The sequence below is a fragment of the Synechococcus lacustris Maggiore-St4-Slac genome, from assembly GCF_024345595.1.
Taxonomy (GTDB): domain Bacteria; phylum Cyanobacteriota; class Cyanobacteriia; order PCC-6307; family Cyanobiaceae; genus Synechococcus_D; species Synechococcus_D lacustris.
On sequence record NZ_JAGQBK010000005.1, the window covers coordinates 1 to 57671 of the forward strand.

Below are 57671 nucleotides of genomic sequence, written 5' to 3' on the forward strand. Positions count from 1 at the left end.
CAAAACATCTCACCAAACATCTCACATGCGGCTTTTTTATTTTTAAATCGATTGCGCTGCAATGAGACTGGGCGAGAAATTGTTGAGCCTTCCAAGCTGATATTCGAAACAGTAAGAAGCCCATCCCGCAATTACTGATCCATCCCCTTAAATTCCTTCAGCAAAGCCCGATTCAGCTTGTTATTACAGTTAATCAGCAACTGCGGGTAGATACTGCCGTCTTTATAAGGTGCGTAAGCAGCAGCGCAAGCAGCCTTGGCTGCCTCTTGCCATTGCTGATAAATCGCCGGGGGCAGTTTGCTATTTAACTTTTTTGTTGACTGCTCTAATTGCAACCCAGCGCAATAGCGCATCTCCACAGTGGTTTCACCAGAGCAGTTGAGTTTGGTTGGTTGGGCCCTAGCAGCAGTAGATGGCAGCAGCAACAGGCCTAGTAGCAATAGCGTTTTCATAGATCCTTTAGCCCCTTGAGCAGCGTACGGCTAGTTGCTGGTGGGGTAGTAGGAAGGCATAACAAATATTGAATAAAAGCGGCCGATATGGCGTCAATGTGGCCGAGAAGCTCCTGATGCTTACGGATGTTGGAGTTCTAGTTTAAAAGCCCTGGGGACGCTTACGAACGCTAAAAAGTTCCACGTTATCGTTTGTGGTAACAGGATTTACATCTACACGTTTGGGTATAGCCATCACATTAAAGGCTAAAGACCAACGTTCACCATCTCCCCGAAACGGAGCTACTGAATGGGGTTGCCAGGCAGGAAATATGTAGAAATCGCCAGGAACAGGCAACACATATTCAGCCATGCCGGTGCGAAAGCTTTGGATGTGCCATTCCTCAGGGCCATACAAACACAATTGGCCATCAAAACTATTGCTATTGATCTGGGGCGGAACCTGTAAAAAGATCACCCCAGAGAAACTACCGCCGTGGGTGTGGGTTGGGTTGTAATCACCCGAGCGCTGCACATTTAGCCATAAATCAACCATCTGCAATCCATAGCGCCCCTCAGCCCAGGGTCCACGCCCCTGGGGCGGCAAGCGATCGATCACATGGCGAATCCAACGCTCACACCCAGGCAAGATCACCTCGCGGCAGAGCTCCTGCACAGCTGGTTGTTGGGGGCCAAGTTCAAGCTGCAGTGCAAGCTGACCGGCAAGTTTGTGGGAGGCATTAGGGCTGCGCTCAGGCGCCTTCAACACCTCTTTAGCCAAAACCTGCAAAGAAGAGAGCAAAGTTTGGGCCAGGTTGCCTTTGAGCACATAGCGAGGAAAAAGCTCCAACACCTCCATGGTGATGTCCAAAAGTTCAGGCTGAGGCTAGGTGCTAACTCAACTCATCAAGTAAGCGCTCAACACTGTTCACCTTATCTTCAAGGCTTTGCTGGCGATCAACTCTGGTATTTAGATGGATAGTGCTGAATAAACGGGGGCAACCCATGGCATGGAGTTGCTCATGGCAACTACGCACCGCAGCAAACACCTCATCCCATTCGCCTTCGATAGCAGTGCCATTCGGATGGAGTTGAATTTTTAAACCAGCTGCTGTTAGCAGCCGCTCACAGGTGGCGATATAAGGGGAAAGGTTTACGCCCACACCCACTGGTACCACACACAAATCAACAATTACCTTCATGGCAAAACGCCGTAACTACACCATCATCGCCCCGCACCATGACAGGCTCAAGGCAGTAGCAGCAAAACCCTGATCAGCCTCCAGGATGTAACAAAAGACTTTGGGGTAAAAACCTTGCTCCACAAGGTGAATCTCGAAGTTGGCCCACGGGAACGGATGGGCCTAATCGGCACTAATGGTTCCGGAAAATCCACCCTGTTGAGATTGATGGCAGGCCTAGAACCGCCGGGTGGCGGCAGCGTGCAAATAAACACTCGCAGCAAAGTGATCTATGTGGATCAAAACCCAACCCTTGATCCAAATCGCACGGTGCTTGAGCAGGTATTTGCCGATAGCGGTGAAAAGATGCAAGTGGTAAAAAGCTATGAAAACATCACTCTTCAATTACAAGAAAATCCAACAAGTAGCAATTTATTAGCAGAACTTGGCAGCCTTAGCGGCCGCATGGATCAACTAAATGCCTGGGAATTAGAACGCCAATGCCATGAAGTGCTGAGCCGGCTTGGCATAAATGATCCAAACCGTAAGGTGGGTGAACTTTCAGGTGGATATCGCAAACGCTTAGCTTTAGCCGCAGCATTAGTAGCAGAACCCGATGGCCTATTGCTAGATGAACCAACAAACCATTTAGATGCACTTGCAACAGAATGGCTACAAGAATTCCTTGCCCGATTTCCAGGGGCATTAGTGCTAATCACCCACGACCGGTATTTTCTAGAAAGGGTAACAAACACAATAATAGAATTAGAAGCAGGTAATTTAAAACGTTATCCTGGTAATTATGGTGCTTATCTTGAATTAAAAAACCAAGAAGATATTGCTGATGCAGCCCAGCAACGGGCCTATCGCTCAGTAATGCGCCGCGAAATGGAATGGTTAAAACGCGGCCCTAAGGCTAGAAGCACAAAGCAAAAAGCCCGCATTCAACGAATTGCTGAAATGCGAGAACAAACATTTAAACCAGTAAAAGCAAAAGTTGAAATGGCAAGTGCCGGCAGGCGCCTTGGTAAAACAGTTATTGAGGTTGAAAATCTACACCGCCAGATTGGCGATCGCACATTAATTAAAGATTTTAGCTATAGCTTCTCACCGGAAGATAGAGTGGGATTTATCGGCCCAAATGGTGTGGGTAAATCAACATTACTAGATCTTTTAAATGGGAAACAGGAACCGGATGGGGGCTTAGTTCAGAGGGGTGAAACCGTTGTGATTGGTTGTTTTGATCAACATTCGGAGGAACTATCAAATAATTTAAAAGTAATTGAAGTAATCAAAGAAGTAGCCGAAAGGATTGATCTGGGTCAAGGTGAATTCCTATCAGCTTCACAGCTACTAGAGCGCTTCTTATTTCCACCGGCACAACAATATAGCCCCGTTTCTAAATTATCAGGCGGCGAAAAGCGGAGGCTTCATCTATGCAGATTGCTAATGGCAGCTCCCAATGTTTTACTGCTCGATGAACCCACAAACGACCTTGATATTCATACCCTTGGGGTTTTAGAGGATTACATTGAAGATTTTCGAGGGTGTGTAATCATAGTTTCACACGATCGTTATTTTCTAGATCGCACAATCGATCGCTTATTTTGCTTTCAAGCAAATGGCATATTAGAGCGTTTTGAAGGAAATTACAGTGAATGGCTTGAACACCAACAGCAGCAAACACAAGATCAACAAAAACAACCCGCAAAAACAGTAACCGCCAACAAAAGCCAAACAACGGTTAAACCACCTAAAACAAAATCGCGCAAGCGTAGCTTTAAAGAACAAAGGGAATTGGATCAATTAGACAAAAACCTGCCAATGCTAGAGCTAGAAAAGATGAGCCTTGAGGCAAAACTAATAAATGCAAACTACGAAGAAATTGAAAATATCACCACAAAACTTGCTAGCCTATGTTCACAAATCACAAAGGGTGAAGAGCGCTGGCTTGAAATAAGTGCCCTTGAGGAAAATTGATCGAGTGGGTTAACATAAAAAAAGCAAGCCGATGCGTTCAATGCCGATTAAAAGCTGGAATTATTTTCTGATTTTCAGTGCCTTAGCTGTGGTATTACCAGCGCCAGAAAATATATCAATGCACCTGCCATACTTCCTTCTTTGTGGATTAGGTTTAATACCCTTAGCCCACGAAGCTGCAAAATTAGTAGATGAACTCATCGGCAAAGTTGGAGATAGAATCGGCAGCCTACTAAATATAACTTTAGGCAACATACTGGAATTAATCATTGCCATAACAGCCCTCAATAGCGGCCTGTATAATCTTGTAGTTATTGGAATCGCCGGCTCTGTAATCACCAACACGCTTCTAATATTGGGTATTTCAACAGTAATCGCTGGAAGGAAACAACTTAATATAGAACTTCAGGCCCATAGCAGAGCCCTGAGCACGAATCAACTGCTTATTAGCGTAACACTATTATCGATTCCATCCGTATTTTTTTTGAATGCCCTGCGTCCCCTAAGCGAAGGGAGTGAAAAGATGGATAATTTTTCAATCTATTCAATTATTGTAGCTGTTCTAATTCTTGGCTCATATTTAATGAGTTATGTTCTACAACTAGGCACCCATAGATCATTTTTTATTAAGCCAAAACAAAAAGAATCAGATCATACATTAGGCAATTCAACTAGTTTTGCCAAAATAATTTTAATGCTTGTTGTTATAACAATTGCCATGGCCTTGGTATCAAATCATTTAGTTGATGCCCTAGAATATCTAGTAAAAGGTTCCCACCTAACGCCACTGCTTGTGGGGATGTTTATCCTGCCACTATTCTCAGCCATACCAGAAGCAATAGTTAGCATTAGAGCTGCCACTAACGGGCGCATGGACATAGCAATGACCAGCACAGTTGAATCAAGTGTTCAATTGCTCCAATTTGTATTACCTTGTTTAGTGTTAATTGGAATCCCCTTACAAAATTATTTGCATCTCACCTTCCCTCCGGAGGCCCTAGCCTCACTTTTTGGAGCGGCCCTTGTGGTGCAATGGCTTACGGAAGCCAACTCATTGAATTGGTATAAAGGTATATTATTGCTAATCACCTACAGCACATTAATTACAGGCGCTGTGTTGTTAAAATAAAAGCTTCCAACTTGATAATTAGTAAGATCACATTAGTAAGATCACAAAAGAGCAATGCAATCAATTTCAACCCTAGCTCCTTTAGGCAAAGCTGCCACTTGAACGCAAGCCCTAGCTGGGGACACACCAGTGGAAAACATTTCAGCATAAATACTATTTACATCACTAAAATCGGCAAGATCAACAAGAAATACAGTAGTGCGCACCACCCGCTCTGCGCTGCAGTGGGCAGCCTCTAAAACAGCTTTCAGGTTTGATAACACCTGCCTGGTTTCAAGCCGCACATCACCTGCACCCACCATTTCAGCAGTGACTGGGTGCAGGGCTATTTGACCTGAACAAAAAAGCATTCCACCTGCTTTTACCGCTTGGTTGTAGGGCCCCACCGGCGACGGTGCCTGATTGGTTTGCACCGCCTCAATTTGATCCAATTCCATGGCTGCTTAAACAGAACACAATTATTCTTGCAGTTCAGATTTCAGAAATTATCCTTACGTGTGCGAATTTCAGCTAGCACTTCAACGGGATCAATAAAACCCGTGGCCGCCTGCAGCCTGGCATCCTTGCAACGCATAAATGGATTGGTTGCCAATTCCAAATCAATCCGTGATGGCACGGTTGCCATATTCCTAGCCCGCAGCTCCTGCACCTGTTGCCAACGTTCTTGAAGTGCTTGATTCGTTGGGTCTTGGCTTAGGGCAAATCGCAGATTTGCTTGCGTGTATTCATGGGCACACCACACTTGGGTATCAGGATCTAGGGCAGCAAATTGCTGCAGAGATGCCCACATCTGGGCGGCTGTTCCTTCAAATAAACGTCCGCAGCCACCGGCAAATAAGGTGTCGCCGCAAAATAATTCAGGCCCAGCTTCTCCCACCCTTGGCAAGTAGTAAGCGATATGAGCTCTGGTGTGACCAGGCACAGAAAGCACATGCAATGGCCTACCAAATAAATCCAATTGCTCACCAGCCCCTAGGCCACGGGTTTGAAAAGGAATCCGCTCTCGATCAGCAGCAGCAGCCCACACCTGGGCCTTAGGCCAGTGCTGCAGCAGCTCAGGGGTGCCGCCGATATGGTCGCTGTGGTGGTGGGTGTGCAGCACCAACTCCAGGCTTAATTTGCGCTTCTCCAGTAGTTCGAGCACTGGTGAGGCAATGGCTGGATCAACCACCGCTGCCCGCCCGGCAGAACCAATCAACACAAAAATGTAGTTGTCGCGCAACACAGCTAGGCGCTGGATTTCAAGCATTACAACCACATGTCTTGCAGCAGTTTGGCGCCATGGGCCGGTGCCGGTGATTACAGTTTGATTTGGTGAACACAAGGCATGATCACGGTTGCCCTTCCCAAGGGGGCGCTACTCAAGGATTCGGTAACCCGTTTTGCTGCGGCAGGCCTTGATTTCAGCGCTATCACCAATCCAAATAACCGCCAATTGATGCTGCCTAGCGCCTGCGGCAAAGCAAGGGCCCTACTGGTGCGCAATGGTGATGTGCCCGTTTACGTGGCCTACGGCCAAGCCCAACTGGGGGTGGTTGGTTACGACGTTTTGCAAGAACAACAAAGAAGCGTTGCCCAACTGCTCGACCTCGGTTTTGGCGGCTGCCGCATGGCCGTAGCAGTAAAGGAAAATAGCCCCTATCGCCGCGCTGCTGATCTGCCAGCCCATTGCCGGGTGGCAAGTAAATTCACCCGCTGCGCATCGGAATATTTTCAAAAATTAGATCTACCGATCGACCTTATCCATCTCACCGGATCTGTGGAATTAGGACCACTCACTGGCATATCAGAAGCGATCGTAGACCTTGTGGCCACTGGCCGCACCCTTAAAGACAATGGCTTAATAGCCATCGAAGATCTCTTTTTTAGTACGGCCCGATTAGTGGCTCACCCGCTTTCAATGCGTCTAGATAATGGTCAACTGCAGGATTTAGTAGATGCCATTGCTACAAAAAATCCTGATAATCAATGAAGGATTTGCGTAGGCTGCAACGCCTGTTGCCATACCTGGCCCGGGATCGACGCAGGTTATTTCTTGCCATAAGCCTCCTTTTACCAGTGGCCGCCGCCAGTGCGGTGCAACCACTATTGGTGGGCCAAGCAATTTCCGTGTTGCGGGGTGAACAGGCCTGGTGGTGGCTGCAGGCAATGCCAATGGCCTCAGCCCTGCGCTGGTTGATCGGCCTATTGCTAATAGCAGTGTTGGTGCGCCTTGCCCTGCAAGGCAGTCAAAGTTTGTTAGTGCAAACCATTGGCCAACGGCTTACCTCACAATTGAGGGTTGATTTATTTAGCCACACCCTCAATTTATCGCTGCGCTTTCACGACCGCACCCCCGTTGGTAAATTGATAACCCGATTAACAAATGATGTAGATGCCCTGGCGGAGGTATTTGGTTCAGGCGCAATCGGAGTAATTGCTGATGTGGTTACTTTTGTAGTAATCGCATCATTAATGCTATCAATCAATCGGCCGCTGGGTTTGATGTTGCTGTTTCTGCAAATCCCCATAACCTGGCTTGTGATAAGCCTTCAACAGCGTTATCGAAAAGCTAATTACAGAGTTAGAGAAGAATTGGGCCAGCTCAATTCAGATCTTCAAGAAAATCTTCAAGGCCTTGAAGTTGTTCAAATGTTTAGGCGGGAAACACTTAATAGTGAACGCTTTGCAATAACAAATGCAAAATATCGCAAGGCAGTTGATGGAACGATCTTTTATGACAGTGCTATCTCAGCTTTACTTGAATGGATCTCATTAGCAGCAGTAGCGCTTGTGCTAGCCGTTGGCGGACATCTGGTTACATCGGGAAGCGTTGGCTTAGGTGTGTTAACAACCTTTATCTTATTCTCGCAACGCTTATTTGATCCCCTTAGGCAACTGGCGGAACGCTTCACCCAGATTCAAGCTGGCCTAACAGCAATTGAGCGGATTGGTGAATTACTAGATACACCTTTAGAAATAAAAGAAGCAAAAAGATTCATATCATCAGATCAACCAAAATCAGGTGAGGTTATATTTGAAGATGTTTGTTTTGCCTACAGGGATGATGAACCGATTCTAGAGAACATAAACATACATATAAAGCCCGGTGAGCACATTGCACTTGTGGGGCCCACCGGATCTGGTAAAACCACCGTAATTCGTTTACTGTGCAGATTATATGAACAACAGCAGGGTCGCATATTATTAGACGGGGTTGACATCAGAGAATTACCGATACCAGATCTGAGGCAAAGGCTGGGCGTTGTGCTTCAAGATACTTTTCTATTTAGTGGCAGTGTTGCCAATAATCTAACCTTAAATTCTGAATGCAGTCGCCATGAATTAGAGCAGCTCTGTAAAGACCTTGGCCTGGCGCCAATGCTGGAAAAACTACCTAATGGTTTAGATACATCACTAAGGGAACGGGGTGGCAATTTAAGTTCAGGTGAACGACAACTACTCGCAATCGCAAGGGTTGCCCTACGCAATCCTTCAGTGTTGGTTATGGATGAGGCAACAGCCTTCCTCGATCCCAGCACCGAGGCAACCTTACAAAATGATCTAAGTAGATTATTAACAAATCGCACCGCTATTGTAATCGCCCATCGCCTAGCAACGGTGGAGGCGAGCGATCGGATCTTGGTTCTAAAACGGGGGCGCGTAGTTGAAGAAGGCAGTCATATTGATCTGCGCGCCCAAGGTGGCCTCTATGCCCAACTGGCCGACCTGCAGGAACGGGGCCTGGCAACCCTCTAAATGAAAGCAAAATGAACAGCAGTAATACACAACAATCAACACTCAGCGAACCATTACTGGATAAGCTCTATGGTGAGCAATGGCGTGAGCTAAAAACTAACAATGAAAAATTAAGGCTTGTAACTAGCTTTGATCGTGAAATTGATTTAATTGAATTAGAGCAACTTTGTGATGCGGTGGGTTGGTGCAGAAGACCGCAAAGAAGGGTTCGTAAAGCCCTGGATAATTCCCTATTGGTTATTGGTTTATGGCGCCATGACCCGCGCCTACCTCGATTGATTGGTTTTGCCCGTTGCACTGGCGATGGCGTGCTTGATGCAACCATCTGGGATTTAGCAATTCACCCTCTATATCAACGCAATGGCCTTGGCAAGGGAATGATGGTTGTATTACTTGAACGCTTACAAATGATGGAAGTTGAAAAGGTAACCCTATTTGCCGACGCTCAAGCGGTGCGTTTTTACTCAAGCCAAGGCTGGAATCTCGAACCCCGAGGCGAACGTTGCGTTTTTTGGTATGCTAGGTAAAATAGAATAGGTAGCGGAAACAACTCATGACTTCCGAAATTCTTTTCTTCTTAGTTCAGGCTGGTTTTTTTAAGAACAACATATCTTTACTTTTTCAATTCATTATTCAACTTGCTGAATCAAGCAAAGGATCCACTCCTTCAAATGAAGTACCAGTTACAAAACCCACAACTGATTTTAACTACATAATCGGTGGACTGTTCCCTACGCTCCCCAACGGTAATCCAAATGTAATTTTAGCCGAAGGACTAGCCTATGAAGCTGGATCTAGAAAAATAATATCAACAACCAACGATCCATCAAAACTGAGCATGAATGCAAAGTTAAATATCAGTACAGATTCAATTACTATTCCTGGAGCAGATCAATATCTAAATAACTTCTATTTGCCTCAACTTTTAGCAACAACTCAAACGAACTCAACATTCAACCAATTAAAAAATGCCTATATAAATAGTTGGACATCTCAACCTCGCAACCGTACGATGGAGGGGCTCAGTTTCATTGGCTATACGGGGCCTGGAAAGGAATTTGCTAACAGTAGCGATAGCTACTGGAGTAGCAATGGTACAACCTCAGATTCCTTTTATACAGACATTAAGAATATAGCGAATTACAATCCAGCGGGCTTATGGAAAAACTGGAAAGGCAACATAGAAATCAATTCAACCTATGATTTAAATTCCCTAAAAAAGAACTTAGATGCTTTAAATGATCCAAATAGCAATAACAGTCCTCCATTATGGTATCCCACATTTCTATACACATATAGCGAATTAGATGCTTTAGGTAATAGCTTAGGAACAAGCTATCCAGGTCCAACTCTTTTTGCCCAGCCTGGCAACAAGCTCAATCTAAATTTTAAGAACCAAATTAGCGTGCCAGGTTTAACTACTGAAGAACTTCAAAAAGCAACTTTAATCAAAAATAGCAGCTATGGAAATAGCAGTAGCGATGGGCTTGGCGGAAGTACGTCAGTTAATTATCACCTCCATGGATCTCATACAACGCCAAATGGATATGGCGACAATGTTGTTAGTAGATACACCACAGGGCAAGAATGGACAACAAAAATAGATTTACCTTCAGATCACGGAATTGGTTCCTATTGGTATCATCCACATTATCATCCCTCCGTAAATCAGCAGGTTTATGGCGGTCTATCTGGCTTTCTGCAGCTTGGAGATCCCCTGAGCAAAGTTCCAAATTTCAAAAATATTCCGCGAAATTTAGCGATTCTTAAAAATATTGATCTCACAATTGATCAAGAGTCTGGAAAAGTAGTAATCACATCACTAGATGGTGTTGGTGCAGGTAAATCCTCCAATCAAATGACGATGGTTACAGTAAACGGGCAATTCCAGCCCACTGTTAATGGAGGGGAAGGCGGTTGGCAAGCCATAACACTTAGCAATCAAACAAACCAAGCTTTCTATAATATTTCCTTTGTAAATACTAGTAATACTGGAAAAATATCTAATCTACCTATTTATATCTTTGGGGAAGATGGACATCAGTATCCCCAAATACTTGCTGCCCTTGGTACGCTTGGAACCAGTGGCAAAAACCAATCTACCAGCTACGCCCAGCAGCCTAATCTTCTTTCATTACCCCCAGGCAAACGGCTTGACGCCTTGGTTTATCTTCCACAGGGAACAACACAAATTGCCTCAACATATTCATTCACACAAACAACAGATAGCGGATTAACAAAAACATATAATAACTCAAACATGGGTGGCTATCCAGATCTAATCAGCTCGAATACGCCAACAGTTAAAGGAATTAACACCTCCGGTACAGGTGCCGGTCCGTTGGCGATATTCCAAGTAAATGCGCCTGTAATACCCTTGAGTGCGGCACAACAAAATGATGCTATTGCCAGCGCCAATGCAGGCATATCAGTACAAAAAATCACTCCCGAAACACGTCCGGAAGAATACAATTCAAATAGCGTTCCAAGTATAAATCTGTTTGAACAAGATTTAAAAGGCAAGCCCCTGTGGGAACCAATACGCAACCGACAATTCAACTGGGCTAAAGGCACACTTGTGGGCCCCTCCGATGATTGGGATCCAGCTACTCAAGAACTGCTTGCGCAGTACACGGCAGCTAACCAGCAAACCTATCAACGCTACACAGCACTTCCAGTTGGCGACCCTGGAGTTGAAAATTGGCTAGGTTATAACAACCCATTCCTAATAAATGATCATGTTTTCCCTAATGGCAACCTAACAATTGCACAATTAGGAACCATAGAAGAATGGACATTAAGAAACTGGAGTGTTAATAATGCAGAAAAATATATCGGCCATCCTTTTCACATTCACATCAACGACTATCAAACACTAAATAGTGACACAGAATTAACCAATAAAAACGTCCTGGAAGACGTAACAATGCTTAATTCGTCTGGTTTTAAATATTACAATACATCCAAAAATGCTGCTGGCAATGAAATCGGTCTCATTAGTGCAAAACCGCTGCGGGGATCGTTCCATGAGATAGCCGAAGCGCAAGATCCCAACAAAGTTGGTAACCTTGCAACATTTGGGGCAAATGATCAAACTATTAGGATGCTATTCCAGGATTACTTAGGAACCTACGTTTTTCACTGCCATATTCTCCCCCATGAAGATGCAGGCATGATGCAGGCAATAATGGTGATTGAAAATACTGATTCCAGCTGGTTACTGCCAGCAGATAATCTAGATGCAAAAGGTACTACAGGCACAAATGGAAGTTTTAATTGGAGCACTGATGTTTTGTTGGCAGAGAACTTCTCGTCTAAAAAACTGAGATGGGAAGCATCACAAGTTGCGCAACCAGAGCGCACAACAGTTGGTGATCTAACCGGAGATTTTATCCAAGAAATTACGATTGCAAGCAAAGGATCTGGACAAGTAAGAGTAATGGATGGAGCAGCACTTCTTAAGAATGGCAAAAGTGTAACCCTATCAACATTCGATCCCTATCCAATCACAGGATTAGCACCATGGGTATTTGCTGATGATGTAACTGGTGATGATGCTCGAGACCTTATCACTGGTGGTTTTGTAAAGAGTAATGGAGATCTAGTTTCAATTCACAACTTTGAATTAGCAGGGTGGACATCACCTGATGATGCTCTTAACTGGCTGCCCTTATTTCGTTTTAAACCATGGGATAGCTTGCCTCACCACGGCGGATTGCTAGAACCACGTAAAGGGCTAACTGTTAATCAAGTAAGTATGGCAGTTGGAGACTTCAATCTTGATAACTTCAGCGACATCGCCATGGCCTACGCCACTGAAGCAGGAGCAAGAGTTACTCTGCTTGATGGAGCAGCTCTTAGCCTAACACTGCAAACAGGAAGTTTTGAAGGTGGCTATTTTCCCAACCAAGCAATTCTTGCTGATGCACTCATATCCGATCCAACATTGGCACAAGCTGAGGATCTCAGCCTTAGCTCAGGTTTCAACTTATACGGACAAATAGCACTTGAAAATTTTCTACTCACAGCTCAGAAGAAAGGCGGAGATGCAACTACTTATACACTTCAATTAGAAGCAGGCCATTTCATTGCAACTTCAGAACCAATAGAGAATGATCATTCCAATCATGGCAATAGTGGCAGCACAATTCCCAGCGCGGCTCCCCACCACAGTAACAGTGGCGCTAATCGTGCACCAAAAACTGCCGATGATGTAATCACTAATCTGCAACCAGGAAAGCTTCTCCCTGTTCATATTGTAGATATCAACCTCGCTTCCGTTGCCCCCAATGGGCCAGGGGTAAGTATCACACCATTATTTGGTGGGGCCATGGCAAATGGCGGCCTTTTAGTGAGCGGCACTCAGGATGGAAATACTTTCGTATTTGCCCAAGGGAATGGAGTGAATGGAACCAAATCCACATCAGCAATACTTGTAGACAGCGCAGACCAATTAGCGATTGGTGTGGATGGTATTAACCTAGTTAATAGTGAAGATCTTATCGGCCTGAAAAAAATGCAGCCGGAAGGATTAAAGGAGAGATTCAATTTAGTAAACATGGCATACTGGGCCTATTTTGGCGAGAGCCCTGAACCAACTGGTTCAGCATTTTGGGCAAACAAAGCAATTCTTGCTGATAATCAAACGGCCGACGAATTTACTCTAAATTTTATCTCAACCCCCACGGGGAGAACAGAAACACAAATGCATTTTGGTGGCGCACTAAACACAGTTCCGATTGCATCAATTGTAGAAACAACGGCTAAAACCCTATGGGGAAGGAATGCAACTAAAGATGAAATAACCGGTTGGCAAACCGCTGTAAATTCTTCCCTTAATCCATCGCTTATCCCACTAAGAATGCTCCAGAGTAGTAATGGCAATGATTTATTTAGAGTTGCATACCTCTCTGCCGCATCAGAATGGACAAATTCCCAATGGGCTACAAGCGCAAACGTAGTTGGAAACTTTGGTTTAGGATTTGAAGGCGAACAGGATAGGTTTGCCGAAATGAGCAATTCCATAGGATCAGCACCGATACTAAACAATTTTCAAGAAGCCCAAAACCTTTTCAATCGGGTTTCGCTAGAATGGCTACAGCTCATTAGCGGAACGGAGGTTTCCAAAAGTGGCTTCTTCTAACAACACCTCTGAATCGCTAGAAAAAATTCCTCAAATGTGCAGTGGCGTTGGTCTTAATCTTTGCCACGAAAACGCTAATGAACTCTGGGAGCAGCGGCCGCCATTGGATTTCTTGCAGGTACATCCTGAGCATCTAATCCAAGAACCAGGTGGTCCATATCACCAAAAATTAATTGATCTTATTAGCCACTATCAAGTTACATTCCATGGCTTTGGTCTTTCCCTAGGTTCAGTTGCCCCCCTTGATAAATCATATTTAGAACTTGTTAAAGAACTTCTAGCGAATCATCCCAAAGCATTCTTTTCAGATCATCTTTCCTGGAGTTCATTATCGCATCATCATTTTCATGATTTGCTGCCCATTATATTCACAGAAGAGTCGCTGGAATATCTAGTTGAACGTGTATTACTTGTTCAGGAAACGATCGGTGCTCCGCTACATTTAGAAAATATTAGCAATTATATGCGTTTCAAAAATTCCACAATCGATGAGATCAGCTTTCTAAATCAACTCACAGAACGAACCGGTGCTTTTGTTCTCCTTGATATCAACAATCTCTGGGCTAACTCCAAGAACTTTGCCGAGGATCCTGCAGCTTCACTCCTCAGGGTGCGAGCAAATAGCGTTCGCAGCTACCACTTAGCTGGCTGCTCCCGTGAAAAACATAAAGCTGGAGATGTATGGATTGATTATCACGCAGAAGCTGTGCATCCGGAAGTATGGGATTTATACAATCTGGCAGTTCAAACATTTGGACCATGGCCAACCCTATTAGAATGGGAGAATGATGTGCCCCCTCTAAAAATCACCCTAAAAGAAGTTGAAAAAGTTTCATCCAATCTTCAAAAATTTCTAAACTAAACCAATGAAGTCTAAAGAACTGCTTCATCTACAGCAACAATTCCTCAAAGCTTTACACGGTGGTGATAAATCCTGGCTTCTAAATAATATAGTGCCAGCTAACGGCTTTGCCAACTCTGCAGAAGTACTAGATATTTATCTTTCACGGGCCCAATCACGCACTTTAGCTCCTCTGCATAACATCTTTAAAACATTACGTTGGTTGCTTGGTGAAGATACATTTAATCATTTGTTATCACATTTTTACGCAGAATCACCTGGTGAACCACTAGACCCACAAGCCTTAGCCGCTGAGTTTGCGGGGCTTCTTTTCACACTTGAGTTATCAAAAAATAATAATCTAAAAGAAGAGTTATTTAACGCCGTGCTTCAGCCAGCAGAGGCCACTTTTAACCCTCTACATATAATTATTGCTTCCGCACTTCTTGATTGGGAATGTTCAAGGGCACTACTGGCGCCAAGGAGGCGCCTCCTGTGCCAAGAAGAACTACAAAGGCTACTCTTGCATCGCTCACACCTATGGGCTCGCCCACGCTTGGAACGGGGCACAGTAATTTGCAGCTCCCTGATAAATCTAGTAGCCCTAAGAGAAGTAACTAAACAAAAAGCGCCAAGACAAGCAGTAAAAACATTAGACAAGCCGCAAAAATATATTATTTTTGCCAACTCCAGTCAAAATGTATGCGTAGAAAGCATTAGCGATACAACAGCGCAATTGCTGCAAAATTGTGATGGCACACACACTATTGCATCACTTCTACAGGAGGGCTTTACTCACGGCCTCAAACACTCTGAAACAATCTCACTTATCAGCCACTTAGTTAATCAAGATATTATCGTAGACTTTCAAAGCTAAGTATTAAAAACGCCAAACAAAAAATCCATGGAAACAATGCAGAATCATGAAACAACCAATGTTTACTGCATTGGCCACAACCATATTTCTTTAACAGGTTCAATCCAAACCAAAGTTCTGAACGAAGACGAAGATCATCTGCCTCTTTTAGCTAGTAAATCAACAACAGCTTTAACAGGACCGAATTCACCAATAAAAATTAATCAGCAAAATCGCCAAGTAGATTGGGAAGCTGAACTAGTGCTTAAGTTAGGTAAAAGTGCGTTTAACTTAGTTGATACATTAGCAGCTAGGGAAGTAATCCAAAGCTGGGGTGTTGGTAATGACATATCAGATCGATGGTGGCAGGGAAACGGAGGAGGCCAATGGATTAAAGGCAAATCATTCCCAGGCTTTGCTCCGCACAACATAGATTTCAAAAGCCTAAGCCCAGATTTCAACCTAGATCGCCAAATTAAGTGCTGGGTAAATGATGAATTAATGCAAGATAGTTCCTTAAATGAGTACATATTCCCACCAGATTGGCTAGTGTGGCATCTTAGTCAAAGCATGATGCTAAAACCTGGTGATTTAATTTTTTGCGGAACATTCCCCGGCTGTGGATTTCATCAAAAACCTGAAAGATTTCTTAAACCTGGTGATTCACTACGCACCTCAATTGAAGGCCTAGGTGAACTTAATAATCAAATAGTTTGATTAGATCAACAATTAGCAAAGGCTATAGATTGGCCCTGCTGAATAGTATCTCCTTCTTTAACCAGCCAATCAATAGCAGCTCCCTTTTGGAACAACAAAACCACATCAGAGCCACCAAAACTAAAAAATCCCAGTTCACTTCCTTTACTTAAGATAGAATTATTCAATGCAGAAAATGAAACTGATGAAACAATTCCCATGCCAATTGGAATAATTGCCACAAGCCCTATAGCTGATTCAATAACAGCCAAACCGCGCTCTTGCTTAAATTGATAACCAATGGCGCCACGAAGAACACTTAAATTACCTTTGGGATCTAGATGAACATCCATTGTTACTTTACCAGTTATATTGCGAAGTTCAATTAATTTACCTGCAACAGGTGTATGAAAACGATGATAATTGGTAGGAGCTAAGAAACTATGGCAATACCATCCATTTGTGAATTCATTTGCGTGGGGACTATCTTCAAGCAGATCACTGATATACCAATTAAGACCCTTTGCTTTAACACTTGATTCTGGAGAAATTTGATGACAACCACAAAATGAACTATCAGCAGCCGATACAATGATTTTGTTATTACTTGGTTCATCTATAGGCCGCGCACCACTCTTAATCTGTCTTGCAAAAAACTGATTATATGTTTTCCATCCGCCAGGGGGAGCCACATAATCATCAATCTTAAAATATTTATCATCATAAAACATTTGAAGTTGATCAATAGACTCAGGAGAATCCATCCATGAGCCAATACTTTCAACATAATAACGAACCCAATCCATAAAGCCAATATGCTCGCTAAGGTAATTATTATCAGCACAAGCTATCACATAATAAAATTCAAGATTCATAGGCAGCCATGTTTGTGGGTTTGGAATTGTTGTTTGCATTCTATGAATAAGATAACAGTAGCTAACTAAAAGTGGCTCCTCAAAACGACCAGAAAATTTAAGTGCATTTTCTAATCTAGAATTAAGCTCTATATCGTCCTCAAGCAATAGTAACAATCTAGCGACAACGGGATGCCATGGATTTATTTGCTCTGCGGGATTGATTGCCATTGAAATCAGGAGGGAATGTTCTGAAAGAATTCTAACTTCTTCTGAGTGATGGTATTAGATGTTTTCTCCAAAAACCAACAATAAAACTTAAAGCAATGGGCAGGGGAAGCAGCAAGAGCCATAGAGACATATTAAATGGACTGTTGGGCGAAATGATTGGCCATGTATGGCTTAAATATGTAATGAGCTCAAAAATAGCAGGACCAATCGCAAGACAAACTGTCATTAACGCCATAGTAAGAATATTGCCAAACTGACGGCCAGAAGCCGTTTGCCATTGGCTGATTAGTTGGCCAGGAGTGAAAGCCTCAGGGATACTTAATAGGGCAATAAAAACCAAGGCAAATGGAAGCCAGTACAAATCACGAATACCTATAATAAAACCAAGAAGAACAGCTGGAGAAATCACGAAAATCCCAAAAGATATCATTGGCTTTAAGAGCTTTAGCAAAGGGATTGCCAGGAATCCCCAAACTACAAACGGCAGAGTAAAACAAAGGCTTATCATTTGCAAACTTTTAAAATTACTAATAATTGAAGAAAGCCACACCAGTACGAATGCGTAAATAGAACGTGTTAGAATAATAACAGCGGCATCGCCAATAACCATTAAAAAATCTTTTTTGGGTATTAATAAACTTTGCCTACTAGGGGGGCATATACGCTCCCGTGGTGGAATCCACAGTCCTGAAAGTATTGATAAAACCGCGGATAAGACAGCAAGAAATAAGAATAATAATGACGCGTTACCATTCCCAAACCACAGAATTGCAATCCCAATAAATGGAACAACTGCAAGCCCAGCCGCAACTAAATTAAGCATCATCGTAAATTGCTTTACTCTCTCGCTTGGATTTAATTCAGCAACTGCAAGGCTAAATTGGCCAATTGGTATTGTTAAACCAAATGCAACTCCAATCAGGCAGCGAATAAGAAGCGGATGCCATTGGAGATTCGTAAGATAGAGCAACATATTAAGAAATGCCAATACCGCAAATCCAATTTGGCCAATCTGTTGGTTTCTTTTATTGCGTAGCAACAGCAATGAGCCAATCAAAAATGGTAATGATATTAAAGTAACATTATTCAAAAACAATTGATAATTCAACGCTGAATTCATCATCGTTGTCATCTCTTGTTGCGCTACTAAAGGAATTACGGCATTTGCTGAAACACCAGTTGTAATAAGAGCGCCAAGCACAGCAAGCCTAGAAACTCCCATGGCATGCATCTGCTTTAAGGCTGCCATCTTGAAGGAGTGCATTCTTGTTGAATCTTTCTTTAATCACATTATACTACCTATAGAGTTTTTCTTAGCCAATGCATGAAAAGTTGAACACAGATGGAATTGATTTGAGTGGGTTCCTGCATTACATGAAAGAACCGGGCACAGCTTCTGACAATGCATCGATCAGTAAAGTTTTCACGCAACTAGGTGTTAATGACATGATGCTAGAATACGTTATGAACATCATTCCTGTTGCTAACTTTATACGTTCTCGTTATCAAGCAACGCCCATTGATCTTAATACGCTTTTAGCGTTACCCTCAGATAGTTTTGGCCATCAATGGGCAACGTTCATGCAAGCAAATCACTTAAATCCGCATTTCTTTCAAAATTTACAAGAGCATGATGATCGATCATATTTGATAAATCGCCTCCATGATACCCATGATATGTGGCATATAATTCTTGATTTTGACACCAGTGAGGCTGGTGAAGCGGGAATGAATGCATTTACCTATGCTCAATCTGGCTCACCAACAACATGCATGTTGATGGCCGCAAAGTTAGTAAGGGCCATTGGTGGTTCAGATGAAAGCAGATGCCAGATGATGAATAATATTTGCAGGGGTTACCAACTGGGTATGACAGCTCAGCCTTTTCTTGCTATTGCCTGGGAGGAGAATTGGACAACCAAACTAAGTGATCTTCGAGAGTTAGCCGGAATTAAACCTTGATAACATCGATTGCTCTTACCAGATGCTTGCAGAAAACTCCACTCCTGGTGCAAGTATTGGTGACAGATCACCAGTGCCCCCGGGGTTTATTATTAACTGAACAAACGGTTTAATATTAATTTTTGAACTGATCCTAATCCTATGGTTGAACTCAATAACCGATTCTTGAGTTGTGCCTGGTGTAATATTTTGACTAAAACCTGTTGTTACAGCTGCAATTCCCGTAACATCTCCAGGCCGCCCAGGAATCAGCCCCTGCCTAAGTAGGCCAATTCCTGCATATGATGGAGCTGGATTATTTTCGGTATCCAAACCTATTCTTCCAGCCAGCCATATCCTACTGTTTACGCTACTGGGTATTATACTTTCTAAGGGAAGGATGATTGATCCATAAATTGTTCTATTTTCACCTACAGGAACATTAATAGTTTGATAACTACTTCCATTACCATTCGTATAACTTTTGCTCCAATATCCGCCAATCATAATTCCTGGCATTGGCAGGGCTTCTCCATTATCAGATGAATTAATTGAAGTGGATTTTGATAGTATCTTTTTGCTATTAAATTGCTTCTCCCATTGAACAATAGCAAGCCCACCAGATAAATACGGAATAGGATTTTTTGCAGAATATGAAACCCCAAATTGATTAGTTGGCATAATGCCAAAAGCACCTAATTTAAGGGTTCCATACTTTGAGCCCATTGCATTCCCATAACCGAGCATTACCCCAGTAGCTGCCAATGGTGCAATTGGAACCCCCAAAACCTCATCATTAAACGTATCATTAATTGCAGAATGAACGTAGTTATTAAAAATATTGCTATCCATAAATTCTGGATTAAGTGTAAATATGCCTGCCTTAAACAATAGATTTCCCTCACCTGGCTCTCTAGTTATTGTGGCTTCGGTTAGCCACTGACCTGATGATGTCATGGTTTGCAAGGGATAAGCGGCTCCAATTTGTTGGTAATAATTTCCATCACCTCTTACAATTGCTAATCTACTTACTATGCTCCAGTGATCAAGCTCTGTCCATACTGCTTTGTTTTTATTGATTCCTTTGCCAAGCTTGAATTGGAGCCACAACCCTTGCAGTATCGAACCTGAGTTTTCGAATCCTCCCACTGGGTTGAAAATTGGCTGTGATCGATAGTATATATCTGTTGATATATCTATTCGATCTAGGCTTTCTTGTGCAAGTAATTTGCCAGTATTCAAGGTCGCGAAAAACAGTGCGCCAATCGCAACATTACGGAACAATATGACATAAACAGTTTTCAATGAGCTAAGCATGCAGTGAGCTCAAATAAAAAATATATTAGCTGGGAATTTTATTTTATCAAGTGATCAGAGGTAAGGCCAACAAGGCAAATCCCTATTCATCAAAATAATGTTATAATTATTTTTGCTTAAAAAAGTTATGGCGCCATTCCCTACCCAGACCAGGGGTAGTCAAGTTAAAAGATTAATATCTAGCGGAACTTATACGTAAACTGGTGAAATGGGAAAAAATTCTATTATTGCAATTTTTTATGATTAATATTGTTTCTGTAAAATTTCCGCACTCACCCCACGGCGCCAGGCGGCCCGTAATTTTGCATTCCGCCAGCAACTGCGCCACACCCCTAAACGTTGCCAGCGTCTACCACTAACCGTTATCGCTGCTGGTGCTATCACCACAGAGCCAAGTTTTTTTAAGCGTTGCACAAAATCAAGATCTTCCATTAATGGGATCGGTTGAAAACCTCCCACCAACCCATAGGTTTGTTTTGTTATCGCCAAGCCTTGATCGCCATAGGGAAGTTCACGCCAGCTACTGCGCAAATGCACAAAGAATTCAAGTAGGCGCAGGCGCCATCCCGCAGCCTGCACCCTTAAGCGAAAGGCGGCAGCACTAACCCCTGGTTGTTCTAAACAATCAGCCAGCAGGCCACACCACCCCGCAGGTAAACGGGCATCGGCATGAACAAAAAACAAATGGCTGCCCCTTGCCTGCAATGCGCCATGGGCTAATTGGGCTCCGCGATTGGCACAACTAAATCTCAATAACTTGGCACCCATCAACAGGGCTAATTCACAACTGCCATCACTGCTGCCGCCATCAACCACTATCAATTCAGTCACGTCCTGCAACTGAGCCAACAGGCCACCAAGCAACTCCACTTCGTTCAGCACTGGAATCACCACACTCCACTGGCCTGGTTCCCGGAAATTAGCCATCGCCATCTCCCTCGCAATCGCCAAACCATGGGTTGAGGTTTTGCAACTGATCAATATCAGCTCTGCTTTTTAGCAGCCATGGATATAAACCTAAAATTTGCGCCCTATCTGTAGTTGCAGCAAGCACCTGATTGCTACCCCATGGGATTCCGCTAAATAAGGAACCATGCGAGTGGTTTAAACCAATTAACCAATAGCCCCCATCTAGGGCTGGTCCTATCACCAAATCCCGTTGGTTGAGTGCTTCAAATGCATCGTTAATATCCATAGCGCTAAGCAGCGGTAGATCACTACCTATCAACACCACATGCCTAGCGCCGCCCCTGAATGCCTTTGCAAATTGCCGTTGCATTCGCAAGCCAAGGCCACCTACCCCCTGGGCACAACCAATTGCTATAACCACAGCTCCATTTGCGGTAGTTGATCGCCATTGATTAGCTACCGCAAGGGTGTGGGCCAACAGTTGCCTTTGAACCCGAGCGGCAGCCACTGCTCCGATATCTATCGCTAATCTGCGTTTACATCTACCAGGTGCTGGCAAACGGCCCAGCAGCACCAAAACCCTGCTAGCCCTCACCCCTGGCCCCTAGGTAACTCCATCGGCCGCAACTTAAAGGCTTGGGTTTTACCCTGCCGTTCCACTGTGATCATTAATTCACGACCAACCTGGCCGCCTTCCACCGCCACCTGCACATCAGAGGGGCTCTTAACCGGCTGGTTGGCAACTTTCAAGATCAAATCACAACTGCGCAATCCCCCTTGGGCCGCGGGGCTGCCCTGCACCACATCAACTACCACCACAGCATTGCGTTCAGGCAATTTGCAATTGTTACCAGTGGCATTCACCTCCCTAGCCAGCTGTGGAGTAATCGCCTGCAGTTTTACACCTAAATAAGGATGGCTAGCCCTGCCTGCTTCGAGGATTTGTTGAGCAACAACTTTTGCTTTATTGATGGGAATAGCAAAACTCAAACCAGCACCTGGTGCTTGGCGAATCGCTGTATTAATACCGATCACTTGGCCGCGATCATTAATTAATGGTCCACCGCTGTTGCCCGGATTAACTGCCGCATCCGTTTGGATATAAGCAACCCGTTGGCCGCCACCAAGGGCATCGGTGCGGGCAGTAGCACTAACAATTCCAAGCGTTACGGTGTTATCAAGGCCGAGGGGATTACCGATGGCGATGGCCCATTCCCCTGGACGCACATTCGCTGAATTACCAAGCGGTGCCACAGGTAACCCCTGGGCTGCCACCTTTACAACGGCCACATCGGTGAGGGGATCTGCGCCGAGCACTTTGCCAGGAAAACTACGGCCATCGGGCAGGGTGATAGCAACACTGCCCGCCCCCTCGACCACATGGGCATTCGTAAGCAATAAACCATCGGATCGGGTAATAAAACCTGAGCCGAGCCCCTGCTGCTCCTGCAACGGCGGGCCCATGCCAAAAATGCCGCCGATTGGATTAGCAACTTCTTTTTTGATATCGATCCGCACCACAGCAGGCCCCACCTTGGCCACCGCATCGGCCACAAAACTGCTTCCCACAGCGATCGGCGCCTGGGATGGACCATCGCTTAACTGCGGCGCCTTAGGGGGTGCACCAGGGCGCCATAGGGAGCTGCAGCCCCCAAGCAGCAAAAGCACTGGCAGCAGTTGGGGAAAGCGAAATTCAAAATTGCAACGCACAGGACCCATCGGTAACGGCTGATTGCTGGAAGTATCGCGCTAGGCGGTAGAAGCTGCGCAATGCATCTATATTCGGAATTCGGCACAGGTTGGATCGGTTTTCCCCAAGTGACAGCCTCGCCTTTGCCAGAGCCAGATTTATGGGATCAAGTGCAGAAAGAACTGCACAGCAATCTCAGCAAACCAACATTTGAAACATGGATACGGCCGGTGCGTTGCCTTGCAGCCACTGGCGACACCCTGCAATTGGAAGCACCAAATCCATTTGCCTCCGGCTGGTTACAACGCAACTACCTGGGCCTGATCACCGAACTGGCTAGCGCCCACGGCGGTAGAGCCGTGCAGGTGATCATCACAAGCGCAAACGATCCAGGTGGCTCTCCGCCCCTACCCGCCCCCAGCAACTATCAGCCAAGCAACACACAACCTCAAACTCCCACCCCAGCCACGCGGCTAAGGGCAAACCTCAACCCCCGCTACACATTTCAACGCTTTGTGGTGGGCCCCAACAGCCGCATGGCCCATGCCGCGGCCTTAGCCGTGGCCGAATCGCCCGGCAGGGAATTCAACCCCCTTTTCCTGTGTGGTGGTGTGGGCTTAGGTAAAACCCATCTGATGCAAGCCATCGGCCACTACCGGGTGGAGATCGATCCAGAGGCGAGGGTTTTTTATGTTTCAACAGAAACATTCACCAATGATTTAATCCTTGCCATTCGCAAAGATGGAATGCAGGCCTTCCGCGATCGCTATCGCGCCTGTGACCTTATTTTAGTAGATGATATTCAATTCATTGAAGGCAAGGAATACACCCAAGAAGAATTTTTTCACACCTTTAATGCCCTACATGAAGCCGGTCGTCAAATCGTTATCGCCAGCGATCGGCCCCCAAGTCAAATTCAACGCTTGCAGGAACGGCTGATCTCACGTTTTTCCATGGGCTTAATTGCCGATGTTCAAACACCAGATTTGGAAACGCGAATGGCGATTTTGCATAAAAAAGCAGAACAGGAAAAAATGAAATTACCACGTGATTTAATTCAATATCTAGCCGGCCGCTTCACATCAAATATTCGTGAATTAGAGGGTGCCCTCACCCGGGCTGTGGCCTTTGCATCTATTACTGGCCTACCAATGACAGTGGAATCAGTTGCACCTCTACTTGGTTCATCAATGCCGGAAGGAGAGATTAATCCCAAATTATTGCTAGAAAAAATTGCTGAGGTTTTTGGTGTTAGCACGGTTGAGATGTGCAGCAGCAGTCGTAAAAAAGCTGTTAGCCAAGCCCGCCAGGTGGGAATGCATTTAATGCGTCAATGCACAAACCTAAGCCTGCCTAAAATTGGCGAACAATTTGGTGGTAAAGATCACACAACTGTGATGTATGCAGTGCAGCAAATAGAGAAAAAACTGGGCACCGATCCAAATCTTGCCAACCAAGTGCAGCAGGTTAAAGATCTACTGCAAATTGATTCCCGCAGGCGCAATTAATAAATCAACCAATTAATAAACAAACCAATTAAAAAAGCTCATATCAGGCCATCGATGCTGGTTGCAAAAGCGTAATCTTCCTCTGATATTGGAGATCCTTCATTTTCAGACCTAAGGGTAATATTCACATAGGTGCGGCCAAAGCTGATGTCGGGAAAGCGGCCCTGCTGCTCACAAAAATCATTCAAGCGATCTAAAAAATCACGATTGCTGGCGTAGTTGCTGAATTCAAGCCGCCTTTCCAGCCACTCCACACGGTCTGGTTTTGGTCTAGCTGTCCATTGATGATCCATAGCTGAAACTTTAAGCCGCTAGGCAATCGGTGCGCCCTTGGCAAAGACGCTGGGCCCAGGCATTGGCGTAGGCCCCATCAGCGGCAATTTCAGCGGCATCGGCACCGGCCAAACCATGGGGGAAAGTACCAGCGATGGCGGCGTTGGTTACACAAAACATCGCCTTCTGAAAGCTGCTGCAGATCTTCACTCGCACATCACCAGCACCGCGGGTGCGGCCTTCGTAGAGCTGCTCCAAGCGCAAAGGCAGGTGGCGATACATGTCCTGCATCAACAAGCTGGGCGGGATGCCAGCCCCCATGCTGGGCAGGGGGTCTGCGTAGAGGGCCCCATAACAAAACTTGGCCTGATCAGGGGATATTTGTTGCGCCTGGGCATTAAAGGAAACGGTGCCCAAAAATGGCGTACCCCTAAGGAAAACAGCCTCCACATAGGGAACAGCCACATCACCAAGAAAAGTGAGGCCAGCTTCTGGGGGCAAGATCCAATAATGATTGCCATCAATCTGCACCCCATAGCTGATCGGATTAGCAGCAGCTGCCACCAAGCCAAGCTTTATGAAATCAACAAGCTCAGCGATTGAGCTAACCCGGCCATCGGCCTCGGCGCTGGCCAGATCGATGAACAGATCGCTCATCACACGCCAAAATTGCCCCAAGGCATGGGTAGTGGCAGCAGAGCGAATCAACTCAGCTAAAAACTGCGGGAAAACAGGATGCAAAATACCCAACAATGGATCTCGCCGTTTACGGGCAATGATCAAGGCACAATTATTTAAAAATTGATCGCTATCAAGATAGGCGTCCATCCCGCCTGTGCCATGCCAAAGCATGGATTTCATGCAATATTCCGCATATTCAAAATTAATGCGGTCATGGCAAAGATGCCGCCAGATTTTTGCAATTGATTTATCACCATTTAAATACTTAAACAATGGAAAAGGCACGAGGAATTGATCTTCAGCCTGATAAATCAAATTTTTACTATAGGCATCGAGCACTTCACCATAGCTTTTAAGAACATCAACCACCTCAATTAAATGGGTTTTAGTATCGGCTAGTAATGGTTCAGAAGCAAGTAATTTACGTTGCAATTCCAAGGCACTTGGAACTGCCCCAGAGCGCACCAATTCAGAAGGTATAACTGGCATTAGCCCACCCCAGCAAATAATTGGGCCATGGCGCCTGTGGCTGCATTGCTTACACTGCCGAGACCCACTGGCAACAAACCAATTGAAATAACAGCAATGGCTAAGGCAAGGGCTGGGATTGTTTCCCTTAGCGCCACTGGTGCCAATTGCACATCTAAGCGTTTATGCAGTTCTGGATCATCAGCTGGGGTGATAGCTAAACGGCCAAAAAAGGCGCGATTCACAAGCAAGAGAAAGTAAACAGCAGTTAAACCAGATCCAACCATGGAAAGCAAAGTAGCTAATGGATAGGTTTGGATGCTGCCCCTAAATACAAGGAATTCTGAAATAAAACCAGCCGTTCCTGGTAAACCAGCACTTGCCATAACGCCAAGAATCATCAGGGTGCCCGTAAAGGGAAGCCCCCGCTCAGGATTAAGAAGGCCCCTCAACACTTCCAAGTCTCTGGTGCCAGTTTTGCGATAAACAATACCCACAAGTAGAAACAAAAGAGCCGAAATCAAGCCATGGCTAACCATTTGAAAAACAGCGCCCGTTAGGGCAACAGGGGTGGCTGCAGCTGCCGCCAGCAACACATAACCCATGTGGCCCACGGAGCTAAAGGCAACCATGCGCTTCATGTCCCTTTGGGCGATAGCCGCAAATGATCCATAGAGCACTGAAATTGCAGCCCAAATTGCCATGGCGGGAGCAAGCAAAGCCCAAGCATCAGGAAACATCCCTAAGCCAAAACGCAGCAAGCCATAGGTGCCAAGTTTCAACAACACTCCCGCAAGAAGAACTGAAACAGGCGTGGAAGCCTGGGTGTGGGCATCAGGCAACCAACTATGAAATGGCACAAGCGGAATTTTGATGCCAAAACCCACCAATAAACAACCCAGCAACAGGAGTTGACTAGTCATACTAATATTTTCAGTTATTAGCGGGCTCAAACTAAAATCAACACTGCCATTAATTAAGGCTAAGCCAAGGAAAGCAGCAAGGATAAGAACACCTGAAAGGGCAGTGAACAAAAGGAATTTAGTGGCTGCATAAACCCTCTGGGCGCCACCCCAAATCAAAATAAGAAGCCAGAGGGGAATTAATTCCAGCTCGTAGAAAAGCAGAAAAAACAATAAATTATTAGCAACAAATGCGCCATTAACAGCGCAGCTAATTAGCAAAATAAGAGCAAAGTAAAGCCTGGGTCTTTCGGTCAATTCCCTTGTGCATACAGCCGCCACAAGGGTTAGGGCGGCATTTAATAACACCAATGGTAGAGAAAGACCATCTATCCCTAATTCATAACGCAAGCCAAGCTTCTCCACCCAGCTATATGATTCCTGCAATTGCATGCCAGAAATCTCTGGATCAAAGGCAAACAGTAACCTCAAACTCCATATTAATTGAACAACCAACACGGCAATTGCTATGCTACGCATGCGCGTAGGTGCAAGATTGCTTGGCAAAATTAGAAAGAGCAATGCCCCAACCAGGGGAATTAAAAGCAGGATCGAAAGCATCATAATTCGCTCACCCTAAAGACCAAATTAGCGAGCCCAATAGCAGCACAATCGCTAACACTGCTGTGAGCACATAGGTTTGCATTTGGCCACTAACAGCAAGTTTTAAGCCCTGGGCCCCCTGCATTGAAAGCAATCCCAAGCGATTAGCAAGGCCGGTGATAACCTCTTGATCAAATCTATTAGTTAAATCGGCAAAGCCTGCAACCAATCTAACAATCGTAGCTCGGTATAATTTATCTGTATAAAAATCGTATGCAAGTAGATCTTGCAGAGCTCTCAAAGGTTTCAATACGGAGCGCGACCAGAAGCGGTCTAAACGCACCAAGCTGCCAGCCAGCACCCCAAGGGCGCCACTGGCAACAACCAGGCCAATACTTGTTGAATTAACAGCGGATAAACCAGCTACGGGATTTAGGCGCTGAAACATTAATGGTAATAACAAAACTATTACGGTTAAACTAACCATTGGTAAAGCCATCAACCAATTCACCTCAGGGGCCCGGCGCGTTTTGGGATGGGGAGTATCTAGGAAAACCTGCCTATAAACCCTCACCAAATTAAATGCTGTTAAGCCATTTGTTATCAACACAACGGCAGCCAAGAATGGCTGATTTGGCAAGAAGGCTTGCACCAGAAAGCCAAAACACCAAAAACAACCCAAGGGCAATAGGCCGGTTAGGCCAGCCCCAGCCACCAAAAAAGCGCTGGTGGTGGCTGGCATGCGTGATCCCAAGCCGCCTAGTTCCGTGAGGTCTTGGCAATTAGTTGTGGCAATAACACTGCCAACACCCATGAAAATAAGTGCTTTTGCTAGGCCGTGGGCAAACAACAACAGCAGTGCCACCGCCGGTTGTTGTAGGGCAATTGCAATAAAAACGAGTCCGAGGTATGAACTTGTGCCATAGGAAAATGCCCTTTTAAGATCCACTTGGGCAATGGCAACCAGGGCGCCGCCAATGGCACTTATGGTGCCCACAACCAATAAAACATCCACTGCAAGTGGCGAAAATTGCAGCAATGGCATCAACTTAAGTAGCACCAATGCTCCGCAGGTAACTACCGCTGAATTACGCAGAATTGAAGCTGGGTTTGGGCCCTCCATCGCCTCATCCAGCCAGAGATGCATGGGAAACTGGGCGCATTTACCCATGGGTCCTGCAATCAAGCCTAAGCCGATTAAAGTACCTGCCAGGGGGGTTAAGGCGCCAGTGGCGGTGGCTGTGGCACCCCATTCATAAAGATCATTAAATTCTAAGGATCCAGCCCACGCAGATAGGGCAACCATCCCCATTAAAAGCATCACATCACCAACGCGTTTTGTGAGAAACGCATCCCGGGCAGCGGTAACAACCAAGGGTTGGGCATACCAAAAACCCACCAATAAATAGGTAGACAATGTAAGCATTTCCAGCAGGAAATAGCTAACAAATAAATTACTGCTAAGCACCACACCGGCCATAGCCCCCTCAAAGAAACCCAACAGGGCATAGAAACGGGCTAAAGACCATTCCTTATCTAAATAACCAAGGGCGAAAACCTGCCCTAATAAACTCATAACCGTAACAAATTCCAAGGCCGAGAGATTTGTAAGGCTTAGTTCAAAACCGATTTGGAGTTTTAAATCAGCAACAGCAAACCAATCAAACTGCAGGCGTTGGGCACCCAGTTGCAATATTTGGCGCAACACCAAACTGCCATGGATTACACCAAGCAATGTCATTAACAAATTTAAATATGCAGCTGGCCTTGGCCCCTGGCGTTTAAACCAACCGGCCGCCCATGGCAACGAAAGCAGCATGCCACTCAAGCCATATATAGGAATCAGCCACACAAGCTGAATTGAGAGGGGTAAATCGGATTGCATAAATCAGGAATGCTGCAATGCTTGCAACCAAGCAGCTAAATCAACGCTATGTAGTTGTTCTTCCTCAAGTAGTGCTTGAAAAAAATCCCTGTTATCGCGATCATTAATCAATTGGCAAAACCTACTTGCCTCCGTGTAATGAAAAACCAAATCTTCCTCTAATTTGAGATTAGCTAGCAGCAGCCCCTCCAAATTATTTGCACTATCAACAGGCCGCAATTGAGATGCGGCAGGGGCAACGCCAAGGCTGAGCATGCGATTAATGATGCGTTCACTGTGTTGCATCTCCTCAACTGCTTCCTTGCGAAAACGATCAGCAGCTTCCACTAGCTGCCAGTTGTTAACTAAACAAGCATGGGTGATGTATTGCTGCACCGCAGAGAACTCAAGGCTTAAGGCCCTACCTAGGGCCGCAAGCACCCTTGGATGAATTGTTGCCATGGGCCTTAACTCCGTCGGCTGCCGCTAGCGATCAAGGCAGGCTCCACCTCTGCGTGGGGACGGGCGATGATGTGGGCTGCCACTAGTCCATCGCCAACCCTTTCACAGGCATCAGCACCGGCCCTAACGGCTGCATTAACAGCTCCAGTTTCACCGCGCACCATCACGGTTACATAACCGCCGCCCACGAATTCACGGGCGATCAAGGTAACTTCTGCAGCTTTGGTCATGGCATCAGCGGCCTCGATGGCAGGCACCAAGCCACGGGTTTCAATCATGCCTAAAGCGATACCTTGAATTGGATTTGTCATGGCGGTTGCACGGCTACGGGTGGAAGGACTTTTTGGAGCGCTGGTGCTTGCTTTAGCTGGAACAGCTGGGGGTGTTGAAGGGGGAGTTGACGGCGATGTTGACGAGGATGGCACGGATTCAGCGGGCTGACGGGGTGTGGGGGTTGCCATGGCTGGAAGTGTTGTAAATGGTTAGTGAGCGAGGGGATTACTGGGTCAGCCGTCGGGGGCCCAGAAATCAATAATTCCGCCGATGGTGAGATCTGTATATGTATTTGGATCAGGGCAAGCAAAGCGGGCCGCAGAACCACTGGCAGTAAAAACCCAATTGCCTGCTGAAGCACCAACTGGGTCTACGGCAACGCTTAATTTGCCTTTATTGCTGCGCAACACCCTTAGGTGCATATGGCCTAAACCAGCCACCCGATGGGTGCAAACAAGAGAACCGATCACCTGCATGATTTCCATTAGCTGGCCACCGGTGTTGCAGGGGGCTTGGGTGGTTCTGGTTCCCAATGGTCGATGATGCCAACAATTGTTAAATCGCTGGGGTAAGACTTACTTCCAGCCGCCTCCCTAGCGGCAGAACTGCCCACGCAAATTACCCAGTCGCCAGGCACACAACCCACAGCATCTACCGCCACCTTTTGGGTGCTGCCATCAAGCACAACCTGCAGATGTTTATGTTCAAAATCTGGAATGCGATTGGTTGAAACCAACGGCTTCACAACTTTACAAATAAGCATCTCAATGACCTCCAGGGGTGGGAAATGTAATGGTTGATCTAACCGTTTCCGCGGGCACAAAGCGGTCGCGATCCCTCACAGATAACAGCACATGCAGCAGCCCCTGTTGATAAAGATCGGCATAACGTTGCTCCATGGCAGTCATCACCCTTTCCCCATGGGCAATGGCCCTTTCCCTGGCACCTGGCACATTGCCGCGGTAATCAAAACGCACCACAACGGGCACTGGTAAACCGCGGGAAACATTTAAACCACGAAAGATTTTAATGCCCACATCAAGATCTGCTGTGCCTTCTTCAACCGTATCAACGTAGGCAAAGTAAGTGAGGTTGCGCAGATGGATTTCCTTAAAGCCAATGCCAACGCCAATGAATCGTTCGGCATGGCCGGCATCGCCATAGGCACCGCCGTGGTATTCACGAACATAATCAATTTGGGAGATGTTGTTTTCAATCAACTGCGAAATCAAAGTGATCATCCCTGCATCGGGCTCCCCCTCCACGGCCAACTCCACCATTTGGCGAATCTTTTCTCGAGCAGCCTGGGGAGTTAAAGACTTAGTTGCTTCATAAATATTGCTTGCATCAAGCCATTGATCCAAAGCTGCATTGCCCTCGCGATCGGGCACATGCACTCGTATTGCGTCGGTGTCGGTGTCTAGGCCGAGCAGCAATAGGTCTACGGATGCACCACAGCAAAAACTATTTTCAACAGCAACCCGGAAGGCCTGCAGTCTGTCCATGCCAGCGGCTGCCGCAGCTGAATCATTGGAAGCATGGGCGGCGCAGCCTTCATGGCTTGGGTCAATCGAGCTGAAGTGATACACCACCGCTTTCAGGTAACGGGTGGGTTCGTGGGCAGCGTTGGGCTTGGCTTCTCTAAAACGTAAATGTTCAGTTTTTACCCAACGATCAACGGTATTTTCCACATCAAACATGGCCCCAGCATGGGGCCGCCGCCGCACACAACTAAAGGGAATACGTAATCCAAATGCAATCGCATGGGCCAAACGACCATCTGCACATGGGGTGATATCGAGCAGATGAAAGCCACATTCAATTAATAGGCTTTCAAATGAATCGCCGTTGGTGCCATCAAGGGGGTCGGTTTCAAAAAATGCTTGGCTTGTTTGTTCATAGGTTTCAAATACGCACCAAGCGAATAGGCGGCGCATATCCAACTGGGTTACCCAAGCCATCTCAAGGATTGGCAATGGCAATTCATAGCCGAGCTCAGCTTTAGCTAATCGTTGTGCATCGTTAATAAAATTTGGCTCATGCTGCAATGCGGATAGCTGTTGCAGCACCGGAACAATGCGATCAAATGAGCCTTTTACCTGCTGGTCGTAGGCATGCAAACGGCTATTTGCAGCTGAATCACTAAGGCAGTGGCCTGAGCTACTAGCGCGGTTTGGCCACACCACTGGGCGACGCCTGGGAGCGGTGGGCTCAAAGGGCCTAGCGGTGTAGGAAGCACGGCGCTGGATCAACCGCGGGCACCCCCAGACACAGTGATCAACGAACCCTTATCGGTGTTGCCGCTTGAACCAGTAACCCTGCTAACCGGGGCGACAATGTCTTCATTGCGCTTTTGCTGCATAGCAGCCATTGAATTTTGCAAGCCCACCCGGGAGGGATTACGTCTACGGGCGGAGGGTCCCTCGGTGCCAGTTACACGCTTGCCACGGTCCCAGTCGTCGCCGGTGATTTTATGGCCTGAACCCTCACCGGTAACCCGAGAAACAGGTTCCTGGCCTGGCTCTGCTGGAGCGGCTTGCACCACGGCAGCACTGGGGGAGCGATCAAAACGAAACTGTTCTGTGCCGGTTACCTTGCCGCTCGCCATGTCAAAGGGACCTGTGATGCGGCCACCTTGCTCATAGGTGCTTCCGGTTACGGCACCAACTTTTTCCCGTTGCGCTTGGGCTGAACGGGCCGGCGACTGAATACTGAAGCGCTGCCAATTGGTTCCAGCTATGGGCTGGGGGAAATCAGGCTCACTGGCAAAGCTTTTGCCGCAGCTGTTCTGCTGTTGATCAGCCCCCACATAGGGCGTGCCGGTGATGTTTTCGCAAGCACCCCGTTCAGCGCCGGTCATCACACCGCCAATCCCCGGCTGAAGCCCCGTTAATGGGCTGGCCTGGCGCCTGGGGGTTCTGGCTTGGATAGCAGCTGAAGCGGCGGGGGAACAAAAATTTCCAGCCTGCTCCAAACCTATATATGGAGTGCCCGTAACGATCTTGCAGCTGCCTGGTTCATCGCCGGTAACTTTGTCGGAGCGACCGGTGCTGGTGCCACTCACCACCAAGCTGCGGCTGGTGAGGCTAAAACCAACCTTGGCTGCTTCTGGACTGGGGCTGGTGGCGCAAAAGCGCTCATATTGCTGGCTGCCAACGTATTCATCACCGGTTACCAAACGGCAGCTGCCGGGTTCATCGCCGGTAACTTTGTCGTGGCGACCCACATGGGTACCAGTGATACCAGTGCCTTTAATCGTATTTAGGCTGCTCACCTTGGTGGCTGCCCGTCCGCCAACCGGGGGCTCCGAGCCCAGGTATTGATCGCCGGTTAACTGCAAACCGGAGCCGCTTTCATCACCCGTAACCTTTTCGCTCCTGCCCACGATCACACCAGATACGGCCTGGCCTCCGAGGGTGTTACTGCGGCCAACTTTGCGCACACTTGGGCTGAATCCACCGCAATAGGCAGCGGATTGATTGGCGGAAATATATTCAGTGCCCGTGATTGATTTACAGGTGCCTGGCTCATCGCCAGTTACCTTTTCACTGCGACCAACTTCGTTGCCGGTAACGCGATTGCCGTGGCTGGTGGCACTAACGCGCACCTTTGCCGGCTGCTGGGAAGCAGGCTTGGTTTGGCAAAAGGTTTGGAACACCTCAGCGCCTAGATATTCAGTGCCGGTAATAGTTCTGCAGGTGGCAGCTTCGTTGCCGGTGGTTTTAAGGGAGCGATTGGCCTGGGTGCCGGTAACGGTTGAACCTGCAAGGGTTTCACTAACCCCTACCTTCCAGGAGGCATCAGCGGCGGCGGCTTGCTTAGATCCGTGCCTATTGGGGCCGCTGGGGCGACTGGAGCTGCCACTGGTGCGGGCAACAGCAGCTGCACCGGTTTTACTGCGCAGTTCGCGGATTTTTAAGGCGAGCTCACGGCTGCTGATATCTGGGTTTCCCTGGCGCATTACCGCTGCGGTGCCGCTGGCCTGGCTGGTATTGGCGAGCTTTCCCCGTTTCGCTAGGGCTTCCCTACGGGCCAGTACAAGGGCACGGCTTGGGTTGTGCTGGCTCTGGCGACGGGGGGTTTGCTGGTTGTGGGGGCGGGCCGAAGCAGCGCCTGGGCTGAAAATAGTTGTTGGTGCTTGGGTTGGGGTGGCTACGGGAACCACCACAGGTGTTGCTGGGGGAGTTTGTTTTGCCACATCACTGCGGGTGCGGTCTTTACCGGATTCAGCCCGTTTGCCACGGCGGCTTAAGGCCTCGCGCCTGGCAAGGGCAAGATCGCGGCTGGGGTTGGCGATGCGCCCCCTATTCAGGTTGTGGCTTGGGGCCACCAAACTCTGCTGGCGAAACACCGTTGGCTCAACGGTTACAGGTGCAGAAGCAACAACAGCAGTGCGACTGGGGCGAGCCTCAACGGCACTGCGCACCCTTCCGGCACTGGTGGAATAGCGCTTTTCGGCTGTTTTTCCACCATTGGAAAGCGCCATGCGCCTTGCCAATGCCGCCTCGCGACTCGACTGCTGTGCCATATCCGCCCCCTAGATAAAAAAGCTTGTGAAAAGGTCCCCGCCGAAACGGGGACCAAATTGATGCGCTGATCAGCGCGCTTCGAAAACAACGAAGCAAGAACCCTGGCTCTGGGTGTAGGCGTCGTAGCCCACCAGACGCACGTGGTGGTCGGGGTATGCCCGATGGCAACCCTCGAGTTCGCTCACGATCACACTCAGATCCTTTTCACCGAAGAACGGCAACTTCCAATACGACCAATAGATCGACATGGAACGGCTGGGATGAACGTGCTCCACCACAGGGCTCCAGCCCTGGGCAATGATGTAGGCGATCTGGTCGTAGATCTCGTCCTGGGTCATCGGCGGTAGAAAGCCGAATGTCTCCAAGGTGGCGACTGTTTGATAGTCACCCACGGTGCTCTTAAAGGGCATGGGGATCCTTAGTGGTTTGGTTTACAGGAAGTCGCCTTGGATCAGGCGTTCACGTCGAGCTTGTCGACGGTGTCGAACTCGAACTTGATCTCCTTCCAAGTTTCGAGGGCAATGGCCAGCTCGGGGCTGTGCTTCGCGGCTTCCGTGAGGATGTCGCGGCCTTCCTTCTCAATTTCGCGACCGGCGTTGCGTGCCTTAACGCAGGCCTCGAGGGCCACGCGGTTAGCAGCGGCGCCAGCGGCGGAACCCCAGGGGTGACCGTGGGTGCCACCACCGAATTGGAGAACGGAATCGTCGCCGAAGATCGCCACCAGGGCGGGCATGTGCCACACGTGAATACCGCCGGAGGCAACGGCAAACACACCGGGCATTGAACCCCAGTCTTGATCGAAGAAGTTACCGCGGGTGCGGTCTTCGGGCACGAATGATTCGCGCAGTTGGTCGATATAACCGAGGGTTGTTTGACGGTCGCCCTCGAGTTTGCCCACCACCGTGCCGGTGTGGAGCTGGTCACCACCAGACAAACGCAGGCACTTGGCGAGCACGCGGAAGTGAATGCCGTGCTTGGGATGGCGGTCGATCACAGCGTGCATGGCACGGTGGATGTGAAGCAGCATCCCGTTTTTGCGGCACCACCTAGACAAACCGGTGTTGGCGGTAAAGCCACCAGTTATGTAGTCGTGCATGATGATCGGCTGATCGAGTTCCTTAGCGAACTCGGCCCGCTCATACATTTCTTCAGGGGTATTGGCGGTGCAATTGAGGTAGTGACCTTTGCGTTCGCCGGTTTCCTGCTCAGCCAATTTCACAGCTTCAGCAACGAACTCGAAACGGTTCTGCCAACGCTGGAAAGGCTGGGAGTTGATGTTTTCGTCGTCTTTGGTGAAATCAAGGCCACCGCGGAGACATTCATAAACCACCCGGCCGTAGTTTTTACCGCTCAGGCCGAGTTTCGGCTTGATGGTGCAACCAAGCAGGGGACGGCCGTACTTGTTCATACGGTCGCGCTCAACCTGGATCCCGTTGGGGGGACCACCACAGGTTTTGATGAAGGCCAAGGGGAAACGGATGTCCTCTAGGCGCAGGTGACGCAGGGCTTTAAAACCGAACACGTTGCCCACCAAGGAGGTGAGCACGTTGGTGATGGAGCCCTCTTCAAACAGGTCGAGGGGATAGGCGATGAAGGCATAGAAAGCCTCCTTGTCGCCGGGCACCTCTTCGATGCGGTAGCAACGGCCTTTGTAGAAGTCGAGGTCGGTTAGGAGCTCAGACCACACGGTGGACCAGGTGCCAGTAGAGGATTCAGCGGCTACAGCGGCAGCCACTTCTTCCCTGGGAACACCTTCCTGGCCGGTGCACTTGAAACAGGCCAGCAGGTCGGAATCGAGGGGAACGTAGTCAGGAGTCCAGTAGGTGTCCCTGTACTCCTTGACCCCTGCGTCGTACTTCTTGCTCATGGGGAAAACTCAGATGGATTCAGTTGGGGATTGGGGTTCGGTGTCCCGCCGGGGGAGCGCCTAGACCTCAGTCCTTGGAACCCAGGAAGTTGCTGCTGCCACCGAGGGCAGGCTCCACTTCGCGGTGGGGACGGGCGATGATGTGGGCGGCAACAAGGCCGTCACCAACGCGTTCGCAGGCATCGGCGCCTGCGCGCACTGCCGCGTTTACTGCGCCGGTTTCACCGCGCACCAAAACGGTTACGTAGCCGCCGCCGACGAACTCACGACCGATCAGTCGCACTTCTGCGGCTTTGGTCATGGCGTCTGCCGCCTCGATCGCAGGCACGAGGCCGCGGGTTTCAATCATGCCGAGGGCAATGCCCATTGTTTCGCTTGCCATTGCCAACTCCTGAAGGGGGGGCGGAAAGTTCGCCGCTAACACTGCTCCCGCAAAGGCGCATCCGTCAAGACGTTTGAGACCCCTAACCAATCAGCGTCTGAGGGGGCTCATATAAGCAACACTGATCAAAGCAACTTCTATCTTTACAATTGGTTTTCAAAGCGGTTGGGCATCGGCAACGAATGCAACCCCACCGAAATATTCCAAAATTGAATTAACCGCTGGCTTGAGCCGCTCAATCGTGGCTTCGTCGCAAAAAACAATTACGTGGGCATTTGCGCCAAGGCCACTGAACTCCATCGATTCAGACACCACATCGCCACTACGCCCCCTGCCAGTTACGTGGCGCATCACTGAATAGCCAGGCGCCCCTGCAGCTCGAATGGCATGGAGCACTTTGTCGAGCTCGCGCTCGCTCATGATCAAATCAAGGCGTTTCATGGCTCAACCGGCAGGGATAAAGCGCTGAATCAGCGCCATGTATAAGGGGATACCAAATATTATATTGAACGGAAAAGTAATACCCAATGAGCTTGATATATAGAGGCTTGGATTAGCTTCAGGCACCGTCATTCTCATCGCTGCAGGTACGGCGATGTAGGAGGCGCTTGCACACAACACCATGAATAACAATGCGTTGCCCTGACTCAAACCCAAAAACACAGCAATCCCCAAACCAATGCCTGCATTTAAAAGGGGCATCAGCAGGGCAAAACCAGTAAGAAATGCCCCGGCGCGCCTTAGGTCCCCCAGCCTTTGAGCCGCAATAATGCCCATGTCTAACAGGAAAAAACAAAGCACCCCATAGAAAAGCCTGCCGGTGAAAGGCTCCATTTTTTCAACGCCACTGGGGTTGAAAAATGCAACAAGAAAGCCAATTATCAAGCTGCCAATCAACAGATAAACGGAGCTATTTAAAAAGGCTTCATGCAGCAGGGCCCCCCAGCCAGCGTTCACATCACTGCGGCGATCGCGGGCCGCTAATTTAACAAGTAGCAAGCCAACAATTATGGCCGGCGACTCCATCAGAGCCAAGGCCGCAACCATGAAACCATCTGATTGGATGTTCAATACCTTGAGAAAGCTTTCAGCTGTAATAAAAGTAACTGCTGAAATCGAACCGTAGGCAGCTGCAATCGCAGCAGAATTGAACACGTCAAATTTACTGCGCAATAGAAAAAAGCAGTAGATAGGCACCAGCACCGACATCACAACCGCAGCTGAAATTGTTAAAACAACATTTCCACCAAGGCCGCTGTGCTGCAATTCAACACCCCCTTTAAAACCGATAGACAGCAATAAATAAAGGGAAAATAACTTGGGCAGTGGGGCTGGAATCTCTAAATCGGTGCCCAACAGCACCGCAAAAACCCCAAGAAAAAAGAACAAAATTGCTGGTGAGAGCAAATTTTGCAGAACCAGGCTTGTATCCAATGGCCTCCTTTGGGGCGTGTTTGTCTACTGGAATTAAGCAGGGCTGTCAAAGAGCAGAATGGCCCACCTGGTGCAGGGCAAGGGTGGCAAAAAATCCAAAGGTGCTTGTGATCGCTAGCGGTAATCCCGTCAAAGTGGCTGAAATAAAAGCGATCTTGGCTCCCGTTGAGCTGCAGGTGCGCCAACAGCCTGAGGGGTTGGAAATTGCTGAAACCGGTAGCACCTACTTAGAAAATGCCCGTTTAAAGGCCGCTGAGGTGGCTCGCATCTGCGGCCACTGGGCCCTAGCTGATGATTCAGGCCTTGAGGTGGATGCCCTGGGCGGTGCACCAGGTATTTATTCCGCCAGATATGCGGCGAGTGATAAGCAAAGAATTGAGCGGCTTTTAGAAGAACTGAAGGGAAGTATTTACCGAAGCGCCGGTTTTCATAGTGCCGTGGCCTTGGCCGACCCCTTCGGCAACATCCGCCTGGAGGCAGAGGGTATTTGTAGAGGTGAAATTCTCAGCTCACCAAGGGGGGAGGGTTATGGCTACGACCCTGTTTTTTGGCTGCGGGAAGCGGGAAGCACCTACGGCCAAATGCCACCCCATCAAAAAATCAAATTGGGCAGCCGGGGCAAAGCGATCCGGGCCATAGCCGCCCAGATGGCCCACCTATTGGAAATTGAATTAACTAACTAATGGGAAATAACTAACGGGAATTAATGCTTGCCACAGCACGCATGGCAGCGGCGGCAGCCTCCTCCACATCACCTTCTTTCCCCGCCAAGGTGAGGCGGCCAAAGGCACCCACAGCCTTCACATCCACCACGGTGATGTTTGAAGCCTTCTCAGCTTCATTGGCGGCAATCAGCACATAGCCAGCCGGCTCTGTTTCCAAGATGAACATGCTCATGCCCGATTGAATCATCGAACCGCGCCGATTTAGGCGGTTGATCAAAACCGCATGGTCGGGGGTGATGGCACGGATGATCTCCGTCCAGCTAACAGTGCAAGGGCTGCGTCGATCAACGCTGCTGCCGATCGACTCCAGCACCACCTGGCCCGAATGCAACACATTGCTTTGGTCGCGGTGATAAAGGGCCAAGGAGCCAAATGCCCTCTCCACCACCATTTGGCCCAAGCGCACGGTGCTCGCCTTCAGGGCGATATCGGTAACCCGATGAACTGCCATGCCTGGTGAAACCTCAAGCCAGAGGCAGGCATCGCCTGGAATAGGTAAAAAGCCCTGGGAAACAGTGCCCATGTAGGCCGCCAACTGGGGCTGCAGGGAATCAAGAAACACATAGGTGCGCAGCTGGATCGATCCCACCTGCCCCCCCTGCCTTGCCAGCCGTCGCCCCTCGCTATCGGTGGTAACGGTTACGCAACTTGGCCCACTGGCCACATCCACCTGGGTACCTGTAATAGCAACACCTGAGCCGCCATCACGCATACCGGCCCGCCGACGCCGTATGGAGAGATCGTCGGCAGAGGTTGACAGGGGATTTTTGATTAATAGTGGCGCGACTCTACCGGGCTACCCCTTGCGCTCACCTTGGGAGTGGGTACCTTCCGGCCAATACCCCTAGCAATGCTGATGGCAACCACAACCCGTTCCAGCGAAGCTCAACCCATCGCCAACCAAGAACCCCAAGCCAATTTCTCTGAGTTGATTGCCACAGCCATGGATCAAGGGGTGAAGCCTGAACAGGCCCTCGCCTTCATCGGCCTCGGCCTGATGCACAAAATGGGCACCCCAAACCACAGCAACTTCACCACGATTTGGAATGAAAGCCAGGGAGAGGCCGCTGACCTGCACAATTTGCGCCAACGGCTTGAGCTCACCGACCTGGCTGTGCGCACCGGTGCGCCCTTAAGCACCGCTGAAGTTGCAGTGCTGTTGGGTGCCCGTCCAGGTACTCCAGTGGTGGAAAGGGGTGGCCTAGTGGCGCGCCGCATCAGCCGCAATGTGTGGAAATTAAGCCGCTCTGCTGATGGCGCTGAGCGCCAAGCCGGCGGCTATGGAGATGCTTTCCGCCGTCGCCTCTAGAAAATTCAGCTTTTAGAGCAACAAATTTGTTGTTTTTCCCCTAGATCCGGAAGATAAGGAAACGACTGGAGCACTTAATGCACCAGCACGCCTATCAATAGCTGTATCTACTAGTGCTGCTGTTGGAGATTCTCAAGGAAAATGGCCAGAGGGAGGTGTTTTGCGGACTCACCTCCATCGTTTGGCTCCACCGCCGCATGCCAGATGCCTTCTTTTTGGTGGTGGGCTCCCGCACCTGCGCCCATCTGGTTCAAAGCGCCGCAGGCGTGATGATTTTTGCTGAACCCCGTTTTGGCACAGCCATTTTGGGGGAAAGGGACCTGGCCGGTTTAGCCGATGCAAATGAGGAGTTAGATCGGGTTGTTGGCGATCTGCTGGCGCGCCGCCCAGAAATCCGCACCCTCTTTCTGGTGGGTTCCTGCCCCAGTGAGGTGATCAAGCTCGACCTAGCTAAAGCAGCGGAACGGCTCAGCACCCGCCTGCAGGGCTCCGTGCGGGTTGTTAATTACAGCGGCAGTGGCATTGAAACCACCTTCACCCAAGGGGAAGACAATGCCCTCACCGCCCTAGTGCCCTTCCTGCCCCGCAACGATGAAGCACAACTGCTGCTGGTGGGCACCCTTGCCGATGGGGTGGAAGAGCGCTTTTTAACCTTGTTTGAGCGGCTTGGCATCACAAAAGTTGCAAGCTTGCCGCCGCGGCGCTCCACCGATCTACCCAGCCTTGGCAGCGGCACCAAAGTGTTGCTTGCTCAACCCTTCCTAGGGGCTACGGCTAGGGCTCTCCAGGCCCGCGGCGCCCAATTAATCAGCAGCCCCTACCCCCTTGGCGTGGAGGGCAGCAGCCTTTGGTTTGAAGCTGCGGCAACCGCTTTCGGCATCGATCCAGCCCACACCGCATCGGTGCTCAACCCCCTTAAAGAAAGGGGCAGGGCGGCAGTGGCTCCCCATCGCCTTGAACTGGAGGGCAAGCGCCTGTTTCTGCTGCCAGATTCCCAAATGGAGCTTGCCCTTGGCCGTTTCCTGCATCGGGAATGCGGCATGGAGTTGGTGGAGGTGGGCACTCCATACCTGGATCGCGCCCTGCAACAGCCTGAGCTTGATCTCCTGCCAGCAAACCTAAATTTGAGTGAAGGACAACATCTAGAGAAACAACTGGATAGGGTGCGGGCAGCCAAGCCCGATCTTGTGGTGTGTGGCATGGGTTTAGCCAATCCCCTTGAGGCGGAAGGCATTGCCACCAAATGGTCGATCGAATTGGTTTTTAGCCCAATTCACGGCTGCGACCAAGCCGGTGATTTAGCTGAATTATTTGCTCGGCCCCTGCGCCGGCGCGCTGCCCTGGCCTTTAACTGAAATCCCATGGAACTTACCCTCTGGACCTACGAAGGCCCCCCCCACGTGGGGGCTATGCGCATAGCCACTTCAATGGAAGGGCTGCACTACGTGCTCCATGCCCCCCAAGGGGACACCTATGCCGACCTGCTGTTCACGATGATCGAGCGGCAAAACAAGCGGCCGCCAGTTACCTACACCACATTTCAAGCCAGGGACCTGGGGGGCGACACCGCCGATTTAGTAAAGCGTTCAATCAGCGATGCGGTGGAACGCTTTAAGCCGGAGGCTTTGCTCGTGGGTGAAAGCTGCACAGCGGAATTAATCCAGGATCAACCAGGCAGCCTTGCCCAAGGCATGGGTTTCAACCTGCCGATCGTGAATTTGGAATTGCCCGCCTATTCAAAAAAAGAAAATTGGGGTGCTTCCGAAACCTTCTATCAACTACTGCGAACCCTGCTCAAAGATCAAGTATTAGCCCCTGGCGCTGCCAAACCAAGCCCCAGCCGCTGGCGCGCGGAAGGGCGCAAACCGCGGCTTAATTTGCTGGGCCCCAGCTTGCTGGGTTTTCGCTGCCGCGACGACGTTATTGAGGTAACAAAATTATTAGCTGATATGGGCATCGATGTGAATGTGGTGGCACCCCTGGGGGCCAGCCCTTCGGATCTAAAACGGATTCCAGAGGCGGATGCAAACCTCTGCCTCTATCCAGAAATTGTTGAAAGCAGCTGCAGTTGGCTGGAGCGTCAACTGGGCATGGCTGTTGTGCGCACGGTACCCATCGGCATTGGCGCCACCCAGCAGTTTCGAGAGGAGATCGCAACTGTTTTAGGGCTTGATCAATTGCCGCCAGCGCCGGAGCGATCAAGGATGCCTTGGTATTCGCAATCGGTGGATTCCACCTACCTAACGGGCAAGCGGGTATTTATTTTTGCCGATGCCACCCACGCGATTGCAGCAGCGCGTATTGCCAGTAAAGAACTGGGCTTCCAAGTGGTGGGGCTGGGCAGCTACTGCCGCGAGCAAGCAAGGGCTGTGCGGGCTGCCGCCCAGGAGCTAGGCCTTGAAGCATTAATCAGCGACAACTACCTAGAGGTGGAGGCAGCCATGGCAGCGGCTGCCCCCGAATTGGTGCTTGGCACCCAAATGGAGCGCCATAGCGCCAAGCGGCTTGGGATTCCATGCGCTGTAATTTCAGCGCCATTGCATGTGCAAGATGTGCCGGCCCGCTATGCACCGCAGATGGGTTGGGAAGGGGCAAATGTAATTTTCGACAGCTGGGTGCACCCCTTGATGATGGGATTAGAGGAACATCTAATTGGAATGTTCCGCCATGATTTTGAGTTTGTTGAGGGCCACATGAGCCATAAGGGCCAAAAAACAGCAGTGGCCGAAACAGCAGCACCTGAAGTTCAAACGGATGCTGGCTGCACCTGGGCTAATAGCGGAACAGCTGAATTAGGCAGAATTCCCTTTTTTGTGCGCGGCAAAGTGAAACGCAACACCGAAGCCTTTGCCCAGGAGCGAGGCATCAAGGAAATCACCGATGAGGTGCTATATGAAGCTAAGGCCCATTTCACGCGGTAGATCTTCATCCCCTTAGCAAGCAACAGCTGAATTCCTTCCATCCCCACCCCTGAACCGCTGATGACCGCCACGATCACCCCCCCCAGCAGCAGCACCAACAGCCGTGAAGACGGCGAAGGTAGCCTCCAAGTGCATCAAGACGCCTCGATGCAAATCGAGGAAGGCGCCCTAGTTATCGCCGTTTATGGCAAGGGGGGCATTGGTAAATCAACAACCTCTTCCAACCTTTCAGCTGCTTTTTCTAAACTTGGCAAGCGGGTATTGCAGATCGGCTGCGATCCAAAACACGACAGCACCTTTACGCTTACCAAAAAAATGGTGCCAACGGTTATTGATATTTTAGAAACCGTTGATTTTCACACTGAAGAACTACGCCCCGAAGATTTTGTGTTTGAAGGCTACAACGGTGTGATGTGCGTGGAGTCTGGCGGTCCCCCTGCCGGCACTGGCTGCGGCGGTTATGTAACAGGCCAAACCGTAAAATTGTTAAAAGAGCACCATCTTTTAGAAGATACGGATGTTGTTATTTTTGATGTTCTTGGAGATGTGGTGTGTGGCGGTTTCGCTGCGCCGCTCCAGCATGCAAATTATTGCTTAATCGTAACCGCAAATGATTTTGATTCTATTTTTGCAATGAATAGGATCATTGCCGCCATTCAAGCAAAGGCAAAGAACTATAAAGTTCGCCTCGGGGGAGTTGTGGCAAATCGCAGTAAAGACACGGATCAAATTGATAAATTCAATGAGCGTGTAGGCATGCGCACAATGGCCCACTTCCCCGATTTGGATGCCATACGCCGCTCGCGATTAAAGAAGTGCACGATATTTGAAATGGAAGCAACACCTGAGGTGGAAGCCGTGCAAAAAGAATACATAGCCCTTGCCCAACGCATGCTTGATAATGTGGTTCCCCTAGAAGCTGAATCACTTAAAGATCGTGAGATATTCGACCTGCTGGGTTTCGATTAAAACCCGAGAAAGTTTCAAGATATAAATTAAATAAACAGAATCATCAATGATTGTAAGCGCATCCCAACACAGTTTATTTGCATTGGGTCTTACCATATTAGCTGGGTTATCCACTGGAATAGGTAGTTTACTAGGGCTTAGCACCCGCAGATCAAACACAACATTTTTAACACTTTCCCTTGGCTTTTCTGCAGGGGCGATGATATACGTTTCATTGGTGGAAATATTACCTAAAGCGCGCTTGGCTCTACAGCCACTATTAGGAAACAGTTTAGGATATTTAGCAACCGTACTTGCTTTTTTGCTGGCATCGCACTAACGGCCCTAATCGATCAGCTTTTACCATCCCATGATGCAGCAGTGTTATTTAAACTTCAATCTGAAGTTGGCGATAATCAAACGGCCATGGGACGCCGCCGCCTATGGCGAGTTGGTTTATTTTCAGCCCTAGCGATTGCAATCCATAATTTCCCTGAAGGTTTAGCCACATTCCTAGGCGCCTTGAACAATCCAAGGGTTGGCGTGAGCATCGCCGTTGCAATTGGGATACACAATATCCCTGAAGGCTTGGCGGTTTCAGCACCTATCTATTATGCAACTGGCAGTCGCCGTAAAGCTTTTTGGTGGTCTTTTCTATCAGGAGTTGCAGAACCCTTAGGTGGCTTAGTTGGCTATTTCCTGTTCCAATCATTTCCCAATCAATTGGCCTTTGGCTTGGTATTTGCTGGAGTTGCTGGGGTAATGCTCTACATATCATTTGATGAGTTATTACCTGCCGCAAAGGAGTACGGCGAACAGCAACATGCTATTTGGAGCCTAATTGCCGGCATGGCGGTTATGGCAATCAGCCTGGTATTACTTGCTTAAAGCAGCCACAGAAGCAATGGATAAGTATTTCTTTTTGATGGCATAGGATTTTCTGTGGAAATTCTGGTCTACAGATACAAAAGTTGTGTAAGATCTACCGACTGGATTTAGAAATCTGAATCCACACTAGGCCAGGGCAATCAAGCGAACCAAGATTATTAAACATAAAATTCAAAAACAATCATTTTTTTAATCAATGCCTCAATTCTTGTTGCAGTTTGCATGGCTAATTCCTATCTATCCATTGCTGTCTGCTCTGCTTTCTCTATTATGGGCTCCAGGCATCATCAATAAAACTGGTCCTAGGCCAGCAGGTTATATCAATCTAGCCATGGTCACGGTGGCATTTTGCCATGGACTATTAGCTCTAATTGCCCTAAATAGTAATTCAGCCGCTGGGGCCAAAGCTTTATATGCGCCAGCAAGTTTTCACTGGATCTGGCTAAATACAGCCAATCTAAAAATCGGGTTTGATGGATTGGTAACTGAACCTGGCTTAATTGCCATAACTGTGATTACCGGCTTGCATGTTCTTGTTCAGATATATGCTATTGGCTATCTGGAAATGGATTGGGGATGGCCTAGGTTTTTTGGTGCTCTAAGTTTTTTTGAAGCGGGCCTTTGCGCACTGGTTTTAACCGATTCATTATTTTTTAGTTATGTACTATTGGAATTACTAACTCTAGGAACATATTTAATTGTTGGAACTTGGTATAATCAACCCTTAGTGGTAAAAGGAGCTCGCGACGCATTTCTTACAAAACGAATTGGCGATTTAATTTTGCTCGCTGGTGTAATTGCTCTGTTACCAATAACTGGAACATGGAATTTCCACGGCCTTCAGGGATGGGCCGCTCAACAAACCAACAACCAACTTAGCCTTCCCACAGGTTTCGAACTTATCCTAATCGCCTTAATTGCTGGCCCAATTGGCAAATGCGCACAAATACCCCTACATCTCTGGTTAGACGAAGCGATGGAAAGTCCTTTACCATCAACAATCCTGCGAAATTCGGTTGTAGTTATTGGTGGTGCATGGGTTTTATTAAGGCTTGAGCCATTGATTGAATTAAGTCCATTAGTACAAAATATATTAGTTATAGTAGGAGCAACAACATCAGTAGTGGCAGCTTTAATTGCCCTTGCACAAATTGACGTTAAAAGGGCCTTGAGCTTTCTTGTGAGCAGCTGGTTGGGCTTATTATTTATTGCGGTGGGGCTTGGAAATACAAATATTGCAGATCACTTATTGCTTGTATATCCTCTACCAATGGCATTAATATTAATGGCCGTGGGTACAGTTGTTATAAGCAATATAAGTCAAAACCTCACTCAACTCGGCGGGCTATGGAGCAGAAGGCCATTAATGGGAATAGCATATTTGTGTGGCGCCATATCACTTATGGCTATTCCGCCATTTGGAGGTTTTGCCGCCCAGAGAGAATTGTTAGAACTAACTATTAATAGCAACTATCCAATCTTGCTGGCTGGTGTAATTTTATCAACCGTAGCAATTACAAGTGCTGCTTTGATGCGCGTATTTTGCCTAATCTGGGGTGGAGACCCAAAGAGCTTCACGAAACGCTCAGCTGAGGTGCTCTGGCTAATGGTACTTCCCACATTGATTCTAACGGGAATTACATTACACATCCCCCAACTACTTTTAAAGATCGGAGTCTATGGTTTAACTCCAATTCCAGGTTGGGGTGCTTATGGATTCCCCCTATTGCTTGCAAGCCTTAGCGGAGCGATAAGTTCTAGTTTCTTCTATTTAAGACCCCATCCCCTAGCTGAATTGCCATCTGGGTTGGGTGGAATTCAACACTGGCTCTCTGAAGACATGCACACTGAAGCATTTTATCAGCGAACAATTGTAAGTGTTGTTGTTAACCTGGCAAAATTAAGTAGCTGGGCTGATCGCAAACTAGTTGATGGGTTTACTGGCGGCACAGGCGAAACAACACTGAAGCTTGCTCGAAGTCTTAGTTTCACAATCTCAGGAAGAGCTCAAACCTATGCACTTAGCATTGTTATTGGAATCATATTGATGTCTGTTTGGCTGTTAAGGCCCTAAGCGCACAACAAATAATTTTAATTTATTTACACCACATACCTAAAATGAACTCAATGTTAATTGTTCTTTTAATCATCCCTCTTCTGATCGGGCTTCTTCAGCCACTCATAGCAAGTAATAGCAAAAGATTGAGATCTATTGCTGCTGTTGCACCAAGCATTCAGCTATGCCTTGGGATCTGGTTTTTAAAAAATCCTCCCGATTCAATATCAATTGAATGGTTGCCCCAGTTAGGGCTTAAACTAGAACTTGGTTTAGATGGCCTATCGCTACCGCTGGTGATATTAACAGCAATACTTACCTTATTAGCGATATCTGCTAGCCAACTAGAATACGTCCGTCCACGCTTGTATTACCCCCTATTACTTAGCGTCAATCTAGGCCTTATAACTGCATTCCTTGCCCAAAATGCACTACTTTTTGTGCTTGCATATGAATTAATATTAATACCAACAACATTGCTAGTTGCCATTTGGGGTGGCTCCCAAAGAGCTGGGGCTGCGATCAGGTTCCTAATTTACGGAGCCATCTCAGGTGTAATCCTTTTAGGTGTGGTTCTTTGTTTTGGATGGTTAAATCGCTCGGGATTAAACTTTAGCTATAGTTCACTTAGCCAAGCAAGCCTACCTTTTAATCAACAGCGATGGCTTTTGATTGGAGTATTATTTGCCTTCTGCTTAAAACTACCAATAGTGCCATTACATGGGTGGCAGCCTAAAACATATAGCCAAGCACCAACGCCTGTGGTTATGTTAATGAGTGGTGCTGTTTCGAAAATGGGTGCCTATGGTTTACTTCGCTTTGGCTTAGAGTTCCTGCCTGATGGCTGGATGTACTGGTCGCCATTAATAGCAACTTTAGGTGCATTTAGTGCTATTTATGGAGCTTTAAATGCAATAGCACAAAAAGACATAAGATTATTAATAGCTTATAGTTCGATCGGTCATATGGGCATGCTGATGCTGGCCCTTGCAGCGGCCACTACATTAAGTTTACAAGGCGTAATGGCGCAAATGTTAGCCCATGGATTAATTATTGCTCTGTTGTTTAATCTTGTTGGCCTTATAGAATTAAAAACTGGCACCCGTTCAATAGCTGAATTATCTGGCTTAATGAACCCCCAAAGGGGGCTTCCCTTCACATCTAGCTTGCTCTTAATAGGTCTTATGGCAGCAGCTGGTGTTCCTGGCCTTGCTGGTTTTGTTGCTGAGTTATTGATATTTGAAGGTAGTTGGAAAATATTTCCATGGCCCACGCTTGCGTGCTTACTAGCCTCAGGCTTCACTGCTGTATACGCCGTGAGGTTTTTCAATAGGGTTGGATTTGGAAGGCTGGATCCGGCAAGGGCAAACTGGGTTTCCACCACTTGGGGTGAACGGCTACCAGCATTAATACTATCTTTGCTTGTTTTGATCGGAGGTATCTGGCCCAGCAGCCTCACAGGTATTAGCGAAGCAACAACAGCACACATTGCAATTTCGAACACATCAACTAACCAATTGGAGCAACAATCATGATTCCCCCTTCCACTCATAGATATGCAGATGTGATTCATAGGTTAGAAGCAGGTGGCTCCATGCTCCCAGACACTCCAGAAAACCTTGAACAAATCATTGGGATTTATAAAGCATATGCAGTTCCAATGGATTTTTATTGGAGGGATTTACTTTATATTGCAGAGCGCGTTTTCCTAAATCCTTTACCAGCTTTTAAATACTTTATATCTAAACAATACATGGACTTAGCAAATAGCTACTCTGGAGATAATTCAAAATTAAGAATATGGCGGGGCGGAGAGAAAGCGCATCCCGAATTAGTTGCCTTCATGAAGCGAGGAGAAACAATTTCAATGCCAAAAATACTTCATCATCTTTGGCATGATCGCATCAATATGGAATTTGCAGAGGCTTGCATGCAAGCAATGTTCTGGCATCAAGACATGGGTGGGCGATTTAATGATTATTTAGAAAGTAAAACATATTTAGCGAATGCTGATCGAGCGATAAAAGCCTATTTCAAGGGCAATCCATTGATGCTGCTGTTATATAAACTATTTCCAGAGATGTTTACAGAGCAGGTTCGTCAATTGAGTTACTATTCAAATCTTGGACTTTTCTGGGAAGTTATGGCCCCAGTTTTTTTTGAAATGAGCGATCTTTACGACGAAGGTGGTATAAATTCAGTTCCGGAGGCGATGGATTTCTTAGTTAATGGTATTTTTGCCGTAGCAGGTAGACCCATCTACCATCATGTTTATATAGGCGATGAATGCATTGAAATAATACCTAAAAGCGAAGGATTCACATGGCTTTATGAAGCTGCACTTCCCTATGTGGAGGCTGTATTTTATCGTACCTCGCCCTTCAGAGGCACGAAAAGTTATAACGCCCAAGCCAATCAAGTTCCCGCAGACCAAGCTGATTTTCACTATGGAATCCTCTATGCAGATGTTTATCCAGTGGGATCAGCTGGAATCCCTCCCACGCTTCTAATGCAAGATATGCTTCATTTTTTACCTGCGTATCTTGAGGCCACCTATCAAAACCATGGCCGTGGAGATGAGGATAAATTGATTCAACTTGGAATAACTTTTCAGCGTTCTATGTATAATGTAACTTCAGCTGTTATCCAAGCACTGCGCTGTGCATTGCTATACCCATTAACCGATCCAGACCCAGAACATTTGTTAGCCAATAGGCGCTTCTTTGAAGCGCAAATGGACCGTTTTCTGCGCCCAGAAGCGCGGCTTTCTGATATCCAACAACAAAACTATCGCTGATGGCTTCTATCCTCAACACCGCCGCAGAGGCGGGCTGCTTCAAAACTCTTTTAGCCGCTGTTGCTGCGGCAGGTTTAAGCGAAGCCCTCGACGGACCCGGCCCCTTCACGGTGTTCGCGCCGGTGGACGATGCCTTTGCTGCACTGCCTGCGGGCACGGTGCAAACGTTGGTAGACAACCCACCCCAGTTGGCTCGGATCCTCAAGTACCACGTGCTGGCTGGTGCACATCAGCAAGCCCAGCTGGTTAGCCAAAGCGACTGGCCGAGTTTGGAGGGGGCGCCGATCCCAATCCGCCGCAGCGAGCCCTTTGAGGTGAAGAACGCCACGGTGGTCAATGCCGATATCGTTTGCGATAACGGTGTGGTGCATGTGATCGATCGCGTCATCTTGCCGGGCTGATTGGCGCCCTAATCGCGACACTCCCACACCGCACATAAATGGGTTCTTCCCTGCTCAGCACCCTGCTATTGCTCCTGGTGGGGGCGCTGTTGGCCAGGCTCACCGCCACTCGCTTGGCGCGTTGGGCCGTGCCGGCGATCGTGCTGGAGCTGGTGGTGGGTTTCCTGCTGGGCAACAGCGTGCTGCCTTTCAGCAGCATCGCCCCCCTCGCCGGACTCACCGAACTAGGGGTGCTAACTCTCTTTTTCATGGTGGGCCTGGAAGTGCGCGGGGGCTTGCTGGGATCCAGGCCGGCGGCAGTGCTGCGCACCGTGCTGCTCTCTGCACTCACGCCACTGCTGGCCTGGTGGCCGCTGCAGCAGGGCTTTGGTCTTTCCACCGCCTCCACCGTTTTGTGCGTGGCAGTGCTCAGTGCAACCGGCACCGGAGTTACCCTGCGCGCCCTTGGCCAGGCCTCCGCTCTAAATACGCCTTCGGGCCGTCTTTTGGTGGGGGTTTCGGTGCTCGACGACCTGCCGGCCATAGCCCTGCTCACCCTTGCGGTGGCACTGGGGGCGGCGCCTGGAGCCACCAGTCCATACCCAGCCCTGCTGCCGCCGGCGCTGGCATTGGGGCTGGTGCTGTTGAGCCTGCCGGCTAGTAGCTGGTGGTTGCGGCGCTACGGCCCCTGGCGGCCGGGCTTGCTTGGGGTGTTGCTGCTGTTGATCGGCTGCAGCTGGATCGGCGAGATGGGCCGGCTCACGAGCCTGCTTGGGGCCCTATGGGGCGGCGTGCTGCTGAGCCGCCTGGCGCCTATGCCGGATGGCAGCGCCGAGGCTTCAAACCTGCGCAGCAACCTGGCCCTGCTTTCGGAGGTGTTTTTGCCTCTTTATTTCATCAGCGTGGGCATGCGCATCCAGGCCGGCACAATGCTGCAGCCCGCTGCCTGGGCCCTGGCCTTGAACTTGCTGCTGCTGGCGATTAGTTGCAAGTTGATCTGTGCCCTGGGCATCAGCCGCCAGGATCAGGCCGCTGGCATCGATCGCTGGGTGGTGGTGTATGGCTTGATTCCGCGGGGCCTGCCGGGCTTGGTGTTTGCCTCAACGGCCCTTGCCAGTGGCGTGATCACTCCGGCTCAGTTTTCGGCCCTGGTGCTGATGGTGAGCTGCACCACGGTGCTTGGCCTAATGCTGCTGGGCCGCCGTTTGGCTGCCCTGGCGTCGCCTTAACCCAAAGCGCCGATGGCTTGTTGCAGAGCTTCGTAACACTGCAGCAGCTGGGCGTCGCTACTTCCTAGGGGCGGCAGCAGATAAACCACATTACCGAGGGGCCTTATATATACACCCTGTTCCAGGCACTGACGCTGGATTTGTTTACCGATCGGGTTTAGATAGCTGTTTTCGCCAGCGTTGAGCTCGAAGGCGGCCATGGTGCCAAGGCAACGGGGCCGCTTCACCTGGGAAAGCAGGCTCAGCTGCTCCAGCAGGGGGGTGTGCCGTTGCTCAAAGCCCTCAAAGCGCTCTGGGTTTTGCTGCAGTAAATCTAAGCTGGCCAGGGCGGCGGCGCAGCCCAAGGGATTGGCCGTGAAGCTGTGGCCATGGAAAAAGGTATCGCTGGGCTTCTCGCTGATGAAGCCCTGGTAGAGCCTTTCACTTGCCATCGTTGCGCCCATGGGTAGGAAACCACCCGTGAGCCCTTTGGAGAGGGCCATCAGGTCGGGCTGGATACCGGCTTTCTGGCAGGCAAACAGGGCTCCGGTGCGTCCAAAACCGGTGAAAACCTCATCGGCGATCAACAGGGCTCCAGCCGCCTGAACTCTCTCTGCCGCTGCCTGCAGGAACGCTGCACGCACAACGCGCATGCCACTGGCTCCCTGGATCAGGGGTTCGAGAATCACCGCTGCTGTGGGTGTGTCAAGTGCCAGCTCTAATTGCTTAAGGGCCTGCTGTTCCCGCTCTTCAACGCTGTCGTTGTGCCAGTGGCTGTGGGGCCAAGCCACGCGGGCAACATCAAAAAGTAATTTTCCATAGGGCTGGGTAAGTAGGGAGCGATCACCAAGGGCCATGGCACCAAAGGTGTCGCCGTGATAGGCACCCTCAAAGGCGATTAGTTGATGGCGATCACTGCCTTGATTACGCCACCACTGCCAGGCGATCTTGAGGGCCACCTCCACGGCGGTGGAGCCATTATCTGAGAAAAACAGGCGCTGCAGCCCGGTGAGGGCGCTGAGCCGAGTGGCCAGCTGCTCGGCGGGTTCGTGGCTGAAATTGGCGAAGATCACCTGCTCCAACACATGGGCCTGGCGGGCAATTGCTGCGGCAATTGTTGGTTCCCCATGGCCATGAAGTGTTACCCACCAGCTGCTGATGGCGTCGATCAGCCTTCTCCCATCGCTGAGCTCCAGCTCACTGCCGCGTGCCGACTGCACCCTCAGAGGTTCCTGGCTGGTGGCCACCTGGGTGGTGGGGTGCCAGAGATGCGGATGCCATGCCATATGAATCGCCTAATTAACTATGGGCTGCAACTTTTTGGCGCCATTGCTTCCAAATCTTTTCCAGTTCTAAATACAGGAAGAACAGAAAACTAAAGCCCACGCAGATCAGTAGATCATGGCCACTTAGGGCTGTGGTGCCAAAGAAATTCGAAAGCCATGGCACATAAAGCAATAGAAGTTGCAACCCGGATGTAAGCAGCACTGCCCATATCAACCAAGGGTTGGAGAAAGGCGGAACTTGGAAAAGCGGTAGATCACTGCGGGCAGAGAGGGCGTGGCCCATTTGAGCTAGGCAGAGCGTGGTGAAAACCATCGTTTCCCATGGCGCGTCATGGCGAGCCGCATAGAACATCAAAGCGATCACAATCAAGGCAAAAATCACACCAACCCGCAGGATGTAGCGACCGATGCCACGGGCAAAAATCGATTCACCCGGTTCCGCTGGGGCCCTATCCATCAAGCCCTTTTCCCCAGGCTCAAGGGCAAGGGCAAGGGCTGGCACGCCATCGGTAACCAAATTCATCCAAAGGATCTGCAGGGGCGTGAGGGGAACTCCAACCAAACCCAGCAGGGGGGCAGAAGCAATTGTGATCAGCTCCCCCACATTGCTGCCGAGAATGTATTTAACAAACCGGCGGATATTTGCATAAACAAGGCGACCTTCCTCAACAGCGCTAACAATGGTGGCGAAGTTGTCGTCTAGCAGAACCATATCGGCTGCTTCCTTACTAACTTCAGTGCCAGTAATACCCATTGCCACACCGATGTGGGCCTGCTTTAAGGCTGGGGCGTCGTTCACACCATCACCTGTCATCGCCACCACTTGACCATTGGCCTGCAGCGCTTTAACGATGCGCAATTTCTGCTCAGGCGGCACCCGGGCATAAACACTGCATTGCATAACCAATTCACGCAGCTTTTCGTCGCTGGCCGCTTCCAGCTCACGGCCTAAAACCACTTGGCCATCAGGCTCACAAAGGCCAATACCCGAACCAATCGCTTTTGCCGTGAGGGGATGGTCGCCAGTGATCATCACGGGACGGATGCCGGCATGTTTGCAGGTGGCGATCGCCTTAATCACCTCCGGCCGGGCCGGATCCAGCTGGGCCATAAGCCCCAACAAAACCTGTTCATCTAAAGGATGATCAGGGCTTTGATGGTGGGGGGCACAGGCAAAAGCAAGCACCCGCAGGCCCTGGGCCGCTAGGGCGCGAGCCTGCTCAAGCCACCATTGCTGCTGCTCTTGGCTAAGGGGAAGCGCACCAGAACCATCAATCCAACGGCTGCAGTTGGAGATGATCACCTCAGGGGCACCTTTACTAATTAATAGTTGGGTTGAGCCATCAGCGGCAGCACCGAGGGGAGCTTGCAAGTTACCGCTGGGGTCGTTGATCCAAACGGCCATCAACTGCCGTTCAGAACTAAAGGGTATTTCTGCAAATCTATTGAAATGGCTGCGTAAGGCAAAGCCATCAATGCCGTCTTTAGCGGCAACAACAACTAAAGCCCCCTCAGTGGGATCACCAAGGATTTCCCAGTTGCCATCGGAATTCTGTTTCAATTCCGCATCACTGCACAACACACCGGCTTTTAACAGCAATTGGCGTGCACCAACGAAGCTGCCAGGGGTAGCGCCTGGGGGTGGTGCTAGCAGGTGGCTGTTTAATTCACCTTGGGGGGAATAGCCCAGGCCCGCAACAGCGATGCATTCGGTGCCCAAGCGCAATTCCTGCACCACTTGGCGGTTTTGGGTGAGGGTTCCGGTTTTATCGGAACAGATCACAGTTACAGATCCAAGCGCCTCCACTGCTGGCAAACGCCGGATCAAAGCGGCTCGTTTAACCATCCGTTGGGTGCCGATGGCAAGGGTGACCGTGATTACAGCGGGAAGGCCCTCAGGCACGATCGCCACTGCCATCGACAAAGACACCTCAAGCAAATTGAGCAGCGATTGGCCCAACAAAAGGCCAAGCAACATCACCACCGCCACCAATGCCAGGGCGCTGATAACAAGCACTTTTGCCAAACCATCCAATCGTTCCTGCAAGGGAGTGCTCTCTCCACCTGCGGTGTTGATCAGTTCTGCTATTTGGCCCAGTTCAGTGGCCATTGCCGTGGCTGTAACCACCGCAACCCCGCGGCCGCGCACCACTTCGGTGCCCTGAAATAAGCAGTTTTGACGCTCCAGCAAAGGGGTGGATGCATCAAGGATCAGGTTTGCTTGCTTGAAAACCGCCTCCGCCTCACCAGTGAGGGCCGCTTCTCGAACACCAAGCTCCGCCACTTCCACCAGCCGTGCATCTGCAGGCACCCGATCACCTGCTTCAAGGCGAATCAAATCACCCAGCACCAATTCCTCACTGGGCAAACGCTGCCACTCGGCATTGCGGCGCACCTGCACCATGGGTTGGGCCATGTTTCTAAGGGCAAGCAATGCCTGTTGCGCTTTGCTTTCCTGCAAATAACCGAGCAGCCCATTGAGGCCAACTATCACCAAGATCGCAATTGCATCTTTGGGAAAAACGCCCTTGTGCAAAGCCACCGCTGCAGACACCGCAGCCACAGCCAGCAGCATCAAAAGCATCACATTGCTGAACTGATCCCAAAGGATCTGCAAAGTGCTGCGCCCCTTGGCAAGTTCCAAGCGATTGGGCCCAGCATCAGCAAAACGGCGGGCCGCCTCGGCAGTGCTAAGCCCGCTACTGGAGCTACCGAGCTCCTGAAAACACTGTTCAGGGGTGAGACTGTGGCTGCTTAAGCTTTGGGGGCGAGACAAAACAAATTTGCGCTTCTCCTCCACAATAGTGAACGCCAAATTCCTTTCAGTGCTTGCTCACTGGCGCGATCGTTTAACGGTGCCCCAATTCACCGTAATAACGGGCTTAATTGTGATTGTGATTGGAACATTTCTACTGGCATCACCTTGGTGTTCCAGTGATGAAGTGGGCCTATGGCAGGCTTTATTCACTGTAACTTCGGCGATAACAGTTACAGGCTTATCAATAATAGTTGTGGATCGTGATCTCACCTTAATTGGCCAAATTGTATTGGCGGGTTTAATTCTTACTGGCGGCCTAGGTTTAATGGCCATAACAACTTTTTTGCAGGGTTTTGTGCAAGGCCGTTCAGGTCTAAGGCAGCGTTTAGATAAAGGTCGCGCCTTGGATGAATTTGGCGTTGGTGGCATCGGCCCCACCTTTAAGGGAATTTTGATCTGCGCTGCATGGGTGATGGGTTTGGGTGCTGCGGTGCTTTATTTCTTTGGTTTTAATGATATCCAAAATCCAGCCGCCCGCCTATGGGCATCAATATTTCATGTGATTAGCGCCTATAACAATGCAGGCTTTGGCCTATGGGCTAAAAATCTTGAAGCCTACCGAGATAACACTGTAGTGAATATTGTGATCGCTTTGATGATTGTAATCGGAGGTATTGGCTGGTGGGTTAGCAACGACATCTGGGTAAACCGCAAGCGGTTTTCAAGCCATAGGCACTTGAGTTTGCACACCCGTTTAGTGCTGCGCACCACAGTTGCTTTAATAATTTTGGGCTGCTTAGGCTTGATCTTTACCGAACACTTTGGCCTAGAGGCTGGAGCCATTTCAAATTTTTCATTTTTACAAAAGATTCAAATAAGTTTATTTCTATCAATCACCACTCGCACAGCTGGCTTTAACACAATTCCATTATCTGCCGAAACAATCACCGATGCCGGGCTGCTATTAATGATTGTTTTAATGTTTATTGGTGCCAGCCCAGGAGGCACAGGTGGCGGCATTAAAACCACTACTTTTGCCATTTTAATGGCCACTACCCGCTCCACACTTCAAGGTAGAGAAAATGTGTTAATCCATCGCCGCTTGATACCAGATCGCACGGTATTTAGGGCAGTGGGTGCAACAATAGCCTCATTATTATTTGTAGTGATGATGGCATTATTATTGGGTATTGCCCCAACATCTATGGGGCTCCCGGGACACCAGAATTATAGTTTTATCGAAAAGCTTTTTACCTGTGTTTCCGCCTTCGGCACGGTTGGTTTAGATCTTGGTGTAACGGCAAATTTAAGCCGCTGGGGCCAGCTGGTGCTGATGGTTGGCATGTTTGTTGGCAGAATTGGCATTCTGCTTTTGCTAACTGCCATCTACGGCAGCCAAGCTGAAAGCAGGGTGGGTTACCCCAAAGAAGATCTTTATGTGTGAGCTTTTAGAGTAGATATATGAAAGCTCAATCTTCAAAAATGGGTACTTGGTGGCAGTGGAGCGCAAGCGGCGAGCCTGGGGCCTTTGCTGTGGTGGGTGTGGGACGGTTTGGTTCCTCCGTTTGCGCTGAACTGCTGCGCTCAGGTGCAGAGGTTTTAGCCATTGATTCAAGCCAAAAGGCAATCGATGAATTGCGTCAGCTCGATGCCTCGATCGAAAGCCGCGTGGTTGATTGCACCGATGAGGAAGCCATGAGAGCTGCGGGAGTGCTTGAACTAGCAACGGTTGTTGTTGCCATTAGCGAACCAATAGAAGCAAGTATTACTGCCACTTTGATCTGTAAAGACTCCCCTGGCACAAAGGTAAAACAAGTGATCGCCCGCGCCACCAGTGATCTACACCAAAAAATGTTGGAGCGAGTTGGTGCAGATCGTGTTGTTTTTCCATCGAAAATGCAAGGCAGGCGCCTAGGAATGGAACTGGTGAGGCCAAACCTGCTAGAGCAACTCAGGCTCGACGATCGCAACAGCATTGAAGAAATTAAAATTCCAAACGTTTTTGTTGGTAAATCCCTGCGGGAAATAAATATGCGCAAGCATTACAATGTAAACGTGCTGGCTGCAGGGCCCACTGGTAATTTATTAGTTAATCCACCCGCTTCCCACATTTTAGAGGCGAATGAATTGCTTGTGGTGATGGGCTCAAACGAAGCCTTAAGGGCTTTACCAGGCAGTTAGTTAATTAGTTAGTTAGTTATTAATCCAAACC

54 protein-coding genes (1 of these 54 running past the window's edge) are annotated in these 57671 nt (G+C 48.7%); 24 read left to right on the forward strand and 30 right to left on the reverse strand.

The window, feature by feature from the left end; translation table 11 throughout:
* Nucleotides 1-131: 131 nt before the first annotated feature.
* From KBY68_RS05170 to KBY68_RS05180, 3 genes are all read right to left on the reverse strand, one after another.
* Nucleotides 132-452: a lysozyme inhibitor LprI family protein gene (locus tag KBY68_RS05170; protein ID WP_255096170.1), complete on the reverse strand. Its 321-nt coding sequence runs from the start codon at nt 450-452 to the stop codon at nt 132-134.
* 142 nt (nt 453-594) lie between these two features.
* Nucleotides 595-1290 (reverse strand): putative 2OG-Fe(II) oxygenase, encoded by a 696-nt coding sequence (locus KBY68_RS05175; RefSeq protein WP_255096303.1) that lies wholly within the window; start codon nt 1288-1290, stop codon nt 595-597.
* A 34-nt stretch (nt 1291-1324) separates the two neighbouring features.
* Entirely contained in the window at nt 1325-1633 is a 309-nt protein-coding gene (locus tag KBY68_RS05180; protein WP_255096171.1) for an MTH1187 family thiamine-binding protein, read from the reverse strand.
* A gap of 114 nt (nt 1634-1747) precedes the next feature.
* On the opposite strand from KBY68_RS05180, the gene KBY68_RS05185 reads away from it, so the two are divergent.
* Together KBY68_RS05185 and KBY68_RS05190 are read left to right on the forward strand one after the other, a co-directional pair.
* Entirely contained in the window at nt 1748-3592 is a 1845-nt protein-coding gene (locus tag KBY68_RS05185) for an ABC-F family ATP-binding cassette domain-containing protein (protein WP_255096172.1), read from the forward strand.
* A gap of 31 nt (nt 3593-3623) precedes the next feature.
* Nucleotides 3624-4721 (forward strand): calcium:cation antiporter family protein, encoded by a 1098-nt coding sequence (locus KBY68_RS05190; RefSeq protein ID WP_255096173.1) that lies wholly within the window; start codon nt 3624-3626, stop codon nt 4719-4721.
* Between the two features lie 41 nt (nt 4722-4762).
* On the opposite strand, the gene KBY68_RS05195 is transcribed toward KBY68_RS05190, so the two are convergent.
* A complete protein-coding gene (locus KBY68_RS05195; RefSeq protein ID WP_255096174.1) occupies nt 4763-5158 on the reverse strand; it encodes a RidA family protein in 396 nt (131 codons plus the stop codon).
* A 41-nt stretch (nt 5159-5199) separates the two neighbouring features.
* Complete coding sequence (gene gloB, locus KBY68_RS05200; RefSeq protein WP_255096304.1) at nt 5200-5970, reverse strand: hydroxyacylglutathione hydrolase; 771 nt, start codon at nt 5968-5970, stop codon at nt 5200-5202.
* Between the two features lie 78 nt (nt 5971-6048).
* Between gloB and hisG the strand changes: the two genes are divergently transcribed.
* From hisG to KBY68_RS05235, 7 genes are read left to right on the forward strand one after another with little or no spacing between them, the layout of a single operon-like run.
* Nucleotides 6049-6693 (forward strand): ATP phosphoribosyltransferase, encoded by a 645-nt coding sequence (gene hisG / locus KBY68_RS05205; RefSeq protein WP_255096176.1) that lies wholly within the window; start codon nt 6049-6051, stop codon nt 6691-6693.
* Nucleotides 6690-8459: an ABC transporter ATP-binding protein gene (locus KBY68_RS05210; RefSeq protein ID WP_255096177.1), complete on the forward strand. Its 1770-nt coding sequence runs from the start codon at nt 6690-6692 to the stop codon at nt 8457-8459. Before hisG ends, KBY68_RS05210 begins: the two co-directional genes overlap by 4 nt.
* Before the next feature lie 11 nt (nt 8460-8470).
* The gene (locus tag KBY68_RS05215) at nt 8471-8986 is read left to right on the forward strand and encodes a GNAT family N-acetyltransferase (RefSeq protein ID WP_255096178.1); all 516 of its coding nucleotides are present in this window, start codon (nt 8471-8473) and stop codon (nt 8984-8986) included.
* A gap of 26 nt (nt 8987-9012) precedes the next feature.
* Nucleotides 9013-13602 carry a multicopper oxidase family protein gene (locus KBY68_RS05220; RefSeq protein WP_255096179.1) on the forward strand — a complete coding sequence of 1530 codons (4590 nt, stop codon included), beginning with the start codon at nt 9013-9015 and terminating at the stop codon, nt 13600-13602.
* Nucleotides 13589-14464 (forward strand): MbnB/TglH/ChrH family RiPP precursor modification enzyme, encoded by an 876-nt coding sequence (locus KBY68_RS05225; protein ID WP_255096180.1) that lies wholly within the window; start codon nt 13589-13591, stop codon nt 14462-14464. Before KBY68_RS05220 ends, KBY68_RS05225 begins: the two co-directional genes overlap by 14 nt.
* Nucleotides 14465-14468: 4 nt before the next feature.
* Nucleotides 14469-15320 carry an HvfC/BufC N-terminal domain-containing protein gene (locus KBY68_RS05230; protein ID WP_255096181.1) on the forward strand — a complete coding sequence of 284 codons (852 nt, stop codon included), beginning with the start codon at nt 14469-14471 and terminating at the stop codon, nt 15318-15320.
* A gap of 27 nt (nt 15321-15347) precedes the next feature.
* Entirely contained in the window at nt 15348-16016 is a 669-nt protein-coding gene (locus KBY68_RS05235) for a fumarylacetoacetate hydrolase family protein (RefSeq protein ID WP_255096182.1), read from the forward strand.
* 5 nt (nt 16017-16021) lie between these two features.
* Here KBY68_RS05235 and KBY68_RS05240 read toward each other — a convergent pair whose 3' ends face one another.
* Nucleotides 16022-17080, reverse strand: coding sequence for a phosphatidylserine decarboxylase (locus KBY68_RS05240; protein WP_255096183.1), 1059 nt, complete (start codon nt 17078-17080; stop codon nt 16022-16024).
* 31 nt (nt 17081-17111) lie between these two features.
* Nucleotides 17112-18329: an MFS transporter gene (locus tag KBY68_RS05245; RefSeq protein WP_255096185.1), complete on the reverse strand. Its 1218-nt coding sequence runs from the start codon at nt 18327-18329 to the stop codon at nt 17112-17114.
* 71 nt (nt 18330-18400) lie between these two features.
* Here KBY68_RS05245 and KBY68_RS05250 point away from each other — a divergent pair, with 71 nt between their 5' ends.
* Nucleotides 18401-19042, forward strand: coding sequence for a Coq4 family protein (locus KBY68_RS05250; RefSeq protein WP_255096186.1), 642 nt, complete (start codon nt 18401-18403; stop codon nt 19040-19042).
* Between the two features lie 15 nt (nt 19043-19057).
* Here KBY68_RS05250 and KBY68_RS05255 read toward each other — a convergent pair whose 3' ends face one another.
* From KBY68_RS05255 to KBY68_RS05270, 4 genes are all read right to left on the reverse strand, one after another.
* Nucleotides 19058-20338: a carbohydrate porin gene (locus tag KBY68_RS05255; RefSeq protein WP_255096187.1), complete on the reverse strand. Its 1281-nt coding sequence runs from the start codon at nt 20336-20338 to the stop codon at nt 19058-19060.
* A 243-nt stretch (nt 20339-20581) separates the two neighbouring features.
* Nucleotides 20582-21271, reverse strand: coding sequence for a TIGR04283 family arsenosugar biosynthesis glycosyltransferase (locus KBY68_RS05260; protein ID WP_255096189.1), 690 nt, complete (start codon nt 21269-21271; stop codon nt 20582-20584).
* Nucleotides 21258-21842 carry a TIGR04282 family arsenosugar biosynthesis glycosyltransferase gene (locus KBY68_RS05265; RefSeq protein ID WP_255096190.1) on the reverse strand — a complete coding sequence of 195 codons (585 nt, stop codon included), beginning with the start codon at nt 21840-21842 and terminating at the stop codon, nt 21258-21260. Before KBY68_RS05265 ends, KBY68_RS05260 begins: the two co-directional genes overlap by 14 nt.
* A complete protein-coding gene (locus KBY68_RS05270) occupies nt 21839-22966 on the reverse strand; it encodes a trypsin-like peptidase domain-containing protein (protein WP_255096192.1) in 1128 nt (375 codons plus the stop codon). Before KBY68_RS05270 ends, KBY68_RS05265 begins: the two co-directional genes overlap by 4 nt.
* Nucleotides 22967-23065: 99 nt before the next feature.
* On the opposite strand from KBY68_RS05270, the gene dnaA reads away from it, so the two are divergent.
* Complete coding sequence (dnaA, locus tag KBY68_RS05275; protein ID WP_255096193.1) at nt 23066-24445, forward strand: chromosomal replication initiator protein DnaA; 1380 nt, start codon at nt 23066-23068, stop codon at nt 24443-24445.
* Between the two features lie 38 nt (nt 24446-24483).
* On the opposite strand, the gene KBY68_RS05280 is transcribed toward dnaA, so the two are convergent.
* From KBY68_RS05280 to KBY68_RS05355, 15 genes are all read right to left on the reverse strand, one after another.
* Nucleotides 24484-24738, reverse strand: a complete 255-nt coding sequence (locus KBY68_RS05280; protein WP_106499468.1) for a 4a-hydroxytetrahydrobiopterin dehydratase — start codon at nt 24736-24738, stop codon at nt 24484-24486.
* A gap of 10 nt (nt 24739-24748) precedes the next feature.
* Complete coding sequence (locus KBY68_RS05285) at nt 24749-25888, reverse strand: CO2 hydration protein (protein WP_255096194.1); 1140 nt, start codon at nt 25886-25888, stop codon at nt 24749-24751.
* The gene (locus tag KBY68_RS05290) at nt 25888-27393 is read right to left on the reverse strand and encodes an NADH-quinone oxidoreductase subunit M (RefSeq protein ID WP_255096196.1); all 1506 of its coding nucleotides are present in this window, start codon (nt 27391-27393) and stop codon (nt 25888-25890) included. The genes KBY68_RS05285 and KBY68_RS05290 overlap by 1 nt, the downstream gene beginning before the upstream one ends.
* A 7-nt stretch (nt 27394-27400) precedes the next feature.
* Nucleotides 27401-29257, reverse strand: a complete 1857-nt coding sequence (locus tag KBY68_RS05295) for an NAD(P)H-quinone oxidoreductase subunit F (RefSeq protein WP_255096197.1) — start codon at nt 29255-29257, stop codon at nt 27401-27403.
* A gap of 3 nt (nt 29258-29260) precedes the next feature.
* Nucleotides 29261-29698 (reverse strand): ferritin-like domain-containing protein, encoded by a 438-nt coding sequence (locus tag KBY68_RS05300; protein WP_255096199.1) that lies wholly within the window; start codon nt 29696-29698, stop codon nt 29261-29263.
* Nucleotides 29699-29703: 5 nt separating this feature from the next.
* Nucleotides 29704-30159, reverse strand: a complete 456-nt coding sequence (locus KBY68_RS05305) for an alpha-carboxysome major shell protein CsoS1 (RefSeq protein WP_315855648.1) — start codon at nt 30157-30159, stop codon at nt 29704-29706.
* 45 nt (nt 30160-30204) lie between these two features.
* Nucleotides 30205-30456 (reverse strand): carboxysome peptide B, encoded by a 252-nt coding sequence (locus KBY68_RS05315; protein WP_106499473.1) that lies wholly within the window; start codon nt 30454-30456, stop codon nt 30205-30207.
* Entirely contained in the window at nt 30456-30734 is a 279-nt protein-coding gene (locus KBY68_RS05320; RefSeq protein ID WP_106499474.1) for an alpha-carboxysome shell vertex protein CsoS4, read from the reverse strand. The genes KBY68_RS05315 and KBY68_RS05320 overlap by 1 nt, the downstream gene beginning before the upstream one ends.
* 1 nt (nt 30735) lies before the next feature.
* The gene (locus KBY68_RS05325) at nt 30736-32220 is read right to left on the reverse strand and encodes a carboxysome shell carbonic anhydrase (protein WP_255096305.1); all 1485 of its coding nucleotides are present in this window, start codon (nt 32218-32220) and stop codon (nt 30736-30738) included.
* Complete coding sequence (csoS2, locus tag KBY68_RS05330; protein WP_255096201.1) at nt 32220-34499, reverse strand: alpha-carboxysome scaffolding protein CsoS2; 2280 nt, start codon at nt 34497-34499, stop codon at nt 32220-32222. Before csoS2 ends, KBY68_RS05325 begins: the two co-directional genes overlap by 1 nt.
* A gap of 69 nt (nt 34500-34568) precedes the next feature.
* Nucleotides 34569-34910: a ribulose bisphosphate carboxylase small subunit gene (locus tag KBY68_RS05335; protein WP_106499476.1), complete on the reverse strand. Its 342-nt coding sequence runs from the start codon at nt 34908-34910 to the stop codon at nt 34569-34571.
* Nucleotides 34911-34951: 41 nt separating this feature from the next.
* Complete coding sequence (locus tag KBY68_RS05340; RefSeq protein WP_255096202.1) at nt 34952-36367, reverse strand: form I ribulose bisphosphate carboxylase large subunit; 1416 nt, start codon at nt 36365-36367, stop codon at nt 34952-34954.
* A gap of 67 nt (nt 36368-36434) precedes the next feature.
* A complete protein-coding gene (locus KBY68_RS05345; RefSeq protein WP_106499478.1) occupies nt 36435-36749 on the reverse strand; it encodes an alpha-carboxysome major shell protein CsoS1 in 315 nt (104 codons plus the stop codon).
* A gap of 156 nt (nt 36750-36905) precedes the next feature.
* Nucleotides 36906-37190, reverse strand: a complete 285-nt coding sequence (locus KBY68_RS05350) for a P-II family nitrogen regulator (protein WP_106499479.1) — start codon at nt 37188-37190, stop codon at nt 36906-36908.
* A gap of 3 nt (nt 37191-37193) precedes the next feature.
* Nucleotides 37194-38183, reverse strand: coding sequence for a sodium-dependent bicarbonate transport family permease (locus tag KBY68_RS05355; RefSeq protein ID WP_106499480.1), 990 nt, complete (start codon nt 38181-38183; stop codon nt 37194-37196).
* Between the two features lie 101 nt (nt 38184-38284).
* Here KBY68_RS05355 and rdgB point away from each other — a divergent pair, with 101 nt between their 5' ends.
* A complete protein-coding gene (gene rdgB, locus KBY68_RS05360) occupies nt 38285-38866 on the forward strand; it encodes an RdgB/HAM1 family non-canonical purine NTP pyrophosphatase (protein WP_255096306.1) in 582 nt (193 codons plus the stop codon).
* Between the two features lie 10 nt (nt 38867-38876).
* Here the strand turns inward: rdgB and KBY68_RS05365 are convergent, their stop codons facing one another.
* Nucleotides 38877-39620: a BMC domain-containing protein gene (locus tag KBY68_RS05365; RefSeq protein ID WP_106499482.1), complete on the reverse strand. Its 744-nt coding sequence runs from the start codon at nt 39618-39620 to the stop codon at nt 38877-38879.
* A 144-nt stretch (nt 39621-39764) separates the two neighbouring features.
* Between KBY68_RS05365 and KBY68_RS05370 the strand changes: the two genes are divergently transcribed.
* The 10 genes from KBY68_RS05370 (at nt 39765) to KBY68_RS05415 (ending at nt 51436) form a co-directional block, all read left to right on the forward strand.
* Nucleotides 39765-40217, forward strand: a complete 453-nt coding sequence (locus KBY68_RS05370; protein WP_390623282.1) for a DUF8679 domain-containing protein — start codon at nt 39765-39767, stop codon at nt 40215-40217.
* 116 nt (nt 40218-40333) lie between these two features.
* Nucleotides 40334-41572, forward strand: a complete 1239-nt coding sequence (locus KBY68_RS05375) for a ferredoxin:protochlorophyllide reductase (ATP-dependent) subunit N (protein WP_255096308.1) — start codon at nt 40334-40336, stop codon at nt 41570-41572.
* 6 nt (nt 41573-41578) lie between these two features.
* The gene (locus tag KBY68_RS05380) at nt 41579-43138 is read left to right on the forward strand and encodes a ferredoxin:protochlorophyllide reductase (ATP-dependent) subunit B (RefSeq protein WP_255096204.1); all 1560 of its coding nucleotides are present in this window, start codon (nt 41579-41581) and stop codon (nt 43136-43138) included.
* 60 nt (nt 43139-43198) lie between these two features.
* Entirely contained in the window at nt 43199-44107 is a 909-nt protein-coding gene (bchL, locus tag KBY68_RS05385) for a ferredoxin:protochlorophyllide reductase (ATP-dependent) iron-sulfur ATP-binding protein (protein ID WP_106499484.1), read from the forward strand.
* Between the two features lie 309 nt (nt 44108-44416).
* The gene (zupT, locus tag KBY68_RS05390; protein WP_255096310.1) at nt 44417-44974 is read left to right on the forward strand and encodes a zinc transporter ZupT; all 558 of its coding nucleotides are present in this window, start codon (nt 44417-44419) and stop codon (nt 44972-44974) included.
* Between the two features lie 196 nt (nt 44975-45170).
* Complete coding sequence (locus KBY68_RS05395; RefSeq protein ID WP_255096205.1) at nt 45171-47048, forward strand: NAD(P)H-quinone oxidoreductase subunit F; 1878 nt, start codon at nt 45171-45173, stop codon at nt 47046-47048.
* Nucleotides 47049-47101: 53 nt separating this feature from the next.
* Nucleotides 47102-48565, forward strand: a complete 1464-nt coding sequence (locus tag KBY68_RS05400; RefSeq protein WP_255096206.1) for a complex I subunit 4 family protein — start codon at nt 47102-47104, stop codon at nt 48563-48565.
* Complete coding sequence (locus KBY68_RS05405; protein ID WP_255096207.1) at nt 48562-49827, forward strand: CO2 hydration protein CupA; 1266 nt, start codon at nt 48562-48564, stop codon at nt 49825-49827. The genes KBY68_RS05400 and KBY68_RS05405 overlap by 4 nt, the downstream gene beginning before the upstream one ends.
* On the forward strand, nt 49827-50228 hold the full coding sequence (locus KBY68_RS05410) for a CO2 hydration-associated protein CupS (RefSeq protein WP_255096208.1): 402 nt from the start codon (nt 49827-49829) through the stop codon (nt 50226-50228). Before KBY68_RS05405 ends, KBY68_RS05410 begins: the two co-directional genes overlap by 1 nt.
* Before the next feature lie 38 nt (nt 50229-50266).
* Complete coding sequence (locus KBY68_RS05415) at nt 50267-51436, forward strand: cation:proton antiporter (RefSeq protein ID WP_255096209.1); 1170 nt, start codon at nt 50267-50269, stop codon at nt 51434-51436.
* Here the strand turns inward: KBY68_RS05415 and bioA are convergent.
* Together bioA and KBY68_RS05425 are read right to left on the reverse strand one after the other, a co-directional pair.
* Nucleotides 51433-52701: an adenosylmethionine--8-amino-7-oxononanoate transaminase gene (gene bioA, locus KBY68_RS05420; protein WP_255096211.1), complete on the reverse strand. Its 1269-nt coding sequence runs from the start codon at nt 52699-52701 to the stop codon at nt 51433-51435. The two genes, KBY68_RS05415 and bioA, sit on opposite strands and share 4 nt — an antisense overlap.
* A gap of 13 nt (nt 52702-52714) precedes the next feature.
* Entirely contained in the window at nt 52715-55477 is a 2763-nt protein-coding gene (locus KBY68_RS05425) for a cation-translocating P-type ATPase (RefSeq protein ID WP_255096213.1), read from the reverse strand.
* Between the two features lie 28 nt (nt 55478-55505).
* On the opposite strand from KBY68_RS05425, the gene KBY68_RS05430 reads away from it, so the two are divergent.
* Together KBY68_RS05430 and KBY68_RS05435 are read left to right on the forward strand one after the other, a co-directional pair.
* Complete coding sequence (locus KBY68_RS05430; protein ID WP_255096214.1) at nt 55506-56903, forward strand: TrkH family potassium uptake protein; 1398 nt, start codon at nt 55506-55508, stop codon at nt 56901-56903.
* A 38-nt stretch (nt 56904-56941) separates the two neighbouring features.
* Nucleotides 56942-57640 carry a potassium channel family protein gene (locus tag KBY68_RS05435; RefSeq protein ID WP_255096312.1) on the forward strand — a complete coding sequence of 233 codons (699 nt, stop codon included), beginning with the start codon at nt 56942-56944 and terminating at the stop codon, nt 57638-57640.
* 19 nt (nt 57641-57659) lie between these two features.
* Here KBY68_RS05435 and KBY68_RS05440 read toward each other — a convergent pair whose 3' ends face one another.
* Nucleotides 57660-57671, reverse strand: partial view of a protochlorophyllide reductase gene (locus tag KBY68_RS05440; RefSeq protein WP_255096216.1) — the end only. Its footprint extends 972 nt past the window's final position; the window shows 12 of its 984 coding nt (coding positions 973-984); its start codon lies beyond the right edge, outside the window — the gene reads right to left on this strand; it ends in the stop codon at nt 57660-57662.

Bases quoted from the DNA above. Each gene is read 5' to 3' on its own strand.
- gloB (WP_255096304.1), bottom strand. From the start codon at position 5,970: ATGCTTGAAATCCAGCGCCTAGCTGTGTTGCGCGACAACTACATTTTT.
- KBY68_RS05395 (WP_255096205.1), top strand. From the start codon at position 45,171: ATGCCTCAATTCTTGTTGCAGTTTGCATGGCTAATTCCTATCTATCCA.
- KBY68_RS05170 (WP_255096170.1), bottom strand. From the start codon at position 452: ATGAAAACGCTATTGCTACTAGGCCTGTTGCTGCTGCCATCTACTGCT.
- KBY68_RS05350 (WP_106499479.1), bottom strand. From the start codon at position 37,190: ATGAAACGCCTTGATTTGATCATGAGCGAGCGCGAGCTCGACAAAGTG.
- KBY68_RS05285 (WP_255096194.1), bottom strand. From the start codon at position 25,888: ATGCCAGTTATACCTTCTGAATTGGTGCGCTCTGGGGCAGTTCCAAGT.
- KBY68_RS05370 (WP_390623282.1), top strand. From the start codon at position 39,765: ATGGCAACCACAACCCGTTCCAGCGAAGCTCAACCCATCGCCAACCAA.
- KBY68_RS05260 (WP_255096189.1), bottom strand. From the start codon at position 21,271: ATGGCGATGGCTAATTTCCGGGAACCAGGCCAGTGGAGTGTGGTGATT.
- KBY68_RS05235 (WP_255096182.1), top strand. From the start codon at position 15,348: ATGGAAACAATGCAGAATCATGAAACAACCAATGTTTACTGCATTGGC.
- KBY68_RS05345 (WP_106499478.1), bottom strand. From the start codon at position 36,749: ATGGCAAGCGAAACAATGGGCATTGCCCTCGGCATGATTGAAACCCGC.
- bchL (WP_106499484.1), top strand. From the start codon at position 43,199: ATGACCGCCACGATCACCCCCCCCAGCAGCAGCACCAACAGCCGTGAA.
- KBY68_RS05315 (WP_106499473.1), bottom strand. From the start codon at position 30,456: ATGGAAATCATGCAGGTGATCGGTTCTCTTGTTTGCACCCATCGGGTG.
- KBY68_RS05230 (WP_255096181.1), top strand. From the start codon at position 14,469: ATGAAGTCTAAAGAACTGCTTCATCTACAGCAACAATTCCTCAAAGCT.
- KBY68_RS05210 (WP_255096177.1), top strand. From the start codon at position 6,690: ATGAAGGATTTGCGTAGGCTGCAACGCCTGTTGCCATACCTGGCCCGG.
- bioA (WP_255096211.1), bottom strand. From the start codon at position 52,701: ATGGCATGGCATCCGCATCTCTGGCACCCCACCACCCAGGTGGCCACC.
- KBY68_RS05295 (WP_255096197.1), bottom strand. From the start codon at position 29,257: ATGCAATCCGATTTACCCCTCTCAATTCAGCTTGTGTGGCTGATTCCT.
- KBY68_RS05190 (WP_255096173.1), top strand. From the start codon at position 3,624: ATGCGTTCAATGCCGATTAAAAGCTGGAATTATTTTCTGATTTTCAGT.
- KBY68_RS05380 (WP_255096204.1), top strand. From the start codon at position 41,579: ATGGAACTTACCCTCTGGACCTACGAAGGCCCCCCCCACGTGGGGGCT.
- KBY68_RS05410 (WP_255096208.1), top strand. From the start codon at position 49,827: ATGGCTTCTATCCTCAACACCGCCGCAGAGGCGGGCTGCTTCAAAACT.
- KBY68_RS05435 (WP_255096312.1), top strand. From the start codon at position 56,942: ATGGGTACTTGGTGGCAGTGGAGCGCAAGCGGCGAGCCTGGGGCCTTT.
- KBY68_RS05340 (WP_255096202.1), bottom strand. From the start codon at position 36,367: ATGAGCAAGAAGTACGACGCAGGGGTCAAGGAGTACAGGGACACCTAC.
- KBY68_RS05270 (WP_255096192.1), bottom strand. From the start codon at position 22,966: ATGGGTCCTGTGCGTTGCAATTTTGAATTTCGCTTTCCCCAACTGCTG.
- csoS2 (WP_255096201.1), bottom strand. From the start codon at position 34,499: ATGGCACAGCAGTCGAGTCGCGAGGCGGCATTGGCAAGGCGCATGGCG.
- KBY68_RS05195 (WP_255096174.1), bottom strand. From the start codon at position 5,158: ATGGAATTGGATCAAATTGAGGCGGTGCAAACCAATCAGGCACCGTCG.
- KBY68_RS05290 (WP_255096196.1), bottom strand. From the start codon at position 27,393: ATGATGCTTTCGATCCTGCTTTTAATTCCCCTGGTTGGGGCATTGCTC.
- KBY68_RS05215 (WP_255096178.1), top strand. From the start codon at position 8,471: ATGAACAGCAGTAATACACAACAATCAACACTCAGCGAACCATTACTG.
- KBY68_RS05245 (WP_255096185.1), bottom strand. From the start codon at position 18,329: ATGGCAGCCTTAAAGCAGATGCATGCCATGGGAGTTTCTAGGCTTGCT.
- hisG (WP_255096176.1), top strand. From the start codon at position 6,049: ATGATCACGGTTGCCCTTCCCAAGGGGGCGCTACTCAAGGATTCGGTA.
- KBY68_RS05320 (WP_106499474.1), bottom strand. From the start codon at position 30,734: ATGCTTATTTGTAAAGTTGTGAAGCCGTTGGTTTCAACCAATCGCATT.
- KBY68_RS05400 (WP_255096206.1), top strand. From the start codon at position 47,102: ATGTTAATTGTTCTTTTAATCATCCCTCTTCTGATCGGGCTTCTTCAG.
- KBY68_RS05220 (WP_255096179.1), top strand. From the start codon at position 9,013: ATGACTTCCGAAATTCTTTTCTTCTTAGTTCAGGCTGGTTTTTTTAAG.
- KBY68_RS05180 (WP_255096171.1), bottom strand. From the start codon at position 1,633: ATGAAGGTAATTGTTGATTTGTGTGTGGTACCAGTGGGTGTGGGCGTA.
- KBY68_RS05405 (WP_255096207.1), top strand. From the start codon at position 48,562: ATGATTCCCCCTTCCACTCATAGATATGCAGATGTGATTCATAGGTTA.
- KBY68_RS05175 (WP_255096303.1), bottom strand. From the start codon at position 1,290: ATGGAGGTGTTGGAGCTTTTTCCTCGCTATGTGCTCAAAGGCAACCTG.
- KBY68_RS05300 (WP_255096199.1), bottom strand. From the start codon at position 29,698: ATGGCAACAATTCATCCAAGGGTGCTTGCGGCCCTAGGTAGGGCCTTA.
- KBY68_RS05365 (WP_106499482.1), bottom strand. From the start codon at position 39,620: ATGCGTGATGGCGGCTCAGGTGTTGCTATTACAGGTACCCAGGTGGAT.
- KBY68_RS05250 (WP_255096186.1), top strand. From the start codon at position 18,401: ATGCATGAAAAGTTGAACACAGATGGAATTGATTTGAGTGGGTTCCTG.
- KBY68_RS05415 (WP_255096209.1), top strand. From the start codon at position 50,267: ATGGGTTCTTCCCTGCTCAGCACCCTGCTATTGCTCCTGGTGGGGGCG.
- KBY68_RS05335 (WP_106499476.1), bottom strand. From the start codon at position 34,910: ATGCCCTTTAAGAGCACCGTGGGTGACTATCAAACAGTCGCCACCTTG.
- KBY68_RS05240 (WP_255096183.1), bottom strand. From the start codon at position 17,080: ATGGCAATCAATCCCGCAGAGCAAATAAATCCATGGCATCCCGTTGTC.
- KBY68_RS05280 (WP_106499468.1), bottom strand. From the start codon at position 24,738: ATGGATCATCAATGGACAGCTAGACCAAAACCAGACCGTGTGGAGTGG.
- KBY68_RS05255 (WP_255096187.1), bottom strand. From the start codon at position 20,338: ATGCTTAGCTCATTGAAAACTGTTTATGTCATATTGTTCCGTAATGTT.
- KBY68_RS05305 (WP_315855648.1), bottom strand. From the start codon at position 30,159: ATGGCAACCCCCACACCCCGTCAGCCCGCTGAATCCGTGCCATCCTCG.